Source organism: Parasulfitobacter algicola (assembly GCF_013315265.1).
GTDB lineage: Bacteria > Pseudomonadota > Alphaproteobacteria > Rhodobacterales > Rhodobacteraceae > Parasulfitobacter > Parasulfitobacter algicola.
In genome coordinates, this window is the sequence record NZ_JABUFE010000002.1 from 110,567 (window position 1) to 168,237 (window position 57,671).

47 protein-coding genes and 1 tRNA gene (2 of these 48 running past the window's edge) are annotated in these 57,671 nt (G+C 50.8%); 13 read left to right on the forward strand and 35 right to left on the reverse strand.

Annotated elements, in window-relative coordinates:
- From rpoD to HRQ87_RS04400, 11 genes are all read right to left on the reverse strand, one after another.
- Positions 1-1,253, reverse strand: the 5' portion of a protein-coding gene (gene rpoD, locus HRQ87_RS04350; RefSeq protein ID WP_174135633.1) for an RNA polymerase sigma factor RpoD. The gene continues 727 nt to the left of window position 1, outside the view; the window shows 1,253 of its 1,980 coding nt (coding positions 1-1,253); the start codon lies at positions 1,251-1,253; its stop codon lies beyond the left edge, outside the window.
- A gap of 143 nt (positions 1,254-1,396) precedes the next feature.
- Positions 1,397-3,343 carry a DNA primase gene (gene dnaG / locus HRQ87_RS04355; protein WP_174135635.1) on the reverse strand — a complete coding sequence of 649 codons (1,947 nt, stop codon included), beginning with the start codon at positions 3,341-3,343 and terminating at the stop codon, positions 1,397-1,399.
- Between the two features lie 281 nt (positions 3,344-3,624).
- Positions 3,625-4,665, reverse strand: a complete 1,041-nt coding sequence (gene queG, locus HRQ87_RS04360) for a tRNA epoxyqueuosine(34) reductase QueG (protein WP_174135637.1) — start codon at positions 4,663-4,665, stop codon at positions 3,625-3,627.
- On the reverse strand, positions 4,646-5,311 hold the full coding sequence (gene fzlA / locus HRQ87_RS04365; RefSeq protein ID WP_174135639.1) for an FtsZ-binding protein FzlA: 666 nt from the start codon (positions 5,309-5,311) through the stop codon (positions 4,646-4,648). The genes queG and fzlA overlap by 20 nt, the downstream gene beginning before the upstream one ends.
- A 50-nt stretch (positions 5,312-5,361) precedes the next feature.
- Entirely contained in the window at positions 5,362-6,123 is a 762-nt protein-coding gene (mtgA, locus tag HRQ87_RS04370) for a monofunctional biosynthetic peptidoglycan transglycosylase (protein WP_174135641.1), read from the reverse strand.
- A gap of 48 nt (positions 6,124-6,171) precedes the next feature.
- Positions 6,172-10,710: a glutamate synthase large subunit gene (gene gltB / locus HRQ87_RS04375; RefSeq protein WP_174135643.1), complete on the reverse strand. Its 4,539-nt coding sequence runs from the start codon at positions 10,708-10,710 to the stop codon at positions 6,172-6,174.
- 61 nt (positions 10,711-10,771) lie between these two features.
- Complete coding sequence (locus tag HRQ87_RS04380) at positions 10,772-11,440, reverse strand: DUF4328 domain-containing protein (protein ID WP_174135645.1); 669 nt, start codon at positions 11,438-11,440, stop codon at positions 10,772-10,774.
- On the reverse strand, positions 11,437-11,868 hold the full coding sequence (locus HRQ87_RS04385; protein ID WP_174135647.1) for a GFA family protein: 432 nt from the start codon (positions 11,866-11,868) through the stop codon (positions 11,437-11,439). Before HRQ87_RS04385 ends, HRQ87_RS04380 begins: the two co-directional genes overlap by 4 nt.
- Entirely contained in the window at positions 11,865-12,566 is a 702-nt protein-coding gene (locus HRQ87_RS04390) for a hypothetical protein (protein WP_174135649.1), read from the reverse strand. The genes HRQ87_RS04385 and HRQ87_RS04390 overlap by 4 nt, the downstream gene beginning before the upstream one ends.
- Positions 12,563-13,285 (reverse strand): hypothetical protein, encoded by a 723-nt coding sequence (locus HRQ87_RS04395; RefSeq protein WP_174135651.1) that lies wholly within the window; start codon positions 13,283-13,285, stop codon positions 12,563-12,565. Before HRQ87_RS04395 ends, HRQ87_RS04390 begins: the two co-directional genes overlap by 4 nt.
- Before the next feature lie 220 nt (positions 13,286-13,505).
- Positions 13,506-14,939 carry an NAD(P)-dependent oxidoreductase gene (locus HRQ87_RS04400; protein ID WP_174135653.1) on the reverse strand — a complete coding sequence of 478 codons (1,434 nt, stop codon included), beginning with the start codon at positions 14,937-14,939 and terminating at the stop codon, positions 13,506-13,508.
- Positions 14,940-15,160: 221 nt separating this feature from the next.
- On the opposite strand from HRQ87_RS04400, the gene HRQ87_RS04405 reads away from it, so the two are divergent.
- Complete coding sequence (locus tag HRQ87_RS04405; protein ID WP_174135655.1) at positions 15,161-15,964, forward strand: undecaprenyl-diphosphate phosphatase; 804 nt, start codon at positions 15,161-15,163, stop codon at positions 15,962-15,964.
- Here the strand turns inward: HRQ87_RS04405 and HRQ87_RS04410 are convergent.
- Positions 15,961-16,944 (reverse strand): complex I NDUFA9 subunit family protein, encoded by a 984-nt coding sequence (locus HRQ87_RS04410; RefSeq protein WP_174135657.1) that lies wholly within the window; start codon positions 16,942-16,944, stop codon positions 15,961-15,963. The two genes, HRQ87_RS04405 and HRQ87_RS04410, sit on opposite strands and share 4 nt — an antisense overlap.
- A 137-nt stretch (positions 16,945-17,081) precedes the next feature.
- On the opposite strand from HRQ87_RS04410, the gene HRQ87_RS04415 reads away from it, so the two are divergent.
- A tRNA-Leu gene (locus HRQ87_RS04415) sits at positions 17,082-17,167 on the forward strand.
- 64 nt (positions 17,168-17,231) lie between these two features.
- On the opposite strand, the gene HRQ87_RS04420 is transcribed toward HRQ87_RS04415, so the two are convergent.
- Both HRQ87_RS04420 and HRQ87_RS04425 read right to left on the reverse strand, forming a co-directional pair.
- Positions 17,232-20,258: an ATP-binding protein gene (locus tag HRQ87_RS04420; protein ID WP_174135659.1), complete on the reverse strand. Its 3,027-nt coding sequence runs from the start codon at positions 20,256-20,258 to the stop codon at positions 17,232-17,234.
- On the reverse strand, positions 20,248-21,630 hold the full coding sequence (locus HRQ87_RS04425; protein ID WP_174135661.1) for a hypothetical protein: 1,383 nt from the start codon (positions 21,628-21,630) through the stop codon (positions 20,248-20,250). Before HRQ87_RS04425 ends, HRQ87_RS04420 begins: the two co-directional genes overlap by 11 nt.
- Positions 21,631-22,004: 374 nt before the next feature.
- On the opposite strand from HRQ87_RS04425, the gene HRQ87_RS04430 reads away from it, so the two are divergent.
- The 3 genes from HRQ87_RS04430 (at position 22,005) to HRQ87_RS04440 (ending at position 25,741) form a co-directional block, all read left to right on the forward strand.
- Positions 22,005-23,330, forward strand: a complete 1,326-nt coding sequence (locus HRQ87_RS04430) for an alpha/beta hydrolase family protein (protein WP_174135663.1) — start codon at positions 22,005-22,007, stop codon at positions 23,328-23,330.
- Between the two features lie 152 nt (positions 23,331-23,482).
- Positions 23,483-24,187 carry a peptidoglycan recognition protein family protein gene (locus HRQ87_RS04435; RefSeq protein WP_174135665.1) on the forward strand — a complete coding sequence of 235 codons (705 nt, stop codon included), beginning with the start codon at positions 23,483-23,485 and terminating at the stop codon, positions 24,185-24,187.
- 222 nt (positions 24,188-24,409) lie between these two features.
- Positions 24,410-25,741, forward strand: coding sequence for a lytic murein transglycosylase (locus tag HRQ87_RS04440; RefSeq protein WP_174135666.1), 1,332 nt, complete (start codon positions 24,410-24,412; stop codon positions 25,739-25,741).
- 50 nt (positions 25,742-25,791) lie between these two features.
- Here the strand turns inward: HRQ87_RS04440 and HRQ87_RS04445 are convergent, their stop codons facing one another.
- Both HRQ87_RS04445 and HRQ87_RS04450 read right to left on the reverse strand, forming a co-directional pair.
- The gene (locus tag HRQ87_RS04445) at positions 25,792-28,188 is read right to left on the reverse strand and encodes a YbcC family protein (protein ID WP_174135668.1); all 2,397 of its coding nucleotides are present in this window, start codon (positions 28,186-28,188) and stop codon (positions 25,792-25,794) included.
- Between the two features lie 15 nt (positions 28,189-28,203).
- Positions 28,204-29,739 carry a proton-conducting transporter transmembrane domain-containing protein gene (locus HRQ87_RS04450; protein ID WP_174135670.1) on the reverse strand — a complete coding sequence of 512 codons (1,536 nt, stop codon included), beginning with the start codon at positions 29,737-29,739 and terminating at the stop codon, positions 28,204-28,206.
- Between the two features lie 107 nt (positions 29,740-29,846).
- Between HRQ87_RS04450 and HRQ87_RS04455 the strand changes: the two genes are divergently transcribed.
- A complete protein-coding gene (locus HRQ87_RS04455) occupies positions 29,847-30,713 on the forward strand; it encodes a LysR family transcriptional regulator (protein ID WP_174135672.1) in 867 nt (288 codons plus the stop codon).
- 2 nt (positions 30,714-30,715) lie between these two features.
- Here HRQ87_RS04455 and HRQ87_RS04460 read toward each other — a convergent pair whose 3' ends face one another.
- From HRQ87_RS04460 to dapD, 6 genes are all read right to left on the reverse strand, one after another.
- Positions 30,716-31,483: an OmpA family protein gene (locus HRQ87_RS04460; protein ID WP_174135674.1), complete on the reverse strand. Its 768-nt coding sequence runs from the start codon at positions 31,481-31,483 to the stop codon at positions 30,716-30,718.
- Between the two features lie 240 nt (positions 31,484-31,723).
- The gene (gene rnr, locus HRQ87_RS04465) at positions 31,724-33,979 is read right to left on the reverse strand and encodes a ribonuclease R (RefSeq protein ID WP_174135676.1); all 2,256 of its coding nucleotides are present in this window, start codon (positions 33,977-33,979) and stop codon (positions 31,724-31,726) included.
- Positions 33,980-34,036: 57 nt separating this feature from the next.
- On the reverse strand, positions 34,037-35,182 hold the full coding sequence (gene dapE / locus HRQ87_RS04470) for a succinyl-diaminopimelate desuccinylase (protein WP_174135678.1): 1,146 nt from the start codon (positions 35,180-35,182) through the stop codon (positions 34,037-34,039).
- Positions 35,183-35,206: 24 nt separating this feature from the next.
- Entirely contained in the window at positions 35,207-36,220 is a 1,014-nt protein-coding gene (locus HRQ87_RS04475) for a TIGR00341 family protein (RefSeq protein WP_174135680.1), read from the reverse strand.
- Positions 36,221-36,235: 15 nt separating this feature from the next.
- Positions 36,236-36,565 carry a hypothetical protein gene (locus HRQ87_RS04480; protein WP_343035139.1) on the reverse strand — a complete coding sequence of 110 codons (330 nt, stop codon included), beginning with the start codon at positions 36,563-36,565 and terminating at the stop codon, positions 36,236-36,238.
- The gene (dapD, locus tag HRQ87_RS04485; protein WP_174135684.1) at positions 36,558-37,385 is read right to left on the reverse strand and encodes a 2,3,4,5-tetrahydropyridine-2,6-dicarboxylate N-succinyltransferase; all 828 of its coding nucleotides are present in this window, start codon (positions 37,383-37,385) and stop codon (positions 36,558-36,560) included. Before dapD ends, HRQ87_RS04480 begins: the two co-directional genes overlap by 8 nt.
- 87 nt (positions 37,386-37,472) lie before the next feature.
- On the opposite strand from dapD, the gene HRQ87_RS04490 reads away from it, so the two are divergent.
- Positions 37,473-38,318, forward strand: a complete 846-nt coding sequence (locus HRQ87_RS04490; RefSeq protein ID WP_174135686.1) for an LOG family protein — start codon at positions 37,473-37,475, stop codon at positions 38,316-38,318.
- Here the strand turns inward: HRQ87_RS04490 and HRQ87_RS04495 are convergent.
- From HRQ87_RS04495 to argB, 5 genes are all read right to left on the reverse strand, one after another.
- Positions 38,298-38,747 carry a hypothetical protein gene (locus tag HRQ87_RS04495; protein ID WP_174135689.1) on the reverse strand — a complete coding sequence of 150 codons (450 nt, stop codon included), beginning with the start codon at positions 38,745-38,747 and terminating at the stop codon, positions 38,298-38,300. The two genes, HRQ87_RS04490 and HRQ87_RS04495, sit on opposite strands and share 21 nt — an antisense overlap.
- Before the next feature lie 39 nt (positions 38,748-38,786).
- Positions 38,787-39,710 carry a threonine/serine dehydratase gene (locus tag HRQ87_RS04500; RefSeq protein WP_174135691.1) on the reverse strand — a complete coding sequence of 308 codons (924 nt, stop codon included), beginning with the start codon at positions 39,708-39,710 and terminating at the stop codon, positions 38,787-38,789.
- Positions 39,707-40,885: a dual-specificity RNA methyltransferase RlmN gene (gene rlmN / locus HRQ87_RS04505; protein WP_174135693.1), complete on the reverse strand. Its 1,179-nt coding sequence runs from the start codon at positions 40,883-40,885 to the stop codon at positions 39,707-39,709. Before rlmN ends, HRQ87_RS04500 begins: the two co-directional genes overlap by 4 nt.
- Positions 40,886-41,044: 159 nt before the next feature.
- Positions 41,045-42,073 (reverse strand): extracellular solute-binding protein, encoded by a 1,029-nt coding sequence (locus HRQ87_RS04510; RefSeq protein WP_174135695.1) that lies wholly within the window; start codon positions 42,071-42,073, stop codon positions 41,045-41,047.
- 117 nt (positions 42,074-42,190) lie between these two features.
- Complete coding sequence (argB, locus tag HRQ87_RS04515; RefSeq protein WP_174135697.1) at positions 42,191-43,060, reverse strand: acetylglutamate kinase; 870 nt, start codon at positions 43,058-43,060, stop codon at positions 42,191-42,193.
- 106 nt (positions 43,061-43,166) lie between these two features.
- On the opposite strand from argB, the gene HRQ87_RS04520 reads away from it, so the two are divergent.
- Positions 43,167-43,907 (forward strand): SDR family NAD(P)-dependent oxidoreductase, encoded by a 741-nt coding sequence (locus HRQ87_RS04520; protein ID WP_174135699.1) that lies wholly within the window; start codon positions 43,167-43,169, stop codon positions 43,905-43,907.
- Between the two features lie 4 nt (positions 43,908-43,911).
- Here HRQ87_RS04520 and yihA read toward each other — a convergent pair whose 3' ends face one another.
- From yihA to ttcA, 5 genes are all read right to left on the reverse strand, one after another.
- A complete protein-coding gene (gene yihA / locus HRQ87_RS04525; protein ID WP_174135701.1) occupies positions 43,912-44,562 on the reverse strand; it encodes a ribosome biogenesis GTP-binding protein YihA/YsxC in 651 nt (216 codons plus the stop codon).
- Entirely contained in the window at positions 44,562-45,302 is a 741-nt protein-coding gene (locus HRQ87_RS04530) for an MOSC domain-containing protein (protein ID WP_174135703.1), read from the reverse strand. Before HRQ87_RS04530 ends, yihA begins: the two co-directional genes overlap by 1 nt.
- Positions 45,302-47,110 carry a membrane protein insertase YidC gene (gene yidC / locus HRQ87_RS04535; protein ID WP_174135705.1) on the reverse strand — a complete coding sequence of 603 codons (1,809 nt, stop codon included), beginning with the start codon at positions 47,108-47,110 and terminating at the stop codon, positions 45,302-45,304. The genes HRQ87_RS04530 and yidC overlap by 1 nt, the downstream gene beginning before the upstream one ends.
- 156 nt (positions 47,111-47,266) lie before the next feature.
- The gene (locus HRQ87_RS04540) at positions 47,267-48,820 is read right to left on the reverse strand and encodes a putative bifunctional diguanylate cyclase/phosphodiesterase (protein ID WP_246251752.1); all 1,554 of its coding nucleotides are present in this window, start codon (positions 48,818-48,820) and stop codon (positions 47,267-47,269) included.
- An 87-nt stretch (positions 48,821-48,907) separates the two neighbouring features.
- The gene (gene ttcA / locus HRQ87_RS04545; protein ID WP_174135707.1) at positions 48,908-49,759 is read right to left on the reverse strand and encodes a tRNA 2-thiocytidine(32) synthetase TtcA; all 852 of its coding nucleotides are present in this window, start codon (positions 49,757-49,759) and stop codon (positions 48,908-48,910) included.
- Positions 49,760-49,923: 164 nt separating this feature from the next.
- Here ttcA and HRQ87_RS04550 point away from each other — a divergent pair, with 164 nt between their 5' ends.
- Positions 49,924-50,874 carry an alpha/beta hydrolase gene (locus HRQ87_RS04550; RefSeq protein WP_174135709.1) on the forward strand — a complete coding sequence of 317 codons (951 nt, stop codon included), beginning with the start codon at positions 49,924-49,926 and terminating at the stop codon, positions 50,872-50,874.
- Positions 50,875-51,005: 131 nt separating this feature from the next.
- Positions 51,006-53,306, forward strand: coding sequence for a Hint domain-containing protein (locus tag HRQ87_RS04555; protein WP_174135711.1), 2,301 nt, complete (start codon positions 51,006-51,008; stop codon positions 53,304-53,306).
- A 16-nt stretch (positions 53,307-53,322) separates the two neighbouring features.
- On the opposite strand, the gene HRQ87_RS04560 is transcribed toward HRQ87_RS04555, so the two are convergent.
- Positions 53,323-53,685 carry a dihydrodipicolinate reductase gene (locus HRQ87_RS04560; protein ID WP_174135713.1) on the reverse strand — a complete coding sequence of 121 codons (363 nt, stop codon included), beginning with the start codon at positions 53,683-53,685 and terminating at the stop codon, positions 53,323-53,325.
- An 86-nt stretch (positions 53,686-53,771) separates the two neighbouring features.
- Positions 53,772-54,581, reverse strand: a complete 810-nt coding sequence (gene dapB, locus HRQ87_RS04565; protein WP_174135715.1) for a 4-hydroxy-tetrahydrodipicolinate reductase — start codon at positions 54,579-54,581, stop codon at positions 53,772-53,774.
- Between the two features lie 100 nt (positions 54,582-54,681).
- Here dapB and rbfA point away from each other — a divergent pair, with 100 nt between their 5' ends.
- The 3 genes from rbfA to truB are packed head-to-tail and all read left to right on the forward strand — an operon-like array spanning position 54,682 to position 56,754.
- On the forward strand, positions 54,682-55,077 hold the full coding sequence (gene rbfA / locus HRQ87_RS04570) for a 30S ribosome-binding factor RbfA (RefSeq protein ID WP_174135717.1): 396 nt from the start codon (positions 54,682-54,684) through the stop codon (positions 55,075-55,077).
- A 3-nt stretch (positions 55,078-55,080) separates the two neighbouring features.
- Entirely contained in the window at positions 55,081-55,797 is a 717-nt protein-coding gene (locus HRQ87_RS04575) for a phosphodiester glycosidase family protein (RefSeq protein WP_174135719.1), read from the forward strand.
- Positions 55,798-55,848: 51 nt separating this feature from the next.
- The gene (gene truB, locus HRQ87_RS04580; RefSeq protein ID WP_174135721.1) at positions 55,849-56,754 is read left to right on the forward strand and encodes a tRNA pseudouridine(55) synthase TruB; all 906 of its coding nucleotides are present in this window, start codon (positions 55,849-55,851) and stop codon (positions 56,752-56,754) included.
- 4 nt (positions 56,755-56,758) lie between these two features.
- Here the strand turns inward: truB and HRQ87_RS04585 are convergent, their stop codons facing one another.
- Positions 56,759-57,671, reverse strand: partial view of a substrate-binding domain-containing protein gene (locus tag HRQ87_RS04585; protein ID WP_174135723.1) — the 3' portion only. It continues 542 nt past the right edge of the window; the window shows 913 of its 1,455 coding nt (coding positions 543-1,455); the start codon falls outside the window, past its right edge; the stop codon is at positions 56,759-56,761.

The following is a 57,671-nucleotide window of genomic DNA, read 5'->3' on the forward strand; positions in this document are numbered from 1 at the left end:
GCTTCTTTTTCACCCTTTTGAACCTGTTGCACGATGCGGCGGAATTCGCTGATATCAAGGCCAACATATTGGCCGACCTGGGCCATATCTGACCGCAGCTCTTCAACCTTCGGCGTTGACCGCTCGATAAAGGCCTGCCAGCCACGTCCTGGCTTTTCGGCCATCCGTTCCAGCCACGTCGGATCCAGTTCGTACCCGCGATAGGCATCAACAAACTCACGCCGGTTAATACGCGCCTGATCGGCCAGTTTCACCATATTTGAATCAATCGACATAATCCGGCGGTTGATGCCATACAGCTGGTCAATCAACGCTTCGATCCGATTGTTGTGCAAATGCAGTTCATTGACCAGAACTACGATTTCTGCGCGCAGCTTTTGGTAAATCTTTTCTTCTTTTTCCGTAAAACTGGCATCTTCGTTCAGCGTTGCCGAGATACGCAAATCCTGCATTTCGCTAAGCTTGATGTAATCGCGCGCAATCAGTTCAAGCGTCTCAAGCACTTGTGGCTTAAGGGCCGCTTCCATCGCGGCCAGCGACATGTTGGCCTGTTCATCTTCGTCGTCGTCATCATCTTTGGCAATCGGGTTGCCATCAGCATCCAATTCGGGTTGATCATCTTCTTGCTTCGGGGCGGCGGCCGCACCAATAACGGCGGTGTCCACAACAGGCGTTTCATCGTCGCCCATGGCATTGCCAAATGTAGTCTCCAGATCAATGACATCGCGCAGCAAAATATCTTCGCTTAGTAATTCGTCACGCCAGATCGTGATCGCCTGAAAGGTCAAAGGGCTTTCGCACAAACCTGCGATCATCGTGTTGCGGCCAGCTTCAATACGCTTGGCAATCGCGATTTCACCTTCGCGACTTAGCAGTTCAACCGATCCCATTTCGCGCAAATACATGCGCACCGGATCGTCTGTGCGATCCAACTTTTCGGTTTCCTGCGCAGCAACAGCCACCTCGCGCGCACCAGAGGTTGTGACAATATCGGTCGAGCCTTTCTGCTCTTCCTCTTCAGCCTCTTCATCTTCGATGATATTGATGCCCATTTCCGACAGCATCGACATCACATCTTCGATTTGTTCAGAATTTACCTGTTCAGGCGGCAAAACCTGATTGAGCTGATCGTAAGTGACATAGCCCTTTTCCCGCGCATCTGCGATCATCTTTTTGACAGCGGTCTGGCTTGCATCACCAGACATTTCGTTGTCCTGATCGTCAGATTTACGGTCGTCTGTATCCTTGGCCATGCGGAGTTCCTTGTTCGGATCGTACTGAATGCGAGGCGAATCATGTGTAAAGTGAAGCGAATCACCAGAAGGTTCAACCGATTCGCTTATTGGCTTAGTGTTATTTATCTAGAGATTCTTTACCAAACGACCGATCTGCAACACTATTTATGTCGTGGACCGCCTTTGGCAAAGTCAATCTTTCCAAGAAGATCATCAAGAGCTGTGCGTTCATCACGTTTTACCTTTGCACCATTGGGGCCAAGCTCATAATCCGCCTTATCATCATTATTCGTTTTTCCTGCTCGGTTCATCGCATGCGCCGCTTGCGATAATCGCCATGTCAAACCCTCATCTGCTATGCCAGACAGGTCTTCGACGGCCTCGTCAATCTCGCGCTGATGTCCCCGTCTTGCATCAAGTTTTGCAAACTCTTCGGCCACACACATTATTGCCACTTCTGAATTCCCTGCTTTACGCACAGGCGGTGCTATGGCCACATGGCGTTGTGCAAACAGTTTTTCAAGGGCTTCACCCCCAATCTCATCTCTCATTTTCTGGGTAAAGATTACAGTATCCAGTCCGACATGGCGCAGCAACGCATCGCGCAGCACAGCGTGATCAGCCGAAAAGCAATCCATCCGCTCAAGTTGGCTTTCAAATTCTGGCAAGATATCCGGGTTAAGGACCAATGAAGCAAGAATAACCGCCTCGCGCAGCTGATCTTCGAAAGTGCCGTCTCCGGCTGCTAAGGCTGAATTTTTTGTCGTAGGCAAAGGAACATCGGGTGCTTGCCATCCGCGTCCCTTTTTGGGGAAATCTCGTACAGGGCGAAATAAATCCCAACGCAACCGTTTAATTTCTTCACCATAATGGCTGCGAATTGATGGGTCACGGATCAACTTGATCTTTTCACGCAAGGCTTTGTCCAAAGACGCCTTGCGCTCCGGGCTATCAAATACCTTACCTTCAATTTCACGCCGCCACAGCAACTGGACCATTGGTAACGCGTTATCCAATAATTTTTGAAAGGCCCCTGCCCCCTGTGCGCGGATCAGGTCATCAGGATCTTGCCCATCAGGCATGATCGCAAAGCGTAACGATTGCCCGGCTTCCAGCATCGGTAATGCCAGATCAACCAATCGCTGCGCAGCACGCAATCCGGCTTTATCACCGTCCAATGCAATGATCGGTTCTGGCGCAATGCGCCATAACAAACGCAATTGATCTTCGGTGATGGCTGTTCCAAGCGGCGCAACCGTTGCCTCAAAACCGCCCTCAGACAGCGCAATGACATCCATGTAACCTTCGGCAACAACCAAAGGCACGCCCTTTCCAGCCGCCTCACGCGCGGGGCCGTGGTTGTAAAGGCTACGACCCTTATCGAACAACTCAGTCTCGGGGCTATTCAGATATTTGGCGCGCGCGTTGGGATCCATCGCACGACCCCCCAGACCGATACAGCGCTCGCGCGGATCACGGATCGGAAAGATAATGCGACCGCGGAAACGATCATAAGGTTCACCGCCATCATCAGGACGCGCCGCAAGGCCTGCATCCACGACCAAATCGGCCTCAACCCCTTTGCTGGTGAGATGTTGAAATACGCCCTGACGCATATCAGGGGCGAACCCAATGTCAAAGCGACCCTGCGTCGCCTCGCTCAAGCCTCTGCGCGTCAGATATTCCCGCGCGTCTTGGGCGGCTGCAGTTTTAAGCTGCAGACGATAATATTGCACCGCCTGCTCCATGACCTGCGCTAGTTCGGACCGCTTATCAGCTTTCTCTTGCGCCTGCGGATCCCGTTCCGGCATGGGCATACCGGTTTCGCGCGCAAGTATTTCGATCGCCTCCATAAAGCCCACGTTTTCCGTTTCCCGTACAAAAGAGATCGCATCGCCTTTAGCATGGCAGCCAAAACAATAATAAAAGCCCTTACGATCATCGACGTGAAAGCTGGCGGTTTTTTCTTGATGAAATGGGCAAGGTGCCCACATGTCGCCTTTGCCCTGATTGGATTTCCGCGTATCCCACATGACCTTTCGCCCGACGACTTGGGTCAGTGATATCCGTGTGCGCAGTTCATCTAAAAAACCGGGGGGTAGACTCATAGAGGATGTTTTATCTTTTTCTTGCAGAAACACAAAGGGGCGCTGGTGCGCATTCGTTCTGGCACTTCGTGCATATTGGGGCTTTGCCCCAAACCCCAGAATATTTTAACCAAGAAGAAGGATTTGGGCAGTATTCCATATGTGCGGTACAGGCGGGAACGCCGATGACCGCCCAAGGAGAAGGCGTCTTGCAGATTTGCAGGGCGTCTTTTTTTCTTCTTCTTGGCTTAAATATTCCCGCCGGAGGCGTCGCGGAGCGCGTCAACGCGGCGCAAAACCTTTCAAGTCAACTTGCTAACCGCCCATTTCGCCGCATCTGCCACAGTCGCATCAGGATCATTACAAAGACTTACAGCAACCTCGCGCAGCTCAAGCCTGTCAGAATTTCCAATGGCATAGAGTACGTTTCGTACAAAACGGTCCCGCCCGATCCGTTTAATAGGTGATCCAGAAAATAGCGCCCTAAATCCCGCATCATCCAACTGCGCCAGATCGGCCAAATCAGGCCCAAGCAGTTCAGGACGGGCATGATATTTCACTTCATGCGCTTGGGCCGCGAATTTATTCCACGGACAAACCGCCAGACAATCGTCGCATCCGTAAATCCGATTGCCTAATAACGCACGTAATTCCAGATCAATCGGACCTTTATGTTCAATTGTCAGATAAGAGATGCACCGCCGTGCATCCAGCTGAAACGGGGCAGGAAAAGCATTGGTCGGGCAAATATCCAAACATGCAGTACAACTGCCGCAATTTTCAACGCCAGCGTCATCTGCAACTAATTCGATCGTTGTGAAGATCGCCCCCAGAAAAAACCAATTGCCAAGATCACGGCTAAGTAGATTGGTGTGTTTACCTTGCCACCCCAATCCCGCCGCCTGGGCCAACGGTTTTTCCATCACAGGCGCCGTATCAACAAAGACTTTGATCTGACCGTCTTCCTGATCAAGCAACCAACGCCCGACCCGTTTTAGCCGTTTTTTGACCACATCATGATAATCGCGGTTTTGTGCATAAACGCTGATTGCGGCGCGGTCACGGTGCTTCAATACCTCAAACGGATCATGATCCGGGGTATAAGGCTCGGCCAGCATCACAACCGATCGTGCCTCGGGCCACAAGGCTGCGGGATCGCCCCGCCATTGGATCCGTTCCGCCATCCATCCCATTTGGCCGTGAAACCCCTTTGCCACAAATGCGTCCAACCGCTCCGCGATGTCTGGCACCGCATCCGGCCTACAAATTCCAACTTTTGCAAAACCTGCCTGTGTGGCGAAATCAACCAGCTTTGCTTTCAGATCAGAAGTCAAGGTCGGCATAATGTGCAGGCGGGGGAAATCCCGAAACCTGATCAGCCAAAAGACTACGAAAGGCAGGTCGTGATTTGATCTTGGCATACCAATCACGAACATTTTCTGATCGGTCCCAATCCACATCCGAGATATAATCAAGCGATGACAAATGCGCCGCCGCCGCGAAATCGGCCAGTGTCATAACGTTGCCTGCCAACCAGCGCCGTTGATCCAGTAGCCATGACATATAATCCAGATGATACTTGATCGCTTTTGCGCCTTCCTTGACGTTTTTGCTGTCAGGGTAGCCTTGCTTGGTGATTTTCTTATTTACCCGTTCGTACAATAATTTGCTTGTAACTTCGTTATGAAACTTGTCATCAAACCAAGATACCAGCCTGCGCACTTCATAGCGATCTTCGGGCTTGCGTGGAAACAGCGGCGGGTCAGGATGCAGTTCTTCGATCAACTCGCAAATCGGCGCACTTTCGGCCAGCATTCGGCCCTTCATTTTCAGAACGGGCACTTTACCGGCTGGATTTCGGCGCATGAATTCTGGATCTTGTTCCCAGTATTTTTCTTCGACAAGCTCAACCTCGATTTTCTTTTCGGCCAAACTCAGACGTACCTTGCGGCAAAACGGGGATAACGGGACATGAAAAAGACGGTTCATTGTTACTGCTCTGGTCGTTTTCCCCTCAATGCCTTGAAAAGGTCACATTTTCAACCACTGAAACAAGCTGCGCGTCCATCTGCGCGGATCGTTGACGCCCCGCTCATGATTTGGGATGTCCTTTTTTGCACAAACCGTGACGGACGCGACGCTGATCTGCGCTTGGGGTTGGGCAAAATCGCCGCCAAACGCGCCGATTGGGTGGCCGAAAGATCTGCGGCATCCACCCCGAAATAATGACGCGATGCAGCCTGCACGCCAAAGACACCTTCGTCGAATTCAGCGACGTTCAGATAAACTTCGACGATGCGCCGCTTGGACCAGACGGCCTCGACCACCGGGGTCAAAAGCGCCTCAAGCCCTTTGCGGGTCCAGCTGCGTTCATGCCATAAAAACGCATTTTTGACGACCTGTTGGCTGATGGTCGATGCGCCGCGGTTGCCACCTTCGGCGATTACCTGACGGATCGCATCCATGTCAAAGCCCCAATGCAGGCAATAATTTGCATCCTCAGCCGCCACCAAAGACCGCGCCATTACTGGTGCAATGTCATCAATCGACACCCATTGGTGCTTGATGCCGCCCAGACGGCGTGCTTCCTGATTCATGTAAATCGTGGTTGGTGGATTGACAAAATTATACAAAAAAATCACCGCAAGCGTTAGTGCCACAACACCAAATACACCGCGCAAAAACCACTTCCATAACCACAAGAACGGGCGCAGCAAAAGCGCAGGTTTTTTTTGCGCTTTTATGCTTTTCTTTTTCGCCTTACGTTTCCGTACGGGCCGTAATCCTGCCAACTCATTCATCGCCATAGTCCTATGGCCTAACATGAATGGGTCAAGGCCTGCCTACTTTTATTCTGCAGGAACGGCATCAACTTGTCGCGATAAGGGTGCAGGTAGATGAACCAGCATTTCTTTGGGGCAAATTTGCAGAAAATTGGCTTTTTCAAGCGCCCAATGCTGCAAAATACCCTCTGCCTTGCGGCTTTCCGTTTCGGCGAAATGTCGCTCAATCAACTGCTTCAATTGAGTTTCCCAATGGTCAACTTCGACAGAACAGGTCACCAAGGTTTCCATATTAATCATATCCTGCGCCTTGCCATCGGGGTCATAAAGATAGGCCATGCCCCCCGTCATGCCCGCGCCAAAATTCGCACCAACCGATCCCAGGATCACCGCAACGCCGCCCGTCATGTATTCACACCCGCAGGCCCCGCAACCTTCGATCACGACTTTCGCACCGGAATTTCGAACGGCAAAGCGTTCCCCCGCGCGACCCGCCGCAAACAGATATCCATCCGTGGCGCCATACAGCACCGTATTACCGATAATGGTATTTTCATCCGCCTTCAGCGGGCTGGCCATGGGTGGGCGCACGACAATCGTACCGCCAGACAGTCCTTTACCGACGTAATCATTTGCATCGCCCGACACTTCCAGTTTCAGCCCAGGCGCTGCAAACGCGCCAAGCGATTGCCCGGCAGATCCATTCAACTTGACCGTTAGATGATCGGGCTGCAATGCATTGCGCATCCCAAAATTCTTGACAATATGACTGGATGTCCGCGTCCCAATGGTCCGCAGCGTGTTCTGCACCGCATATTGCAGCTGCATCTTTTCACCATCGTTCAGAAACCTTGCGGCATCTTTTACGATCTCAGCATCCAATGTATCGGGCACCTCGTTTCGGGGCTTGGCCGTATCGTAAACTACGTCCTTCGCCCCATCGATCGTGATCAGAAGTGGGTTCAGATCCAGATCATCCAGATGCGCCGACCCACGACTGACCTGAGACAACAGATCCGCCCGCCCGATTACCTCATCCAGCGACCGCGCACCGATACTGGCCAAAATCTCACGTACCTCCTGCGCATAGAATGTGATCAGATTCACCACTTTATCTGCATTGCCTGTGAACTTGGCGCGCAGGCTTTCATCCTGCGTACAGACACCCACAGGGCAGGTGTTTGACTGACACTGACGCACCATGATGCAACCCATCGCGATCAGGGCGGCGGTGCCGATGCCGTATTCCTCGGCCCCCATCATCGCGGCCATGACAATATCGCGACCCGTGCGCAAACCGCCATCCGTGCGCAGCGTCACACGGCCCCGCAGATTGTTCATGCTAAGCACCTGATGCGCCTCGGTCAGGCCCATTTCCCACGGCAGGCCCGCATATTTGATCGACGTCGCAGGCGACGCGCCCGTCCCGCCGTTATGACCCGAAATCAGGATCACATCCGCCTTGGCCTTCGCCACACCGGCAGCAATCGTGCCCACGCCACTGGCCGCGACCAGCTTGACCGTCACCTTACAGCGCGGGTTGATCTGTTTCAGGTCATAGATCAGCTGCGCCAGATCCTCGATCGAGTAGATATCGTGGTGCGGTGGCGGGCTGATCAGCGTGACACCCTTGGTCGAATGCCGCAATCGCGCGATCAGATCGGTGACCTTCATCCCCGGTAATTGACCGCCCTCGCCCGGTTTGGCACCTTGCGCCACCTTGATCTCAAGTTCTTCGCAGGCGTTCAGATACTCCGCCGTCACACCAAAGCGACCACTGGCAACCTGCTTGATCTTCGCACTGGGATTGTCACCGTTGGGCTCTGGCACGAAATGCGCAGGGTCTTCGCCACCCTCGCCACTGTCACTTTTTGCACCAATCCGGTTCATCGCCACATTCAGCGTCTTATGTGCCTCGGGCGACAACGCACCCAGCGACATCCCCGGCGTCACAAAACGTTTACGGATCGATGTAATCGACTCCACATCTTCAATCGGAATAGCTTTTGCCAGCGGCTTGATATCCAGTAGATCGCGCAAATGAATGGGCGGGTTTGATCGCATTTTGGCTGAATACTGCTTCCACATTTCATAACTTGCCCGATTACAGGCCGCCTGCATCATATGCATTGTTTGCGCTTCCCAGGCGTGTTTTTCGCCCGTACGACGCGCCTTGTAGAACCCGCCAATCGGCAACACATCGGCACCGCCGCGCCAGCCTTTTGCGTGAACTTCTTCCAGTTTTTTCTGAATACCCGCCGTTCCGATCCCGGAAATCCGCGATTGCATCCCGGGGAAATATTCCGCGACCATCGCACGGCTTAGCCCGACGGCCTCGAAATTTAGCCCACCGCGATAGGATGAAACAACGGAAATCCCCATCTTGGCCATGATCTTTAACAGGCCCTGATCAATCGCAGTCCGATAGCGCTGCATCGCCTCGGACAGATTGCAATCCAACAGCCCACGATCAATGCGATCTGCGATGGAATCCTCGGCTAGATAGGCATTTACCACCGTCGCACCGCACCCGATCAATACCGCAAAGTAATGCGGATCGATACATTCCGCCGACCGTACACTCAGGCTGCAGAACGTCCGCAAACCCTTGCGCGTTAACCACGAATGCACGGCAGATGTCGCCAAGATCATCGGCATAGGTACACGAGTTTCGCCTTGATATTGATCAGTCAGTGCAATGTGCCCCGCCCCGGACCGCACGGCATCTTCGGCTTCGGCGCGGATGCGGATCAACCCCTTGCGCAAGGCCTCTGGGCCTTCATCGGCATCAAAGGTACAGTCGATTTTGGTCAGTGGTGCGTTAAAACTTTCTACCATCGCATCAAACTGTGCATTGGCAACAAAAGGACTGTCCAACACCAGAATTTCGGTCTGACTACTGTCTTCGTCCAGTACGTTTTTCAGGTTACCGAACCGCGTTTTCAGACTCATCACCCGGTATTCGCGCAGACTGTCAATCGGCGGATTGGTGACCTGGCTAAAGTTTTGACGAAAGAAATGACTTAGCGGGCGGTACTTTTCTGACAGTACGGCCGATGGTGTGTCATCGCCCATCGACGCCAATGCTTCTTTCGCATCTTCGGCCATGGGGGCCAGAATTTGTTCAAGTTCTTCAACGGTATAGCCCGCCGCGATCTGTCGCTTGCGCAGCTCTGCCCCACTGAACAGCGCGGTTTCGGGAATGCCCGACAGCTTTTCTTCCAGATCATTGATCTTGCCGACCCAGTCGCCAAAAGGCAGCGCACGCGCCAGCTTGTCTTTGATCTCATCATCATGAAACAGTAGGCCTTTTTTCATATCCACGGCGATCATCTGCCCAGGACCCAAAGCGCCTTTTTCAATCACGCGCGCCTCGTCAATTGGCACCATTCCAGCCTCTGAACCGGCGATCATCAGGCCATCACCCGTCACGACATATCGCATGGGCCGTAAACCGTTGCGATCAAGGCCCGCACAGACCCAGCGACCATCGGTCATGGCCAATGCTGCGGGGCCGTCCCATGGCTCCATCACGCTGTTGCAATAGGAATACATATCGCGCCATTCCTGCGACAATTCCACCGCCTGCTTCGACCAGCTTTCCGGCACTAACATCGTCTTAGCCATGGGCGCGGATCGACCGGCGCGCACCAGAACCTCAAATACGGAATCCAACGCCGCAGAATCCGAAGATCCTTGGGCAACAATGGGTTTAATGTCTTCTGCAGTATCCCCAAAGGTAGATGAGGCCATACGGATTTCGTGGCTTTTCATCCAGTTCAGGTTGCCCTTCAGCGTGTTGATCTCGCCATTGTGTGCCAACATGCGGAACGGCTGCGCCAGCCACCATTGCGGGAACGTATTTGTCGAATACCGCTGATGATAAATCGCGAATGCACTTTCAAACCGATCATCTTGCAGATCTGGATAAAATTCAGCCACATCCTGGGCCAGCATCATGCCTTTGTAAATCATCGACCGGCAGGACAACGAACAGATATACAGTTCGCGCACACCAGCAGCGGCAGCAGCTTTTTCGATCCGACGGCGGATCACATATAACTCACGCTCGAACGTTTCTTCGTCTACACCCTTGGAATTGCTGATAATAATCTGTTCAATCTCGGGCCGTGTCGCATTGGCCTTGGCGCCCAATACGCTGACATCCACCGGTACATGCCGCCAGCCATAGATGTAATAGCCCATCCGCAGTACTTCGGCCTCAACGATTGTACGACAGGTTTCCTGTGCGCCAAAATCTGTACGCGGCAGAAAGACCTGACCAACCGCGATCAGGTTTTTCATATCAGGTTCATGACCCGTGCGGCGGATCTGGTCATAGAAAAACTCAGCCGGGATCTGCACATGAATACCCGCGCCATCACCGGTTTTGCCATCCGCGTCGACGGCCCCGCGGTGCCATACGGCTTTCAGCGCAGAAATCCCGTTTTCCACTACCTTGCGCGACGCCTTGCCATCAATAGACACAACCAGCCCAACGCCGCAGGACGAATGCTCTTCTTCCTCGGAATACAGCCCGTTTTCAGCCAACCATATGCGCTTTGCACTCTCGGCCGCAGCCCAGTTTTCATCATATTTGGTCATGGTCAAACTCCTATCTTCGGGGTATGGCGCACCAATATCGGGGCCATACAACATCTTGTTTTTATTCAAAAACCTCGGCCATCGCATTTGCGTTTCCAGCGTTATTGGCCTGCAGCTCTGTCACGGTTTTCATGATTTTGATAAACAATACAGCCGCCATAATACTGATCGGTGTGGCGATCATGTCGATCAAACTGGCCATCTGTAGCGCCTCTAACCCATCATCGCGGATAAAAATCTGCGTCGATACATTAACAAGCGTCGTGCTGATCACCCACGCTGCCCACCACCAACCGAAATAACCTGGCACTTTGCTGTTCAGATCAGCCGAAGGATGAAGCGAACTATTATAGGTCTGCTTCATCGATTTGAACGGCATCACCAGATTTGCAAACGGAACTGCATACCAGATAACCGCCATCGCAGGGCTAATACGGTTTGGATCGGGATCCAGATCCTTGGCGTTCACACTGGCGCGGTACACCCAAATGCCATTCACAATAAAAGCCACAAGGACAGCAACTGTACTGCCAACCCCGACTATAACACCCCAGAAATCTATCTCAACTGCGCGGAAGTCCTGATCAGCACCGCTCAGCGTGCCATCTTCAACCTGGCTAAAGAACTGATACAACATGCCGGAATGTATGCCGTAAATCACTTCTGACAGGATAAAAATACCCGTCACACCGACACACCATTTGATCAAACGGTTCAGATCATACGTCATTCGGTCGGACCATACAGTGCCAGCACCTCAGCTTCTGTCATCTGGGTGCGATCATCGCCAGCAAACGCATGGCTGGCCGGTTTGTGGTCGATATAAACCTCATTGTCGAACACCATCCCATCCAAACTGTCCAACGCGCCTGCAGACAGGATCAGCATACCTTGCATCGGTCCCGGCGCTGTCAGTCGCCACAACAGGCTTGATCCGCAGGTCTTGCAAAAGCCGCGTTCCGCCCATTCTGATGAAGCAAATGTTTGAACATTGTCTTCACCCTGCCACGTGATCCCGCCGGGCATGACTTGAACGCTCATTTCAATCCCGCCGGAAAACTTGCGGCACATCTGGCAATGACATGCGCCATACGTTTTTGGATCTTCCGCCAATTCAAACGTCACAGCGCCACAAAGACATCCACCTGTCTTGCTCATTCCTCTGATCCTTCAGGCATATAGTTCGACATCAAAACGTCACAGTCATAGCGTGGCTTGGATGAAAAGAACCCAGGTTCGCCAGGACGAATGAACTCAACCGGTGTGTGATCCGTGCGTTCGGTGCCATCAGCGTTTGCGGATGTACCAAACAGAAAAATGCGCTCTTCAGGATGAACATATTGCCGACCTGTGCGGGTCTGCGCCACTTCGCCGTTCGGCCATGACGCAGAATAGGAATATTCGGTATTCAACAGCCGCTCACCATCAATCACGGTCTCTTCGCCGGTCAATCTGTCATATCCGACATAGCGCAAGGGTTGCCGCGTCGCATTACCCTTGATCGATTTTACAAAATCATAGGTATCGTAATTCGTCGCAAACAGTTCAGCCAATGACGCGGGATCAGGTGCGGGGTTCTGCATCAGTTCAGTGGCGACTGGATTTATATAATATGTCTCAAGCCATTGAAATTCATCATCAACCTTGCGCACCCGTGATGGACCCCGATCAGTGAAAAGCGCCATCCATTTGTCGCCCGGATTATCCGCTTCGCAGGTCCAGATATTGTTCATCAGACACCCGCGGTACTGCACCGTCAGATGTCCTTTACACCCATTGGGTGGCGTGAATTGCTGGGCAAGCACAGGTGCCACCGAACCAAATGTCAAAGCAATCATCAAAACCAGTTTTTTCATTCGACACCTTTGGAAAATGCGGCACGGATCCATAGCCCATGCACAGTGGAAATAGGTAAATCAGCCGATGATATCAGCGTATCACAGTCATATGCGGGCGTCGCCACATCAAAGCCCGGCTCATCCGGGCGGATCAGATCAACGGGGGTGTTATTGCCCACCTCCCCCGTGTCCTGATCAATCCAGCGCCCGCCCATATACAGGTTTTCTTTGGCCCAAAACAGCTGCACACCTTCGTATTTGATATAGGGCGCATTGTTGCTGTCATAAAAATGGCTCAGGTGCGACACCTCAAGCATGTCTTCACCGTCGACTGTCACACTCGTTCCGGTCAACGTGTTTTCTCCGCTCCAAACAACCTCATAAGTCTGGCCTTGAGCCACATGCAGAAAATCATCATTGAACCGATAGCTACCTTCGGTTTGCAGTTTTTCCAGACTGTCCAGCGATTGCTTCAGGTTGCGCGGCATAAACTGATGATCCCACCGCAAATTGTTCATCTTAATCCAATTGAAATCCGCATCAAACGTCAGATGATGCGACCGCCCTTGCTGAGTATACGTGTAGGATTGCCGATAACCTTCTGCATCCCCTTCGCAGGTGAAATAATGTGTGACCGTGCAGGATCGGTTTTGCGTGGTCAAAAAACCCGTGCAGCCATCTGGCACATTGAAAGACTGCGCCGCCGCAGGGGCGGCACCCATCAGTGCGATTGCCATTGTGATCCTGACCAATTGCATATGCAAAACGGCCCTTTCTTTGTTTTATACTAGGACAGCGTGCGTGCCCTTTTTACCAAGTTTAACAGACTGCTAATCTATATGAATATCTACTTAATTTCTCGCCTAATACGAAGTTTTGTACAAAATTTTTGGTACAAAACCCTTGTACAAAATATACAAAACTGCGCATGGCGGTGTGTTTTTCGGTCTGTGGCCCCTATTCAGCGGCAATAGAATTTGCCCCGTTAATATAGTTCCCAATTGCGTCTGCCGCCTCGCGCCCGTCACGAATAGCCCACACAACCAAACTTGCCCCCCGCACGATATCGCCCACTGCATAAACACCCGGAATAGCGGTCGCATGGGTCTGAAAATCAGCCTTGATCGTACCCCACCGCGTAACTTCCAATTCCGGCACATCCCACAATGCGGGCAGGTCTTCAGGCTCAAACCCAAGGGCCATAACGACCAGATCAGCGTCTTCTATGTAATCTGACCCTTCAATGATTTCAGGAGCTTGTCGACCTGTGGCATCGGGCGATCCAAGGCGCATTTTTTGCACCATCACACCTTCGATCGTCTCGCCCGTAAAGCCCTTGGGCGCACTTAGCCAGACAAATTCCACGCCTTCTTCCTCGGCGTTGTTCACCTCGCGTTGGGATCCCGGCATGTTTGCTTTATCGCGGCGATACAGACATTTTACGCTGGTCGCGCCCTGTCTAACCGACGTCCGAACACAGTCCATCGCTGTATCCCCTCCCCCAATGACAACAACGCGCTTCCCTTCAGCATTCAACTCGCCACTATCAAACTCAGGTACGTCATCGCCAAAACTTTTACGATTGCTGGCGGTCAGGAAATCTATTGCGCGAACAATGCCTTGGGCACCAACACCGGGTGCCTGCAGATCGCGGGATTTATAAACACCTGTGGCGATCAGAACCGCATCATGCTTGCCTCGAATGGCGTCAAAACTGATGTCTTCGCCCACATTACAATTCAGCACAAAGTCCACACCGCCCTGTTCAAGCTGGTTGATGCGTTTCATCACCACATCCTTTTCCAGCTTAAAGCCGGGAATGCCATAGGTCATCAATCCGCCCGCACGATCATAGCGATCATAAACCACCACCTGAAACCCTTGTCGCCGCAGCACATCAGCGGCCGCCAGACCACCGGGGCCAGCGCCGATTATCCCAATAGACTCAGTCAGCTCCTGATGTGGTTGGATCGGTTTGACCCATCCTTTTTCCCATGCGGTATCGGTGATATATTTTTCAACACTTCCAATTGTCACAGTGCCATGGCCCGACTGTTCAATCACACAATTGCCTTCGCACAAACGATCCTGCGGGCATATCCGTCCGCAGATTTCTGGAAAAGTATTTGTGGCCTGGCTCAGCTCATAGGCCTCCTCCAAACGCCCTTCGGCAGTCAATCGCAACCAATCCGGGATATTGTTGTGCAGCGGGCAATGCGTCTGACAATAAGGCACACCACACTGGCTGCACCGCCCTGATTGTTCTTCAGCTTTTTCAAGGGCATAATCAGCATAGATTTCGCCAAAGTCCTGTTTGCGCAAATCCGGAGGCCGCTTTTCCGGCATCTCGCGCTCAACCTTCACAAACTGAAGCATTTTCTGATTTGCCATTATTATATAACCTTCCGTTCCATGCAGTAGAGGTGTTTTAAGGAAGGTTTTCACAAAATAAAAGTCAGAAAGAGTTACCTAATTGAAAAATATTCCCACTAGATGGATCGAAATATCCTTTCACATTATAATTTTAGGTAAGCAAGCATGACTTAAATTAAATCTTTTCATTTATTATCAAACGCTTAGATTGGCACATAAGAATCAACCGGACGCGTCTTATGTCACTGTTTCATATCTTTCTGGTGGCCATCATACAGGGTCTTACCGAATTCTTACCCGTATCATCATCGGGTCACCTGATTCTATTGCCGAATCTTACATCATTGGAGGACCAGGGCCAGGTCATAGATGCCGCCGTTCACGTCGGAACATTGTTTGCTGTCATACTATATTTCTGGCGTGATGTAAAAATTGCTTTGCTTGGTCTTCCCCGCCTTGCGCAAGGACGCGCCGACACACCCGGCTCAAAACTGTCGCTACTTCTGCTGATTGCAACGATACCAGTTATTTTATTTGGTCTTTTCCTACACTTAACAGGGTGGGACATCGCGATGCGATCAGTCACTGTGATCGGATGGACCATGCTGATTTTCGGCATAATCCTTTATTTTGCCGACCAGAAAGGCGCGACAGTCAAGGAAGCGGAAAACTGGTCCACAAAAGACGCCATCATTATGGGATTATGGCAAGCTATTGCGTTGATCCCCGGCACGTCACGATCGGGTGCCACAATCACAGGCGCACGAATGCTGGGCTATCAACGCGAAGATGCCGCACGAATTTCAATGCTGATGTCAATCCCGACAATCATCGCCAGCGGTATATTATTGGGGGCTGATGTTGCGCGTGACGCCAATGCAGAACTGGCCCGCGACGGGGCCATTGCCGCAGCCTTTGCCTTTGTCTCAGCTCTGCTGGCATTAACATTAATGATGCGACTTTTGCGCAGCGTCAGCTTCACACCTTATGTGATCTATCGCGTGATCTTGGGTGTGGTTTTGCTATATTTCGCTTACAGCTAAGTCTTTAAATTCTTTGCAGATTCTTTGATGTCACTGTATTGTCCCGATGGACGGAAGCGCCAAAGATAATCAGGCAAGACAGCCTCAAGTGCTGTGGGTTTGATCCCAAGATCGTCAAAGGTTTTAACCCCCTGCCCCACAACATTGTCATTGCGCAGATTTTTGACCTGATCGCGTGTGATCATGCCGTTTTTAACAACACCAAACGTGATTTTTTGCAACATATCAAAGCCAAACGCCATGATCCGCGCGGCCCAAAACGGAATATTCAAAATCAAACGGCGGCGGCGAATTACCTGCAACATTTGCTGCATCAGTTCACGGAATGTGTGAACATCCGGACCACCAAGTTCGTAAGTACTAGGTTCAGCTTGCCCCAACACGCCTTTGACAGCTGCCTTTGCAACATCATCGACATACACCGGTTGAAATCGGGTTTCGGCCCCCACGACGGGCAGCAAAGGGCCAAAGCGCGTCATTCCAGCAAAGCGATTGAAAAAACCATCTTCGGCACCAAACACAATCGAAGGTCGTAAGATCACAGCTTCGGGCTGGAACCGCATTACACCTTCTTCACCAAGCGCCTTGGTGCGGGCATAATCGCTTTTGCTATCCGCATCCGCCCCAATAGCCGATATGTGGACAACCCGGTCGATCCCCGTCTGACCTGCAATTCGTGCAATCCGCTCAGCGCCTTCATGCTGCAATTCATCGAAAGTGCTTTTGCCGGTTTCGCTCAAAATGCCCACGCAATTCACGACAGCATCTGCACCCTGCATCACAAGCCGAACAGACGCATCATCCCGAATATTGCAAAACACTGGTTCGACCTGCCCAACAACACCGTAAGGTTTGACAAATATCGCCTCATTTGGCCTGCGGACAGCCACGCGTACGCGCCAGCCTTCTTTAGCCATCCTGCGGGTAATATAGCGTCCCACAAAACCAGAGCCGCCATAGATCGTAACAAGCTTGGACATTCTCAAACCTCAGTCAGTCGTGCATAAGCGTATTAGCCCCGGTTCGCAAAAGGAACAACCCACCATAACGCCACAGAAGATTGCCGTTGACAGTTCGTGCGGGCGCGTCTAAATCGCGCTTTACCGAAAGGTATCGTGCGGTTGTGGCGGAATGGTAGACGCGCTAGCTTCAGGTGCTAGTGTCCGCAAGGACGTGGAGGTTCAAGTCCTCTCAACCGCACCATTTCAATTTTTATGTAATCTCCCGAATCCGAACATTGTATAAATTTGCGTTTACGGAACTCAGATTAGCCAGATGCCAGATCAATCTCTTGTCTGGCGCGTTCGACCTTTTTGATCCACAGCGGTGCTTGCTGATGGCACGCATATTTTTCCGCCTCAGTAAGACATGTTTTTGATAAAGCATGGCCGCCATTTGCAAAAAACAGCCTTGCTTCTGCGATCATGGACGGCACACTGAACTGGGTTTCCCCTGTTTGTTCAATACGGGCTTTCACACCGGCAAGAACATCATTCGCATCATCCAATTTTTTTGCCTTGATGAGTTCTTCGGCAATAAGTGTTTCGAAAAAAGACTGCCATGATATAAAGTCCATATCCTGCCAACGCTTCAAACCTTCGTCCATACGCAACAGGCCCGAAGTATGTGTACTGGAATGACGGGTTTGCACCCAACCTTGTACAAAAACTGCCATCGCTTCAAACTCAGGAAAGCGGTGTGTCTTTGCAAATCCTTCTGCAAGCAGGCTGTAATGGCTTGCTGAAGTTGGATCATCACGAAGCAAGGATGTCAGAAACTGGGCCAACAGACCAAATCCCATTGCATGAGCGATACCAAGATCTTCACCCAACCTCTGCGCCCGGTCTGCAAAATCGCGCGCCCGGTCATGCTCTCCAAGAACAGAGGCTGTCAGACCTGCGTAAAACAAACTGAAAACACCAAAATCCTTCAAATATTTCGGGAATAATGACGCATGCTGATCAGGTCGGTAGAGCGATATTGTCTGACCAAGATGATCTGCTGCATCCGCATTTTCGCCCCTGTGCCAAGCCACAAGCCCTGCAAGAGTATGCCCGCTTAGCAGGGCTCCATCACCTTGAAGTGCCAATATTTGCGAGCTGATCAACTCAGCTTTTTCAAACCTGCCGCGTGCCCAGTCATGTAAGCCGCAATTATATAGAACATGGGAAATTTCCTGTTTCAAATCCAACTCGCGGATCAATTCCATGGATCTTTTTTGTGCAACACCGAATGAGTAGTTGCCCGGTCCGCCAAGGATCATCTCAAGCGGGCCTTCAATACTGCGTAAGGTCAATTCTTGATGTTTACGCGCATCATCCAAGGTCATCAGATCATTTAACTCGAACGCCTTGCCAAGATAATCCTTGGCCTCTTGCAAGGCGCCAACCCGGACGGATGCAAGGCTTGAGGCAATCAGATGAACGATTGCATCTTTGGATCGTTGTGCACGTTCATAATGTAACGCAAGCAAATGCGATGGGGCTTCGGGCCATTTTTCTTTCATTATATCAGCCAGTTGCCCGTGCAGCCTGCGCCGCAGATCCTTGCTTAGGCTGCTATAAATAGCTTCGCGCACTAGATCATGCGGAAAACAAAGGCCTGAGCTGTCAGAACGCTCTTCGATCAGGTTTTCCTGTACCAAAAGCTTCAGGTGTTCAGTCATATCATCGTGGCTGTCACCCAACAGTCCGGCAATCAACTCAGGCTCAAATGTTTGTCCCATAACAGACGCCGTCTGTACGAACCTGCGGGTTTGTCGGGGCAAGCGGATCAGGCTTTGTTCAAATAAATCCAATAAATCAAGAGGAAGGTCCTGCCGGCCAAACTCCATCACATTCTGCTTGCGTGCAAAATCTGCAAACGCCGAAACAAAAAGCGGAACACCTTGCGCTTTATTTAAAATCCAAGCCACAGTTTCCTGAGACGAAGAGTGCGCGTCAAGCACCTTCCGGATCATATTTTCGGATTGTTTGTCTGACAGCGGATCAAGCGTTATTAAATGATCCGATGGTAAAACAGGATGATCTTCAGCCCCAACAGTCCTTTGGGTAACAAGCAAAAGAATACGTTTTTCCACCAGTACATCACATAGGTCCAAGAAAAACCCGGCAGAACTTGGATCCATCCAATGGGCGTCTTCCAACACAACGATCAGCGCTGGCTTCGCGCCGCGGGCTTCGATCAAACGTTTGGTCAATTCCCCACACAGCCAATTGCGTAAAACAGCCGCATTTTCGCTAAGCCTTGCAGTCTTATCGGGATGCGCATCAAACAACAAAAGCAAGTCTTCGATCTGCTGTTGGTCAAGCCCCCAAACCGCGCTTAGAAGCCGACTAAGCTTTGTTGCTTTCTTTTGATCATCATCACTTGGCAAAACGCCAACTATCCACTGCAAGTGGGTTTTGATTGGATGATAGTCACGGCCAGATCCATCACGACTGCAGCTTAAGACGATCCTGGCACAGTCTTCCGTCACGGGTTTTTGCAAAAACTCCTGAACCAACCTGGTTTTCCCAAGCCCGGCTTGACCCGCAATTGTAACAACAGATCCTCGTCCGGATACCGTATTGCGCAAGGCGTTTTCCAATATCTTGATCTCGGCTTTCCGCCCGACAAGAGGATCAACAAATGTCCGAAAGGTCAGTGGACCATTTCGATCTTGCTGGCGTTGTATCTGCGGGGTTTCAGCGTGCCAGATCAATGTATCTTCGGAAAAACCCTTTAACGACTGATCCATCAGCGGTTTGAAACGAAACTGATGATCGGCACTGTTCTTGCTTTCGTCACACACAAGGATCTGGCCGGGAATAGCTATATTCTGCAAACGCGCTGCAAGATTGATGCAAGCGCCAACGGCATAAGAACTGCCATCGTCGTCATCGTTGAACAATGCGCGGCCCGAAGCAATGCCGATGCGAACGTTCGTCGAAAAAGGAGCAGTTGTTTTTTGCATGGACGACACAATTTCAAAACCTGCCGCTATGGCTGTCGATGCACGATCCAAATCGCCTTGCCCCCGGTGAAAAAAACACATCGCCCCATCCCCCAGATATTGGGTCACTTCGCCATTGAATGTACGAACATGCATTGTGATCATGCTGTGAAATGCACGCAATGCTGTGCTGTATGTTTCAGGGCCAAGTGTCTGCATCAGCTCGACAGAACTTTCGAGATCGACAAACATAACCGTCACCGGACGGTATTCTGACCAACCCGGGTCAGCTGGCCTAACCACCACTTCCGGTTCGACCAACTGATCGTCCGTATCTGAGTGGCCGATCTTAGTGGACATCAAACCGCTTCTGTACGAAGCCATCATTTCCAACAGCTGCATTATATGCTGATAATGCGAACATTAAAGCCATATCATAATCCAGACCCTGACCGCCAATTCGTGCTGACATGGCCTCGGTGCCGGGTCTATTCTGAAACCATTCCGCCCATTTTCTGGAGCCTGGATCATAAAGTAAAAACGGTTCACCATCGCGTGGGAAACTGCGGTTTGGTGAGGGGTAAAGATTTGCTGTGAAAGGAAATTCAGATGCGCCATGGCAGCTTTGGCAAGACGATGCGCGCAGGTGGTTATCCCCCTGATATCGTTCACCGGATGCTGTGATAACATTGTGACGGGTCGCAACGTCCATCGGCCCTGCCAAACGTCCACCCCATCCAAAAGTATCACGTGTAAATGCCGGTGCATCCGGGTTAATCCAGGTCTCCTGCAACTTGGCACCCGGGGGTAAGCCACTTGGATCGCTGGTTAAATCTGGATCGTTACCCCATTGCATGCCGACAGGCACAAACCGATCCCATGCGCTTTCGCCCTGCGACGTCGCATCATACGTAAAAGCGATAAAAACCCAGCCCGTTTCAGGGGCCGCCACGCTGTCTTTGACCCTTACTGCAATCTGGATCGGGCGTACCGGCAAAACCTGCGGTTTCATGTCGGGGACGTTATTTGCCTGATCTTCTGTCGTCGGGCGAAAGACGTGCCACATCGACGCGCCTTCAATCACGCTCCAGTTTTCGGGGGTGTTTGTAACGGCCTCAATTTTCACAACGATAGACCCATCGGGAAAAACAGCCCGTGATATGTCGGGCGCGTAAACGTTTTCCCACATGTCCCCCAGCATAGTGGCGGCCGCGCTGTTATAATAAATGACAGCATGATTTTGCACATACGTCGTTGGCCGATATGGGGGTGAAAACGTCTCGGGCGGCATGATCTGACCTGAATAGGTATTCATCAACGCCTCGCGACCAGATGTTGGATCAGTACCATTTGGTCCAGGGGCTCCGTCACCAGACCAGACAAGATCGTACCATCCGGCAGTCGTCGGATCCCAATTTTCAGGCTGCTCAACCAGTGTACGCAAAGTTGGCTCAAGATGGGTTTTGATACGTGCGACGTACTCAGCCGCGCTTTCAAGCGTCAGTCTTTGCGGCATGTCCAAAGTGGACCATGCATTTGCGCTGATGGTGTTAGGATAATCCAGATTGGCAATATTATAACGGCCCTGCCAATCCTCAGCAGATGGATAAAGCCCGTTGTTAGAGGCCATTGGATCTTGCGCAAGCGCAAGGCTGGCCGCGCCGCCAGATATCACAAAGGTCAAAACCATAAATCTGAATTTGTCGGAAAGACGAGATGCACAAGACGACATGTGTTTCCCCTTAAGTGTGAATTTTGTTGAAACAGCTGAACTCGCCCGGCACAGCGTGGATATTTCCCCAAATATCTTGGTCACGCTTTGTGCTCACAACCATGGCGGGCGCAGCTGGTTTTGTCAAAGCTCTTCAGCGCAATGGATAAATTGTTTCGTTTTTTAAGGTGATGAACTCACAAAATACGTATGATTGCGATCAATTCCAGATGTTACGTTAAACGAAACTGTTGTTAGAATTGCAGAGGTTATATAGGTCTACTCGCAATAAATAGAACATAAGTTATTATAATAAATCGCAAATTGTGCCCAGCCAGATTGTATTGCGCAAATCATTTCGTTAGGTTTCAAGTCATGACTATAGGGGATGTCTTATGCGAACCGCACTCAAAATCGCAGGCCTTATGCTTGTCAATTTCACAGTATTTTCAGCAATGACGTTTGCAGAAAATCGCATTGATACACAACTCCCGAACGCACCCACATTAGCTGCGTATGGGACATATGCAGTTGGCGTCCAAACGATTGATATCGTCAATCCGGATCAAATCGACATTCTTGGCATTGATCCGGACGCGCCAAAGCCTGACGATTTTCCCCGCTATGACCGGCCCTTAAAATTAGAGATATGGTATCCTGCAACACCAGACGCGACGGGTGATACTGCCCTCAGGGCCTTTCTGCGTGACGGCAAAACCCAAGTTGAATTGCAAGGTAAAGCCCATCGGAATGCTGTGAAATCGGATGGAACATTTCCACTGATCATTATATCGCATGGGTATCCAGGCAATCGGTTTTTACTGTCCCACCTGGCCGAAAACATAGCGTCTAAGGGATATGTGGTAGTGTCAATTGACCATACAGATTCAACCTATCGTACAAAGGCTGCATTTGGATCGACACTGGTTAACCGTTCTCTGGATCAGATTTTCACATTGAATGAAATTGACCGCCTGTCGACCGATGATGACTCATTCTTAAATGGTTTGGTTGACGCATCGAACACTGCGCTTATCGGATATTCCATGGGCGGGTACGGCGCCGTGATTACGATGGGCGGCGGTGTGACGCAAAAATCTGTCGACTATGAATGGGGTGGGCCCCACGGAACGCTGGCGGTGCATAAAAGCGGGTCAGACAGCCATAACGCACTAACCGACGCACGCATCAAAACGGCCATTGCCTTTGCACCTTGGGGTATGAACCGGGACTTCTGGGATGCTGATACTTTAAAGGACATCACATCGCCAATGCTGTTTGTGTCCGGGTCTATCGATGATGTATCGGGGTATGAAAATGGTACCCGTGCGATATGGTCAGCAGCGATCAATTCTGACCGCGCGCTTTTGACTTATGACAATGCCAATCACAACGCTGCCGCCCCCATGCCTGCACCAAAAGAAGCTGACAGATTTGATGCGGATTTAGATTTCAATCTTACTGAACACTACAGTGATGCTGTCTGGGACACCGTGCGTATGAACAATATTGCACAGCATTTTGTCACCGCATGGCTTGGTAAATATCTTAAAGATGACCCTGACATGGACGCCTATCTACAACTTGTACCGAACTCAAACGATGGCGTCTGGGCCAAAACCGAAAATGGTTCGATCAAGCCGGAACACACTCATTGGACGGGCTTTCCAAACCGCACAGCCAAGGGACTAAGATTTGAGGTTCTATCGGCGGGCGAATAGATTTTCCAACGCCTGTTGACCGAACACATACGACACCTGCATGAAATAAATGCTATGTGACGCCGTAAAAATACTGTATACAAATCGTGTTTTAACGGCTGCGGCATTTTTCGTCGTATTTTTTACAAATATTTTAAAAGAAAGAAATTGATATGTTTACAAAACCCTCACGACAGGTCGATCGCGTTTTTCTTCATTGCTCTGCCTCTGATCATGCAAATCATGACAATGTATCAACAATTCGCAGATGGCATATGGATGCCCCCCCAAAAGGTCGCGGCTGGAGCGATATAGGCTATCACTATTTCATCCGTAAAAACGGTACTTTGGAAAATGGTCGTTCTTTGGAAAAAACTCCGGCCGCACAAGCTGGGCACAATAAGTCGACAATCGCCATATGCTTGCACGGTTTGCATGTTTCGAAGTTTACAGAAGCCCAATTTGACCGACTCAAGGAACTTTGCGTTGAGATCAACAATGCCTATGGCGGCCGGGTCACATTTCATGGCCATAATGAAGTCGCGGCAAAAGCGTGTCCCGTGTTTGATTACGCAAAAGTGCTGAAACTGGACGATTTTGGCCGCTTGGGGCTAAGCGGGGCGGCAAAACAAAAAACAAAAACAGTGACTGGCAACAAGCCTGATACCTTTCCCATATTGCGCCAAGGCGATCGTGGATCGGCCGTAATCGAAGCGCAGCGGATGTTGTTTATCAAACCTGATGGTATTTTCGGCCCTAAAACGGCTGTGGCAGTGCGTGAGTTTCGCACAAAAAATAATCTTGGCCGTGAAGCGATAATTGATCATCTGACTTGGAAGGCCCTTCTTGAAACAGCTGTTGTCGAACACTTCGACTGACAATGAAAATCTTTTAAAACAATAGTATGATCTCGATTTCGGGGTCATACTATTAGCTGTGTGAAACGACCCGATGCTTTTTACCCCCTACAGTAACAAGGCCACGGCAAAGTAGTCCCAAGTCTAAAATCAAATAAATATGACCCGTCTGCTGCGAACAGTGCTTTGCCTGTGCCAAGTTTAACGCTAAGATTGCATAAAATAACATAATGAGCAGGCAAAATGTTGAATTGGGCAAATACCGTGGCGCTGATTGTGGCGCTGTTTTCTGGGCCGATGTGGGCAAACGCACCGGAACGATCCCTTCGTCCCGAAGCGCGGGCTGTTCAGACAACTGAACCCGTTCGTTTCCTAGGCGGACGATCTTTGCGACCACATGAAAGACCAACGCTTATCGCAGGCAGCGGTCCGGTGTTGGTACAAACGTCAACATCAAACGCGCGGTTTGAAAACTGGCTGAAATCATTCAAACGGCGGGCGCGCGCACAAGGGATCAGTGAGCGAACGTTTAATGCTGCCTTTCGTGGGGTAGAGTATTTGCCAGATGTGATCCGCCGCGATCGCAATCAATCTGAATTCACCAAAACGATCTGGGAATATCTTGATAGCGCGGTTTCGGACACCCGCATTCGAAATGGGCGAAATGCCTTACGCGAACATGCGCGCGTTCTGGACCAGATCGAGGCACGCTTTGGTGTCGATAAAGAGGTTGTTGTCGCGGTTTGGGGGCTGGAAAGTGCGTATGGCGAAGTCCGTGGATCAACCCCGATTATCAGTGCGTTGTCGACGCTGGCCTTTGACGGGCGGCGTGGAAAGTTTTTCGAAGAACAGCTGATTGCTGCTTTGAAAATCATTCAGAACGGCGATGTAAATGCGCAAAATATGACCGGAAGTTGGGCCGGTGCCATGGGCCACACACAATTTATTCCAACATCCTACCTTGCCTATGCGGTTGATTTTCGTGGCGATGGCAAACGCGATATCTGGTCTGATGATCCCACTGATGCCTTGGCATCAACAGCCGCTTATCTTGCGCGATTTGGTTGGGTAAAAGGAAGACCATGGGGGGTCGAAGTCAAGCTGCCAAGGGGCTTTGATTACAGCCAAGCCAATCGCAGCATCAAGAAAAGACCAAGCCAATGGGCCGCCATTGGCGTGCGTGGCATGGATGGCAAACCGGTCCCAGACCATGGATCAGCATCCATTCTTTTGCCCGCAGGCGCGCGCGGCGCGGCTTTCATGATCTTCAAGAATTTTGATGTAATCGAACGCTATAATACGGCTGATGCCTATGTGATCGGCGTTGGACACCTAAGCGACCGTATTGGTGGTGGCCCCGCGATCCAGACGGCCTGGCCGCTTGGCGATCGATCTTTGAAATTTGCGGAACGCAAAGAACTTCAGCTAAGACTGACGCGCCGTGGTTTTAACACCCAAGGCGTTGACGGTCGGATTGGGCCCAAGACTGTGGCGGCCATCCGAGCCTTTCAAAAATCAATCGGTGTAGTACCTGATGGATACGCATCATTGGATATTCTAAAGCGCCTGCGCTGATACCAAATCTGCCCGCCGGTTCTAATCAGCGGGCAGATATATATTGCCTATTAAGCGGCGATAAAAGATGCCGTTTTCAAGTCATCTTGCACGTATTCTTGCCATTTTAAATCACTAACATAACGCCACGCCATGCGACCCATGTCATCCATTGCAAACAAATGCAGCCAGCCATTGTCAAACAGGTCCCGAACCCCTTGATGGCGCTGCAAAATATCGTTCATCGCATCGCGCGGTGCTTCGATCACAACATTTAAACGCAATGGATCATGTGCATAATTTTCACCATCGTGAACCGATTGCCAAGGTAGTCCGGCTCGCATGACACCTCCATTGCCCTCAACAACACCAATGCCACCAGTGATATTATGCAACAATTTGTTGCCCGCGCCAAACGTGTCCGGCGCAACGGTTGAGCCATAATATTGCAGGCTGATCCAACTGGCCACAACAACCGGGGCTGTCATGATCAACTCAAGTACGTTGAAATCACTGTCCTTTTTCCAATCATAACTATGCAGAAACGCCTGCCCCTTTAATTGCGTGCCATGGCTGCGATGCCGCGGCGCTGCGATAAACGCATTACAACCCGCAAGCCCCCATTCCGGGCGCACTTCGGCCCAGTCCAAGGCACGTTGCAAAACATCGCCATCGGTCTTTGCCCGCGCCAGTCGCAACGACCGCTCAGCCCTGGCCGCCTTGCCTGCTGAATTTAACCAAGACCGCAGTTCATCCAGTGCTTTCGCTGCATTATGGTCGATGAATATATCGCCATCATAAAGTGTCACCACGTCCGTCGTTGTATCGTGTAATGCAGGAACAAAGATTGTATCGTCCGGTATGATAATTTGGCGCGCTGCAAGCAATCCACGCACAGTGTCATCATTCAATATTCCAGCCAGAAGTCTTGCGTTGACATCGCCCGAATAGCCACCGCACGCACCGCAATGCAAAGCGCTTTCATGGGCATTATTTGTAACATTTGCACCGTGTCCTGCCAAAACGACCAGTGGCGCAAAAGTTTCGGTCAACGACATCGCATTCAAGATCGTTTCGGCCATATCTGCCTTGGATATTGCATCAAGGTCCGGACTAAATTGTGGTGCGGGTTGGATGTTGGTTGAACGGTTGTTCAAACTAAAACTGTCGCGTAGCAGTTTGCCAGCGTAAAGCGGACCCGTTGCTTCGACAAAAGCAAAAGAAGATACGGCAGCCAGTTTAAATCTGCCCCATGCCCGTTGTGCACGGGCATTGATCCGTGCGGCCCAATCCTCTTCGGAATGCCAATTGCCGCCCGACACAGACGACACGCCGGGTTTTAAAAGCACTGGCAAGCGCGCTTCTTCAATATCAGATGCGAACTGCTTGTGATGGGCCGTTAGACCAAAAAAACCTGCAAATCCAATGGTTTCAATTTGCGTATCCTGAGCCTCTAAAGCGCGGCGGAAAACTTCGGACCGAACATCAATACAAAACGCAGCCTGTACTTTGGGCCGTTCCGAAGCAGGTTGATGAGATGTTACAATCAATGCGTTTGACAGCCGCCTTTGTCCCGCACGTTCGGCTGCGTCTTGAAGAATAACTGCCACAATCTGATCTTGTGATGGCGCCAAAGCCGTTGCGTGTTCGGCACGTGCCTTGATCCAATCTGCGCTGATTTGATCTTTATATTGCTCAAATAATGCAACCTCCCACACCAGTGAAATGGCCAGAAGATCGCGCAAAGTATCATCGGTTTTACCCTCAAGCCCCGTTTGCCATGACAAATAGCGCGCATATTGCGCCCATCCGCCAAGCATCATCAGTTGTTGGTGGAAATATGTCTGACATTCAGCTTCTGTCAGCCCCAGGGTTTGAGTCATTTGGAAAATGGCATCTTTTGTATTGTCAGGTAATCCCGCGACTGTGGTTCTGAAGCCGCTCAATCCCCGTATATCTGGGGTTAGATCATACTGCGCAAACTGACACCACGCGGGCCAGGCGCCGGTTTTGTCGGCGTCACCCCAAAGGGCTTGTCCCTTATCAAAATAGCCCGCCGCCCATGCGCCAATCCGATCTGTCACAATCGCGGTCCAATCTATGCCAGACGCTTTCGATGCCAATTCTGTAATTGTTGGAACCGCATTCGGCTGTGATGACATCGACTGCGCAGCACTTTTTAAAGCATCCACAGTTTGTGGCTTTTGACCGAAATCCGCAGCTGTCAACGCATCCAATAAATCGACATCGGTTATTGCACCGGATTGGATTTTATCAAGATACCATTTCTTGGGCATCGTCACGGGCGTACCGGCCACACGCGCCAAAAGCGCTGTAGTGTCTGCCAGATTTTGCCCTGATTGACCCAAAAATGGATTAACGGCAACTGTTGCAGCCAATGGCCAGGCAGGTGGGATAGCATTGCAAGCCTGTTCAGCAACATTCAGAATGTTTGCAGTGTTTGTCATATCCAAATTCCTTTCTTAAACTGACTTACGCAGCGACCAGGCCCAAACAAGCCGGTCAAAAGCAGCCGTGACATAAAACCCGTTTGTTGCATGTATCCGCAGATGCCGAGCCCATGGCTTATGGGCCCAAAGCGGCAACATCGCTTGGGCAACGGCAATCAGACCAAAGCTGCCAACGGCCAAAACGATCATTGTCCATTCCAACGCCCCAGGTTGTGGTGTGGCCGGAAATGTTTCTGCCATGGCCCATTCCGCACCCGTTTGCAGCGTGAAATAGCCAAGCGCAGCCGCCAATGAATACATCACTGTCTTGCGCATCAGGCGATAGGGTGCCGCCCCCGCCATGCCTTGCGCCAAAAGATACGCGACGCCAAAGATCAAGATAGCCCCAAGCGCTATGGTCTGGGCCGATTTATCAGCAAAGCCAAATGGCACTGCAAGCAGTGCGTAAATGGCGATCGCAATGGCAAAAGCCTTGGTCACGGCCCACACGTTGGGCACGGCAATCGGCCCGGGCCGGTGTAAATCCGTAACAATCCGCACAGCACCACCCGACGATAAAAAGGCATGTGCTTTGTACAGTGAATGCGCTACGATATGCAGCAACGCTAGCGGAAAAAGCGCCAAACCACATTGCATGATCATAAAACCCATTTGGGCAATGGTTGACCAAGCCAAAGATGTTTTTACAGCAGACTGCGTCAACATGACGATACCGCCAAACAGTGCAGTAAAGCCACCAATCATGACCAGAAATGCCATGACCCATGGGGCCAACACCAGAACATCCGCAAATCTTAGCAGTAAAAATCCACCTGCATTAATGACACCAGCGTGCAGCAAGGCTGATACAGGCGTTGGGGTTTCCATCACCTCTGTCAGCCACCCATGCGTCGGGAATTGAGCCGATTTCAGCAAAGCTGCAATGGCCAAAAAGCCGACTGCCCAAACAACCGTTTGCGGTGCATTGCCTGTCTTGGCAGCGCTAATAATTTCAGAAATATTTCCGGTGCCATACCCTATTGCCAGCAAGAAGAAAGCTGCAATTACCGCGATATCGGAAAGCCGAGATACGACAAATTTTTTCCGCGCAGCCCGCTGTGCGCCTGTACGATCCGCATAAAACAAAAGCAATTTTTGTAGGAAAAAGCTGGTTGCGATCCATGCGGCACCAAGTTGGATCAGATGATCTGACTGAACCAGCATCAATACCGACGCCAAAGTCGCACACATCCAGGCAGTAAAGGGGCCTTGACGTGGTTCACCATCAAGATACGTCGCTGCATACCGCAAAACGATCCATCCGACAAAAGACACAAGCATCAGCATGATCGCACTTAGCAAATCCAACCGCGTTGGAAGGATCAGGTATGGGCTTGCTCCGGGCCCCATCCATATCAGTACACCAAACGAAGTAACGGCAACTAGAAGTGCAAAAAACGCTGCCCCTTCGGCCAGTTGTGACCACCATTTTTCAGATCTGACGCATAAAACAGCTGTCAGCAATAGGGCAATCGGTGCAATAAGTGGAAGAAGATAGGCAGTTGTCATATCGGATCCCATTCATTTGTAAAATCGGCTTGGATCAGATGTAGAGCATCAAAATGCATAAATTAAATACATTGTTATTCATCATTCATTCTGTTTAATAGAACGTTATGGCATCATTGAATTATAATCACCTACGTTACTTCTGGGCAGTTGCACACGATGGGAATTTGACCCGCACCGCAGAAAAACTAAACCTGTCGCAATCTGCGCTTTCTGTTCAGATACGCAAGCTTGAAGATCGTTTAGGCCACCCCTTGTTCGAAAGACGCGGTAGACAGCTGCATCTGACCGAAGCAGGGCGTATTGCGTTGGATCATGCAGATACTATTTTCGCAGTCGGCGATGAATTACTGGGAACATTGAATGAAACAGGGCGTGCCCGGAATGCATTGCGCGTTGGCGCATTGGCTACGTTATCGCGTAATTTCCAACTGCAGTTCCTAAGGCCGCTGCTTGGCCGCAATGATATTGAGCTGGACTTGAAATCCGGAAGTTTAACCGAACTTTTAATGGCCCTTAAAGCGCTTCAGATCGATGTGGTTCTGACCAATCAGGCCACTGACAGTGACGGCACGACGTCATTCATATCGCATAAATTGTCCGAACAGCAGGTTAGCCTGATCGGTACGCCGTCACGCTTTGACAAACCACGGAAGTTGCAACACATGCTTGCAACCCATCCTATTTTAGTACCCACAAAGAACAGCGCACTTAGACGCGATTTTGATGCTTTGACCGATCGGCTTGGGATACGGCCCATCATCGCAGCCGAGGTTGACGATATGGCAATGCTGCGGCTTTTGACCCGCCAGGACATCGGCCTTGCTGTACTGCCGCCCATCGTTGTGCAGGACGAATTAAAATCAGGCGAATTGGTCGAAATCGCCCCTTTGGATGGAATGTCGGAAAGTTTTTACGCAATCACACTGGATCGCCGCTTTCCAAATCCCACCCTGAAAGACTTGCTGTCCTAGGATCAATTACGGGTAAATGTAACACGGCGGTTCAGGCTGCGCCCGATGGCTGTCCCATTATCAGCAACAGGGCTTGTTTCCCCTTTGCCACCTGACAAAAGCTGCACCTCCACATCGTGTTTCAAAAGCAGCTCATTCATCACTGTCTGTGACCGTGCATTTGATAAAGCAAAATTATCTGCGTCTGATCCCACGCTGTCAGTATGTCCTTCGATCAGAACACGCACACCGTCGTCCAGCATAAACATTGCATCCGCCACTTGCTTGACTTGGGCACGACCATCGTCTGTCAGCTCGGCCGAGCCAGACGCAAACAGGATCGAGACATTGATCACAGCCCCAGGCTGTTCCAAAGCTTCGGCCATGTCAGAAGTTTCAAATTCGCTACCCATCGATACTGATCCGTCACTTTCGACACGCATCTCTGGCATGACGACAGATCCATCTTCACCAACCTCAATATCGCCAATACTAACATTGCCGTCTGCACCAGCAGACAATGCCCCGCCAATGTTAACATTACCATCAGATCCTGCAGACAGACCGCCACCTATGTTGGCATCACCGTCAGAGTCGATCGATATCTCATCACCAATTTTAACATCGCCATCAGATCCGACAGACATACCGTCCATCTGCACATCCCCTTCGCCGGTTACAGACATGCCGCCAATTGATACATCGCCATCACCGGTCACTTTTAGATCGGCCCATGCAGGTGCAGATATCAAAGCAAGTCCAAGACAAAAAGAGAATGAGGAAATTTTCATAATAAAGAAACCTTTGCAAATAGTATGGCCAAGCTGCTTAAAACAGCACTTGATCATAATATGTCTATGCTTCTGCGCATAGGTTCAAGTTTTTTTATCCATCTTGCGTACATGACATTCGGATAATAGTTTAAACTGGGATCACTTCGTAAGTATTCCCAGAAAATAGTGCTAAAAAACACTCGGCTTAAACACGCCTATTTTGGATATTAATACAGGCTGTCCACTACCAGAAAATTTCTAGGATCGCTTTCGTGATACCTTACGTTTCTCTTTTGCCGCGCGTTTCTTACCTGATCCGGCCTTTCGCCGTGGCGGCTTGCCGCGTCCGCGTGCCGGACCTTTGGGCATATCGTCGCCTTCAATACTTAGCAGTTCCAGCGTAAGGCCACCTGTGACGGGTACCGCTTCGGACAAACGGACGGTCACGCGTTGTCCAAGACCAATCACCATACCGCTGTCAGAGCCCATCAGGGTTTGCGTTTCTGCGTCGTGATGAAAGTATTCGCGTCCTAGACTTCGGATTGGGATCAGACCATCTGCCCCCGTTTCATCCAGCTTCACGAAGACACCAAACCGCGCGATACCGGAAATCCGGCCCGTAAATTCGTTGCCCACCCGTTCGCTTAGATAGCTGGCCAGATAGCGATCCGTCGTGTCACGTTCGGCCATCATCGACCGCCGTTCGGTATCAGAAATCAGCACTGCAGTTTCATCCAGAATATTGATGTCCTGATCTGTCAGCCCATCCTTGCCCCAGCCGTGCGCTGCGATCAAAGCGCGATGAACAATCAGATCAGCATAGCGGCGAATAGGGGACGTGAAATGCGCATATTTCTTCAACGCCAGTCCAAAATGCGCAAAATTTTCCTGATTGTAATACGCCTGTGTCATTGACCTTAGGGTAGATAAATTGATCAGTTCTGAAAACTCACTGTCGGCAGCCGCTTTCAAAAGCTGGTTTAAGTGTTGGGTTTTCAAAACCTGCCCTTTGGCCAGTTGCAAACCAGAGGCCTGTGCCGTTTCACGCAAGGCTTCCAACTTTTCGGGTGAAGGTTCTTCATGCACACGGAACAACAAGGGCGTACGACGATTTGTCAATTCTTCGGCAGCGGCGACATTCGCCAATACCATGAATTCTTCGATTAACCGATGCGCATCCAGGCGATCCCGAAAATTGACCGCCGTCACCGTACCGTCATCTGCCAGTTCGATACGTCGTTCGGGCAAATCCAGTTCCAAAGGCTGGCGCACGGCCCTTGCCTTGGTCAAAGCGGTATAAGCGGCGTAAAGCGGCTTGATCACATGGTCTAAAAAGGGTGCGACCTTTTCATTGGGTTGACCGTCCATCGCCGCCTGAACCTCGACATAGTTCAATGACGCATGGCTTTTCATCAATCCGCGCACAAAACGATGCCCGATCTTATGGCCTTTTGCATCAATTTGCATCCGCACTGCAATACACGCCCGCGGAACACCTTCATGCAATGAACAAAGATCACCAGACAAACGATCAGGCAACATCGGCACCACACGATCCGGGAAATATGTTGAATTGCCCCGTTTGCGCGCTTCGCGATCCAGTTCCGATCCAGGCGTCACATAATGTGCCACATCTGCGATCGCGACCCAAACCACATGGCCATCTTCGTTTTTGGGGTCATCATCCGCATGGGCGAAACAGGCGTCGTCATGATCACGCGCATCTGCCGGATCAATTGTAATTAAGGGCATATCACGCAGGTCTTCGCGATCCTTTAGACCCGCTGGTTTCATAGCATCGGCTTCGGCGATTACATCCTGTGGAAAATGATCTGGAATGCCGTGCTGGTGGATCGCAATCAGCGACACAGCACGCGGGGCCGATGGATCGCCCAGCCGTTTTAAAATCCGCGCTCTTGGCAAACCCATGCGTCCTTTGGGTCCAATCTGTTCAGCCTCAACCAATTCGCCTTCTTTCGCGCCCCCCGTCGCATCCGCAGCGACAACAAAATCCTTTTCTGTTCCCTTATCAATTGGGACAATCCAACCACCTTCGGCGCCAGTGCGGAAAATACCGACCACACGCTTTGGACTTTGACCGATACGGCGGATCAGGCGGGCCTCATAATGATGATCCTGGCCTTTGACCTCAGTCAGACGCGCCAGAATACGGTCGCCTTCGCCCAATGCAGGGTCCGCAGCCCGCGGGATCAGCAACACAACGGGTTCAACACCTTCGCCATGCCATTCCATGGGCTTGGCCATTAAATCGCCGTCCTTACCGGGGCTTAGAACCTGTAACACACTGACAGGTGGCAGTTTATCAGGATCGCGATAGGTCTTTTTACGCTTTTCCAAATGGCCTTCGGTCTCAAGTTCGCGCAAGAGCCGTTTCAGATCAATCCGCGCAGCACCTTTGATCCCAAAGGCCTTGGCAATATCACGTTTCGAAGTCAGCGTAGGGTTCTGGGAAATCCAGTCCAGCACTTCAGTTTTCGTTGGAATTTTTGTCATGCGGACGACCTAGCACGAAGCCAAGGGGCCGTCACGGAAAGAAAGCACGCATAATCCTCAGATGAAATATTCCCGCAAAATACGCATATAGATCCCTTTTAGCTGATCAATCTGTTCGGTCTGCACACATTCATCCACCTGATGCATGGTTTTGCCCACAAGACCGAATTCCACCACGGGACAATGATCTTTGACAAAACGTGCATCCGATGTCCCACCCGAGGTGGACATGCCAGGTTCAATCCCGGTTTCGGCTTTGACGGCATGGGCCACCAGATCAGACAATTCGCCCGGCGGAGTTACAAAGCTTTCGCCCGAAACTTTGACTTTGATATCGATTTTTATATCCATTTCGTCTGAAACGGTCTTTGCCTGATCCTGCAGCCATGCGGTCAGACTTGCCCCGGAATGGGTATCATTGAATCGAATATTCACCGTCGCACGGCATTCTGCGGGTATTACATTTGTGGCGGGATTACCCGTATCAATCGTAACGACTGCCAACGTCGAGGGGTCAAAGTGATCTGTACCCTGATCCAGTTCATGACTGGACAATCGGTCTATCAGTCGCGCGATCGCTGGCAATGGATTTTTCGCGCGATGTGGATAGGCCGAATGGCCCTGAACACCTGTCACAGTGACATAAGCCGTCAGGGAACCGCGCCGCCCGATTTTCATCATTTCGCCCATACGGTCAGGACAAGTAGGTTCGCCGACCAGGCACACTGACATGGCCTCGCCTTTGCCTTGCATCCAGTCTAGCAAAGCGACTGTACCGTCCGTGGCGTCGCCTTCCTCGTCCCCTGTGATCGCCAGAATGATGGCACCATCAGGTGGCGTAACGGTCACAAAATCAATCGCCGCTGCCGCAAAAGCCGCAACACCTGACTTCATATCTGTCGCACCCCGCCCGTACAGAACACCATCCGTGATCTGCCCACCAAACGGATCAACCGTCCACGCAGCTTTATCACCAATCGGGACCACGTCCGTATGCCCATTGAATCCGAATGATTGGGAATGTCCCTTTTCACCCCAACGCGCGTAAAGATTGGCAACATCGCCCCTGTCCACACGCCAGCATTCAAAGCCTGCATCTTGCAAAACCGCCTGCAATAACTGCAGAGCCCCACCTTCGGCCGGCGTCACAGACGGGCAACGGATCAAATCAGCCGTCAAAGCAACAGGGTCAACAGGTTTCATATTCTAATCCCCACTCTGATGACTTCAATTATCCCAACTGACCACACCACCGCCGCCAAAGATATAAAGCGCCAGAAACATCGACAAAACCAATGCAATTGACACACCGATATTCCAGCGAAGCGAGTTTTGATAATCATCACTTAACCAACTGCGGGGCCGAATACCTTTTGACAGAAAAACAGCCTGAGCCGCAAGATTGATCGCAACGATATTAACCAGAACTGTCACCATGGCCCTGATCGCCTGCCGGTATTCCTGTGCACCCAACAGCAATCCAAACGCTGCAATCGGGGGTAAAAGTGCCGCAGCAACCATCACGCCAACAAGTGCGGATTGATTCCCGCGCGCGACCATAAGGGCTGCCGCCGCACCCGATGCTAATGGCAAGGCAACTGTGTTCAGTCCCAAAGGTTCTTTGAAATTCATCAAGCCAGATTCGATATTTACCGGAAGTGACAATCCCAAAGTCATGCCAACTGCAATCGAGACGGCCAATCCCACCAGCAGCGACTTTAAGGAAATCCACAAAAGATCCCGATTTCCCAAAGTCGTGCCGAATGAAAACGCAATGATCGGGCCAAGCAATGGTGCAATAACCATTGCCCCGATCACCACAGCCAATTGTCCTGTGTTCAATCCAATCGCAGCCACCAGTGTGGCCAGCCCTGTCAGCACAAGATAATCCGACGTCAGAATGGCACCGTTTCGCACATCTGCATAAATCTCTTCGCGGGCTGCAGATTGGTTTTGCTGATCAAGATCTTCCTGCTTTTCCTCATCTTCTGGTTCCGGCAAGACGGCTTCGGTCGAATGGCTGATCAGCTTCCAATGATCACAATCCGCCAAGGCATCGCTGATCTTATCCATTTTTTCCTGGGAATCGGCCGTATGAACCAGCATGAAAATTTGATCTGGATGATCATCATTTTTGCTGCGAATGCTCCAACAATCCCCTTGGGGTAAATCTTCTGTAATTTCGGAAATACTGTCCGACCAATCGCGTGGTACAGAAAGCTGGATCAACCTAAATGGCATGATTGATACCACCTATCATGATTTATCTGCGTAAAACGGTGTCATTTGTGCGACGATCACTGAATTTTCCTGCAGCGCACGTTGCATCAAATCGCGTTCTTCCTGTTCGATTTCATGGCCTTGTGCCAACCGTTCGTCAAGTGTGCCGTAGCCCGTCACATCAAGTGGGGCCATATCTGCCCGCTTTAGGATCGCAACGGTTTCGCGCACAGCTTCAGCTTCGTCAACACCACTGGCATAGCACATAAGTGCGGCCCCTATTGACGTTTCGGGTAAACCGTCGCCATCCTTGCGACCAACTTCGATCACAAGGGTATAGACTTGCTGGCGCGTTTCCTTAGTCACGCAGCAACTCATTTATGCCAGTTTTGGACCGGGTCTTTTCGTCGACCCGCTTAACGATCACCGCACAATACAGATTAACGCCATTTTTTGATGGCATAGACCCTGCGACAACGACGGAATAGGGCGGTACTTCGCCATAAGTCACATCGCCTGTTTCGCGATCAACGATCTTGGTGGATTGGCCGATAAAGACACCCATACCCAGAACGGACCCTTCGCGGACAATGCAGCCCTCGACGACTTCGGACCGGGCACCGATAAAGCAATTGTCTTCGATGATCGTTGGACCAGCCTGCATGGGTTCCAGCACACCACCAATGCCAACGCCGCCGGACAAATGCACATTTTTACCGATTTGCGCACAGCTGCCAACAGTGGCCCATGTGTCAACCATCGTGCCACTGTCAACATAAGCACCAAGGTTTACAAAAGACGGCATCAAGACAACCCCGGGGGCAATAAAAGCTGATTTACGCACAATGCAGTTTGGCACAGCCCGAAATCCGGCGGCCCGCCATTGATTGTCGCCCCAGCCTTTGAATTTGCTGTCGACCTTATCCCACCAGCCGCTTCCTTGGGGGCCGCCGTCCTGCTGTTCCATATCCTTTAGACGAAAACCCAACAGAACCGCTTTTTTGGCCCATTGGTTCACGTGCCAACTGCCGTCATCTTGCTTTTCAGCTACGCGCAATGATCCGCTGTCCAATGCGTTCAATGTATCTTCGATCGCCTCGCGAGCCTCGCCCGTAGTGGTCGGGGTGATCGTATCGCGCGCATCCCATGCGGCTTCGATTGCAGTTTCAAGCGCGGCGTTTGACATCTGTCATTCTCCCAATTCCATGCTGGCATCACGTCGCATTGGGCTATAGACCGATGCATGCAAGCGTGCAATGCGAAGGACGACGTAATGAGTGATGACCGCAGCCATCTGTTTCGCGACAGTCAGGATGATATTGAAACCGTTCGGCATGTGCCCGACACACCGCAAACCCGTTCAGACATCTACCGACTGGCCTTTGCAGACGAAGATTTTCTGACGCGGCCCGAATTGCGCCCCGTGCGATTGCAGCTTGAACTGCTGAAGCCCGAGATCATTTTGGACGAAGCTGGCATACAATCCACTATTGTTCTTTTCGGTGGCGCGCGCATTCCCGAACCTACAAAAAAAGATCAGGCCCGCACAGAAACGCTGGCTGAACTGTCGCGCCATTATGATGAGGCTCGCGAATTTGCCCGGCTGATGACGTTGAAATCAATCGAAAGCGGTGGGCAGGAAGACGTCATTGTCACTGGCGGCGGCCCCGGCGTGATGGAGGCCGGAAATCGTGGTGCAGTTGATGCGGGCGGCAAATCCATAGGGTTGAATATTGTGTTGCCCCATGAACAGGCGCCGAATGAGTATGTCACACCAGAGCTGTGCTTTAATTTCCACTACTTTGGCATCAGAAAAATGCATTTCCTGCTGCGCGCCAAAGCGATCTGTGTCTTTCCGGGTGGCTTTGGCACCCTCGATGAACTGTTCGAAAGCCTGACGCTAATTCAGACGGGTCGCATGTCAGCAGTCCCATTTTTACTGTTTGGCAAAGCTTTTTGGGAACGGATCATCAACTGGGATGCGCTGGCTGACGCAGGCACTATTTCAGCCGAAGATCTGGACCTGTTTCGATTTGTCGACACAGCCTCCGAAGCAATCGCCGAGATCGAAAACTGGAATGGTGCCGGCCAGAAAAGATCAGCGATCCCTGGCCGCTGATCGCGCAATGTCGCGTTCGAAAATATAGATGTGTGAATGTCCTGGAAAGGGCGCGTTAAAACGGCGCATCAGCTTTGTATAGCTGGTACCGAAATCCGATGCTTTGGCCACACGCCTGTTATTGCCGATTTCAAAAAGCGCAAGACCGGCACCCGCTTCTTGCAGCATATAGCCTTTTACAGACAGTCGCGCCTGTAAATCTTTCCATCCCGTAGCAAAGGCAAAATCATCAGCAAGAAGCGCCCGCAAGGGTGCGACGAGCCGCTCATCAGTCCTGACGGACTTCTTCGCGCGTGATCTACGAAAGAGATCGCGTTTGATGGCATCGCGAACAATATCGCCCGCCTCAACGCCCTCTTCCGCTGCGATTTTCTGAAGTGCCTCAATTGTGGGTTGTGACAAATGAAACATAGCTGTGATCTTATCCATAAAATGAACGCTAATCACAGCTGCTGAAAATATAGTTAATCAGGCCAAAGGATCTGGCGCAATATTCCCGCCGCAAATCAGAATAGCGACTTTTTCATCAGGCTCTGGCTGATATTCCCCAGAGGTTAGCGCGGCCAAAGCAACAGCACCCGCAGGTTCCGTCAACTGTCGCGCATGGATCCATAACGCGCGTTGCGCCGCGATAATCGCTTCATCTGTCACGGTCATTGACGCTGTAAGGTGCTGCTGCGCCAGATCATAGGCGATCCGGCCAATCTGTCGTGCCCCCAATGCATTTGCGGCCACACCAGACACCTCAACCGCTGTTTCTGGCCCGTGCTGCAATGCTGTGTGTAATGTTGCAGCTTGAACAGGCTCAACCGCAATGACGCGCCGTACACCCCCAAACCAGGCCAACGCCCCACCGATCAAACCGCCGCCACCTACGGCGATAATCACTGTATCGGCCTCTAATCCTTGCGCCTGCCATTCGCGCGCCAAGGTCCCCTGGCCCACCACCGTTTCCATAGCATCATAGGCATGAATTTGGATCGCGCCTGTCTCAGCCTCATAGTGCTGCGCGGCTTCAAGCGCATTTGCATATGTCCCCGGTATGACATGCAAATCCGCGCCGGTTCGTTCAATCAACGCAATTTTTGCAGGGCCCGCAATTTCAGGCACATAAATCCGTGCTTTATAGCCCAAAGTGCGCGCCGCAAATGCAACAGCTGCCCCGTGATTGCCGCCCGATGCCGCCACAATACCGACCCTTGGCACATCACGCGTCAGCAGATTGTTAAACGCACCGCGTGCCTTAAAGCTGCCCGTGTGCTGCATCTGCTCAAGCTTGATTTCAACTGGATAGCCCAAATCAAATGCATCCAGTTTCAGAACTGGCGTTCGCACAATATACGCATCTATTCGGTCAGCCGCCGCATCTATCTGCGTGCGCCAGTCTGTCAAAGACCGGCCTCGGCTGCGATTTCCTTGCGGGATTTACGGGCGCGTTCCGTGTCTGATTTCAGCTGACCGCATGCTGCCATAATATCTTCGCCACGCGGTTTTCGGATTGGGCTGGCATAACCTGCATCATGAACAATATCTGCAAACGACTTGATCCGCTTCCAATCTGATCGTTCATAGGGCGCACCGGGCCATTCGTTGAAGGGGATCAGATTGATCTTGGCAGGTATGCCTTTGATCAGCTTGACCAGACGACGTGCATCATCATCACTGTCATTCACGCCTTTCAGCATCACATATTCAAATGTGATACGTTCGGAATTGCTGGCCTTGGGATAAGCCCGCAGCGCATCAAGCAAATCAGCGATCGGCCAGCGCTTGTTAATGGGAACCAGCTTATCGCGCACTTCGTCTGTGGTCGCATGAAACGATACCGCCAGCAAACACCCAATTTCGGTGGCCGTGCGTGCGATTTCAGGCACCACGCCACTGGTTGACAGCGTAATCCGCCGCCTGGACAGTTGAATGCCTTCGGGATCCATTGCGATTTTCATCGCATCGCGCACGCCTTCGAAATTATAAAGCGGCTCGCCCATGCCCATTAGCACGATGTTTGACAGCAACCTTGGTTTATCCGCAGGGTTTTGACCTGCCTCGGGCCATTCATCCAGATCATCGCGCGCCAGCATCACCTGACCGATAATCTCGCCCGGTGTTAGATTGCGTACCAGCTTTTGCGTGCCAGTGTGACAAAACGAGCAGGTCAATGTACACCCGACCTGAGACGAAATACACAAAGTTCCCCGGTTTTCTTCAGGGATATAAACGACCTCAACCTCGTGCCCGCCAGCGATCCGCACCAGATATTTGCGTGTTCCGTCCTCGGATACTTGCTTTGTAACCAGCTCAGGCAGCTCAATCATGAAATGCTGCGCCAGTTCTGCGCGATAGGGTTTGGACAGGTTTGTCATCGCATCGAATGACCGAACGCCCTTTTGATAAAGCCACTGCCAAATTTGCCCAGTCCGCATTTTTGACTGCTTCTCGGGCGTACCAGCAGCAATCAATGCCGCACGCAAACTATCGCGCGTCAATCCAATCAGATTGATCGGGCCATCCGGTAATTTGCGCGGAATCGTCAAAACATCCTGCGTGATCGGTGCATTGTCCGACATGCGACTACTCCAAATAAAGACTGGACTGCTCACATATAGGATTTTGGGAATATTTCAAATGAAACCAAACATTCGGACTTTAAACGCTTCGTTATACAATAAATAAAAGACGCGGGGAGGTATGGCCACCGCGTCTTTTAACGTCATAGAGGTGGTGGATTACTCCCAACCGGCCTCATTAAATATCGCTTGGGCTGTGCCGACATTTTTCGCAACTGCTGATAGATCAACATCATCTGGTTTGAAAAATCCCAATTGCGCAACGCTTGGCGACAGCGCCACACCCGGAACTGCAGGATATTCATCGTTGCCGGCGGAAAAATATTGCTGCGCCTGATCGCTGGCCAAATATTCTAGGAACCTAATTGCATTTTCACGGTTCGGCGCATTTACAGCCACGCCGCCGCCCGACAGGTTCATATGCGCACCATTGCCGCCCTGATCAGGGAAAACCCAACCGAACATGTCCAGGCTATCAGAAACGCCTTCGACTGATTTGCGAATAGCCCGACCGAAGTAATAGGTATTCGACATCGAAATATCGCATTCCCCCGATACGATGCCACGCAGTTGATCGGTATCTCCGCCCTGTGGATCACGTGCAAAGTTTGCAACAACACCGGTTGCCCAATCTCGCGCGACCGCTTCGCCTTCGTGTTCGATAATCGCTGCCAGAATGGTCTGGGAATAGACATTCGTGGATGACCTGCTGCACACTAAACCCTTGTATTTGGGGTCGGCAAGATCAGCATAAGTTTGCGGGGGATCGGTCACATCGTTTTTGTCGTAAAACAAAATACGCGCGCGCTGTGAAAGACCAAACCATTGGTTGTCAGCGTCCTGCAAATACCCCGGCACACGCGCTTCAAGCACATCAGAGTCGATTGATTGCAGCAAACCCATTTCTTTCGCACGCTCAAGCCGCGATGTATCAACCGTCAGCAAAATATCAGCCGGACTGTTGGCACCTTCGGCCTGCATACGCGCCAGAAGCTCATCTGCATTGCCCTCAATCCGGCGGACAGTGATACCAGTTTGTTCTTCAAAATCAGAATAAAGGCGTTCGTCCGTGTCGTAATGACGAGATGAATACAAATTTAATTCGCCTTCGGCGTAAGCAAATGACGGGGCGGAAATCACCGCTGCAACTGATAAAGAAATGACTGAGACAAGTTTTGATCGGGACATTTATAGTTCTCCTAACAGAGCCGATTATTTCTTACTAAAATAATCAGTTACCAAATTAGTCAGGATACGCAAGTCCTTTTCCGATTATTTTAATCGGAATTAAATTTTACTATAGATTCACGCTTTTTGTCGAATAATTGACCCCGCCCCGTGGTCTGTAAACAACTCAAGCAGACAAGCGTTAGGCGCGCGACCATCAAGAATAACGACGGCACGCACACCATTTTCAATCGCATCAAGTGCCGTCTCAGTTTTTGGGATCATACCGCCCTGAATTGTACCATCTGTTATCATGGTGCGAATTTGTTGGGTTGTTAGCTCTGTGACCACATCGCCATCGGCATCCTTGACCCCAGGCACATCCGTTAACAAAAGCAACCGATCTGCATTCAAGGCAGCTGCAATCGCACCTGCGGCGGTATCGCCATTCACATTGAACGTCTCGCCATTTCGCCCAGCTCCAATGGGCGCAATTACAGGGATCGTATCGTCCTTGAATAAGGTTCTCAGAACGCCCGGATCAATATCAGCGGGGGTCCCTACAAAACCAAGATCAGGATGTGTTTGATCACAGATCATCAAGTTTGCATCTTTGCCGGACAACCCAACCGCTTTGCCACCCTGCCCATTGATGGCCTGAACGATCCGCTTATTCACGCGACCTGACAGCACCATTTCCACGACTTCTACAGTGGCGGCGTCTGTCACACGTTTGCCATTCACGAAATCGGATTTGATCTGCAATGTCTCAAGCATTTTATTGATCATGGGCCCACCCCCATGCACAACGACCGGATTTACACCCACTTGGCGCATCAAGACGATGTCGCGCGCAAAGCTTTCCATCGCCTCGTCACTGCCCATGGCATGGCCGCCAAATTTGATGACGACGATTGCGCCATCATATCGCTGCAGATAAGGCAAAGCCTGTGACAAGGTACGGGCTGTTGCGATCCAATCGGCGTCCATGGCTGTTTGCTTCTTCATTTTATGTCCCTTTGCGCGTCTTTGGTAATCGGTTCCGGTGACCATGCCAAGGGGCGTTGCCATCACCGCAGACACTGCTAGGCTATCGTCGGACGGAGATTACAAAATGCAGAAAACTGAACCACAGCGCACAATGGTTTTAACCGGCGCAAGCCGGGGCATCGGCCACGCTACGGTGCAACGCTTTAATTCGGCTGGCTGGCGTGTGATCACCTGTTCGCGCCACCCTTTTCCGGATGCGTGCCCTTGGGGGGGCGGTGCAGATAATCACGTCGAAATTGATCTGGCTGATCCCAATAATACCATCGCCGCGATCGAGGTGATCCGTGAAAAACTGAGGGGTCGTCTGGACGCGCTGGTCAATAACGCAGGCATTTCGCCCAAAGGCCCAGACGGTGAACGGCTGAATACATTTGATACCGATTTGCGCACATGGGGGCATGTGTTTCATGTGAACTTCTTTGCGTCTGTCGTATTGGCACGCGGTCTAAAAACCGAATTAACCGCGGCCAAAGGGGCGGTTGTGAATGTCACATCGATTGCTGGCAGCCGAGCGCATCCTTTCGCAGGCGCGGCCTATGCAACGTCCAAAGCAGCCCTTGCCGCGTTGACGCGGGAAATGGCGCATGACTTTGGCCCCTTGGGTGTGCGGGTGAATGCGATAGCACCGGGCGAAGTCGAAACCTCAATCCTGTCGCCTGGGACTGAAAAAATAGTTGAAAAGCTGCCGTTGCGCAGATTGGGCCAACCTTCTGAAGTGGCTGACGTGATATTTTTTCTATGCTCGGATCAGTCAAGCTATGTCACAGGGACTGAGATCGAAGTGAACGCAGGCCAGCACGTATAAAAGCCTATTCAAGCGTTGCGATTATACTTCGTAAAGTCGCGATCCCGTCGCCCTTTTCGGATGAGGTCAGCACAATCTCTGGATAAGCGGCGGGATGTTTTGACAGGGCTGTTCGAACTTGATCAAAAACCTTTTCGCGATCGGCCGCTTTGATCTTGTCCACCTTCGTCAGTACACATTGGAACGTAACAGCGGCGCGATCCAACAGGGTCAGAATATCTTCGTCTACCGCCTTGATCCCGTGGCGGGCATCAATCAACACAAAAGCGCGGCGCAAGGTGGCACGACCCGAAAGATAGGACTTTAGCAATCGCTGCCATTTTTCCACAACCGGCAATGGCGCATTCGCAAATCCATACCCGGGCAAATCCACTAGGTAATAGTCATCGCCAACTGTGAAAAAGTTGATTTCTTGCGTTCGACCAGGCGTATTCGACGCACGTGCCAGTCCTTTGCGTCCTGTCAATGCATTGATCAGGCTGGATTTTCCAACATTGGACCGCCCTGCAAAACAAACTTCCAATCGGTCATCAGGCGGCAGGCCGTTCATGGCCACCACACCTTTTAGAAACTCGGTTTGACCCGCAAAAAGTTTGCGCCCTTGTTCTTTTGTAATGTCATCAGGATCAGGCGCATGAACAAAAGGAACTTGCATCAGATCACCTGTACCGCATCACCGGATTTTATATCACCAGTTTCAATAACTTCGGCGTATATACCAAAATCCTTATGGTCCCATTTTTTTTCTAACAGGGATGAAACATCTTGGTCACGCGCGCCTGTGTCAGGATTGGCATGGGTCGCCATACATCGGCCAATTCTTTCAACAACATTCAAAACCGCACCGCCAACACGCACTTTTTTGCCAATCCAATTAAACTCTTCCCATGCGTCCAGCCCTTTGATCCAGATATTGCCGCGAAAGCGACGGGAAGAAAGGGATACACCGGCTTGATTCGACAGACTTCGAAGTGAGTCATGCGATAACAGACTGACTGATTCAAAAGGCGTATCTGTCATTCCGCGATCGGCACGCACAATATCTGTTGATCGCGCGCGATCTTTGGGCATCAGTGGCTGTACCCAATCTAGAAATACGGAACTTTCAGTGTCTGGGTTGAACTGAATGTCCGGCAGATCAGGATGTGACAGTGTGATTACCCCGGCGTCTTCATCAAAGACTGAATGGATCGCCATAAGCTTTGGCGCTTTGGCCCCGCGCGAAAAGTTTGCGCATTTCGCCCATTTTGAACCGGTCGATTGCGCAGCTTCGTGCAAAACAGCCCAGGTTCTGTCCCATGGCATTGTTTTACCCGCTTCCAAGGTAACACTTTCCAGCTTTTCTACGCCATGTGCCTTAATCGGATAACGCCATATGTCGGACACAACCGCCATTACTTTGCGTCTTGCTTAGGCTTTTTGAAGCTTGATTTTATATTGCCAAAAATATCAGGTTTTATGCCCTGACTGCGCATGATCACGTACTGCTGTGTAAACGTCAGCATGTTGTTTGCAATCCAGTACAAGACAAGACCCGATGCGAAACTGCCCAGCATAAACATGAAAATCCACGGCATCCAGGCAAAGACCATCGCTTGTGTGGCGTCCGTTGGTGCAGGGTTCAGTTTTTGCTGAAGCCACATCGAAACACCAAGTAAAATTGGCAAAACACCAAGTGAAAAGATGAAAAAGAACGATCCTGGGTCCGGCGTATCCCATGGGAACAGCCCAAAAAAGTTCAGGATTGATGACGGATCTGGCGCAGAAAGATCGCGTATCCATCCAAGCCAAGGGGCGTGACGCAGCTCAATCGTGACAAAAATCACTTTATAAAGCGAAAAGAATATTGGGATCTGCAGCAAAATCGGCAAGCAACCCGCCGCAGGATTAACCTTGTTCGTCTTATAAAGCTGGATCATGCCTTGTTGCATTTTCTGCTTGTCGTCTCCAGCCGCCTCTTTCAGCTTTTCCATTTCCGGCTGAAGCTCTTTCATTCTGGCCATGGAAACATAGGATTTATAAGCCAAAGGCAGCAGCAATGCCTTGATGATGAACGTCAACGCAATGATTGACCAACCCATGTTGCCGATCAAAAGGTTAAGTTCATGCAGCAACCAGAAGATGGGCTTAGTCAGGAAAAAGAACCAACCCCAATCGATGCTGTCGATAAAACCCTTTATCCCACCTTCATTCTGGTAATCGCGAATGGCTTCCCATTCCTTGGCACCCGCAAAAAGCTGGCTGGATGCGCTTGCGGTCGTTCCCGGTTGAACAGTCTGAACACCAAGAACGGCTTCGACCTGATAAATATCCCTGCGTTCATCATATTTCGCGACGGATCGAAATGATGTACCGGGTTGCGGGATCAAAGTCGTCATCCAGTTTTTATCGGTAAAGCCAATCCAGCCGTCAGTCTCAACACGAATGACATCGGCACGTGCGCCTTCCCGTTCCAAGAATTCGAACTCTGTCATATCGTCATAATCGGTTTCGTCCAGCGTCCCATCAGACATGCGGACAATGCCTTCGTGCAGGATGAAAAACCCAATGATGTCAGGTTCTCCATGACGCGCGACAATGCCATAAGGGGCCATAGTGACAACTTCGGCAGTATTGTTTTCGATGGATTGTTCAATCGAAAACATGAAATCTTTATCAACTGAAATCGTGCGACGATAAGATAAACCGTTTCCGTTATCCCAAAGCAGAACAACCGGTGTATCAACAGTCAGTTCATCACCCTGTTCAAGCGTCCACAATGTGTTTGGGCCAGGAACGTCTTCAAGTTCAACGCCTGCACCGGGGGCCCAGCCATAAAGCGCGTAATAGGCGTCGTTTGCACCAAATGGGGACAACAGTCTGACAATATCACTTTCAGGATCAAGCTCTTCACGATAGCTTTTCAATGCCAAATCGTCGATACGGCCACCCAACAACGATATCGACCCACCAAGTTCGGGCGTATTGATTGGTACGCGAGGCGCCTCAGACAATGCAGATTGCAACGTTTCTTGTTCGGTCGCACTGTTCGACACCGTCTCAACTGGATCTGCAGCGATCGGTGTGCTGACACCTTCGCCAACAGGTTGTTGCGTTTCCGTTGGCAGCGGTGGTTCAGGAGCCGGGAAAAAGAAAGACCAGCCAATGATGACCAGGAAACTTAGTACACATGCAAGAATTAGGTTCTTGTTTTGATCATTCATAAGGCTCTGCCATTGCTTTTTACTTGGTCAGGAGGGTTCAACAGATTGACCGACCAAAGGTCAAGCTGTTTTCCTGTCCGCGCTCTTTTGGTAATAGCGCTTTTCGGGGCGTCCTTTCCATTTGTAGGCAAATGGCAGAATTACAATCTTTATTAATCAGATGACATTGCGAAATCTATTTTGAGCCTCAGCAGGCTGAACACGCGCATTGTACTGCCGCATCCAAAGCGCGGTTTCCTCTATTGGCATCGGCCTTGCAATACCAAAACCTTGTACATGCCCACAGCCCATATCAACCAGCATGGCATGTTCAGTGACCGTTTCAACGCCTTCTGCCAGGGTGTCCAAACCAAGCCGCTGTGCCATAGTTAAAATTGCAGACACCATACGTTGCTGTTCCTGATCTTCGTCCAGTTTCGTCACGAAAGACCGATCAATTTTTATGCGCTCGACCGCAAAACGGCGAACATTGGAAATGGAGGCATTGCCGGTGCCAAAATCATCCAGATCAATACCGCAGCCCAAATCGGACATCGCACTGATATTACGTGTTATTATATCATCATCGCTGCGCGCCATCACCGTCTCCAAAACCTCAACAGAAAGACGGTCAGGCGAAAGTTCAAAGCGGTCCAGCTGCCATTTAAGCTTGTCGACAAGTTTGGGGTTGCGCAATTCTGCGCTTGAAAAATTAACCCCGACTCGTGGGACTTCAAAACTGGTGCTATCCCAAGACCGCAGGGCTGCAAGGGAATGATATAATATGACCTCACCCAAACGCTCCATTAGACCGGCCTGTTCAAGTTCTAACAAAAAGTCGCCGGGCTGAATCAGACCGCGTTCCGGGTGTATCCAGCGCGCCAATGCCTCAAACCCTGAAATTTTACCCGTTGCCGCATTGATCTGCGGCTGAAACCAAGGGATAATTTCACCATTTTCAAGCGCAATTGAAATTTCATCAACCAACGCATTGCGCGTTTCCATTCGTCTGCGCATCTCAGGCACGTAAGAACGAATGGCCGATGGCTTGTTTTGCTGCGCCTCCATCACAGCACATTCCGCCGCATCCAAAAGCTTTTCACCGGTTGCATCGTCCACGCGGGATGGCATTGCAAAACCAATTGATGCTGACGGATGAACAGTGATCACATCCAACGACAATGGTTCTTCTATGGCGGACTGCAACCGTTTTGCAATTTGTATAGCAACCTCAAGATCAAGGTGGCGCACAGGGGCCATCGCAACGGCAAAACAATTGCCATCAAGTTTCGTTATGACATCTTCATCACGCAATGTGCCCCGCATTCGTTCAGCAATGCGCATAAGGCATTTGTGCAGCACATTGCGACCAAAGCGTTCAGATAATGTCAGAATATCATCAAGATCAATAACCAGACACAGCGTTTTGCGGCCTGTTTCAGCGCTGTCTTCAAGAACAGTGTCAAGCATGTCGATCAGATCATCACGGGCACTTAGTCCAATCAGATCTTCGCGTGATGAATTACGCAAAACCACGCCAGGTACGATCAAAACAATGATAAAAACCAAAAGTGGTGTTCCAAATAACGCAGCCAGCAATACCATTTCACCGCCAAGATAATAAGCTGTCAAAGCCACCACAGGCAACAGAACAAGGCTATAGGTTGCGTGCATCACTGCACCCATTCGGTTCCACGATTGACGCAAACGATTTTCCTGAAACCTTGACATTTTAGTATCCCCTGCTTCGAACCGCACCCTTGGTTCAGCAAGATTTAATCAGGCAATGTCAGCCGCAGGTTAATTCACCCTGGAAACTTAATTAGGATTTTTCTCAATTTCTTTGGATTTAAGTTCAAGCTCTTGAAAATCAAAAAGTCTAGGATCCAAAAGATGCGACGGCCGCGCATTCATCAACGATCTGAAAATCACTTGTCGCCGGCCTGGGCTGCTTGTTTCCCAGTCATCCAGAATGCGTTTGACCTGTTGACGCTGCAATCCATCCTGACTGCCGCAAAGATCACATGGAATGATGGGATACTGCATCGCGCGGGCAAATTTTTCACAATCGACTTCCGCGACAAGTGCTAACGGGCGATAAAGAAACAAATCGCCTTCTTCATTCACTAATTTCGGCGGCATCGTCTCTAAACGACCCCCATGAAAAAGATTCATAAAGAACGTTTCAAGAATATCATCACGATGATGACCCAGCACCACAGCACTGCACCCTTCTTCGCGCGCGATCCGGTATAAATGCCCGCGCCGCAATCGCGAACATAACGAACAATATGTGCGCCCTTGCGGTATTTTGTCGACAACAATCGAATAGGTGTCTTGATATTCTATGCGGTGCGGAACGCCCATCTTTTCCAGAAACTCAGGTAAAATCGTCGCAGGAAAACCTGGTTGCCCCTGATCCAGATTACAGGCCAGCAGATCTACCGGCAAAAGACCCCGCCACTTCAGTTCATACAGAACGGCCAGCAAGGTATAGCTGTCTTTGCCGCCGGATAGACAAACTAACCACCGCGCACCCGGCTGGATCATGCCGTATTGATCAATGGCTTCAGACACTTGGCGCACGATACGTTTACGCAGCTTTTTAAACTCGGTCGTTGAAGGTGCGCCGTGAAACAACGGATGTATGTCATCAAGATCATCAAGCATCGGTCACCTGCATAAAGTGCTGTAAAACTGCAGTCGTCTTAATCGTATCGACCTTAACTTCAAAGGCAGAAATGACACGGGGGTCCGGATAAGCTATCTTTATGACTTGCTGCGAACGCACAGCTTGGTTTCACTGTCGATGTGACCCCGGGAGGTAAGTTAGAATGGATTACATTTTCAGTGTGCGACGCGTGCGCCAAAATGCGTTTGATAACGAACCTGGCAGTACATATTTTCTGGCTGTTCCAGGGACCGCCGATGATCTGCTTCCAAATCAGGCAATGGGTCGCCCAGGCCAAATGCCAAAAACATGGCGCAATGCAGTGATGGACGATGCATGCCCTAATCACTCAGGTCATGGCGAAATTGTATTTTATGTTCACGGGTTCAATACGACAACGCAAAATACGCTGGCGCGTCATCGTCTGATCAAAAACGGGCTTAGACGTCAGGGGTTCAAAGGAACTGTGGTCAGCTTTGATTGGCCTGCCGCCGACAAAGCATTGAATTACTTGGAAGACCGCACGGACGCCAAAGAAACCGCGCGCCGCTTAGTCGATGACGGCATCCGCGTTTTCGCTCAGATGCAGACACCGGAATGCGGTATAAATCTTCACATAATGGCCCATTCAATGGGATGCTATGTGGTACGCGAGGCTTTTGACGATGCCGATGACAGACGTTCGATTGCATCAACAAATTGGTCGGTCAGTCAAATGTTGTTTGTTTCTGCGGATGTCTCGGCCGCCTCAATGGCGGCGGAAAATCCAAAATCGGCATCACTTTACCGCCATTGTATGCGGCTGACGAATTATGCAAACCCTTACGACGGTATTTTATCGTTATCTGATGTGAAACGCATTGGTGCAGCACCACGGGCCGGGCGTGTCGGATTGCCTCAAAATGCACCACAAAAGGCCGTCAATGTTGATGTTGGCGCTTATTACGATGAAAACCGCGTACAGTTTCAGGATTTGGAGTTTCCAGCCCATTCCTGGTATTTTTATGATGAAACATTTATGCGTGATGCATTTTGCACCATTACGGGTGAGATTGATCGAAATGCAATTCCAACGCGAACTGGCATACGTAACAGTCTCATTCTTGAAAAGTAAAAACCTATTATTAACGGCATGCAGTCTATAAATCGACATAAATTTACCGAATAGTTACGTTAAAGTTGCGTTAATAACAACTTTCATTTAGCTAGTCAGTAAGTAAGTGTACGATTTGCAGGATATCAGTAATGCCGGTTTTTGACGTTCGATTTTATAACATAGATGCCATTAACGTTTTTTCACAAACGCCCGGAAACACGTCGACATATAATGGTCCAGCTCAAGCTGAAGGCATTGCGATCATCACAGACAATCAGACTTCGCCTAATGATCAGGTGCTGGATGATGATGATAGTACGAACGGCGAAACCGCCACTGCGGAAATTACGTTGGGTGGAACAACAACCAGCGGTATCAGCGTTGATGCAGAAGAAGTCTGGACAGTCCGCGACACCGAAACGGGTCAGGAATTTCAGGTTTCAAGTTTTGAGATAGAAAGCGGGCCATCGGCAGGTTTCTATACAATTTCCGAGGTTCCGCTAATTCCCGGGCGTGATTATGAAATCGTCAGTTTCGATGATGTTCCCGATGTCGATGATGGCGACGACGTTTTTACATATGCTGATTTCTCAGACGGTATTGTCGAAGGCACAGATGGCGACGATGTCATCGACACCGATTACACCGGCGACCCTCATGGCGATCAGATTGATAATAACGATAATCCGAACACCAATGCCCCTGTCGAAGAATCCCTGAACTGGCAGGATTTTGGGGATGAAGCTGATCTGTCTGGCGGCGTCACGCAGAATACAGGCAACATCAATGTTTCCGTCAGCTATTCTGATGCATCACCAACCCCCAATGGCGATGAATTTTCAGCAGAAAGCAACACCCAAGTCTATGTGGATACAGGCGAGCCTTTTGACTCAAGCTCGTCTGCATATCTTTTTGCAGACGGTGGGGCTGACAATTCCATCGTTACGATGGATTTCGACGCAGTCGCAGGATCCGGTTTTGAAGACGAAGTCGAAAATGTACAGTTTCGCATAAATGATATTGATGGTGTTATAAATGGTAACAATAATTTCCAGGATATTCTGACCATCACGGCATTTGACGCTGATGGGAATCCTGTCCCCGTCAACATCACAATCAGTGGCAATGACAGCGTTGATGGCAATACAATTACCGCTTTGATTGATGGCGACAATGCAAGTCAGGCAGATGGCTCTGCGCTGATTGAAATCGCAGGCCCCGTTTCACGCATTGTCATTGAATATGATAACGGTGGTGATACGCAGCAGGGCGTCAATATTTCAGATGTGCACTTTGATGCTGTTCCAATTGGGTCCAACGACGATGTTGTCGATGCGGGTGACGGTAATGACTTGGTCGAAGCCGGTGAAGGCGAAGACCAGGTTTTGGGTGGAAGCGGCCGTGATACCCTTGATGGCGGCGACGGTGACGACACTTTGGACGGTGGAACAGGTCGCGACACCTTAATTGGCGGAAGCGGTGCTGATGTGCTGATCGGCGGCGGCGGTGCTGATGTGCTGGATGGGGGAACCGGCGATGATAGTTTGTCCGGCGGCAATGGCGGCGACACCCTGACAGGCGGTGCAGGTGCCGATACCATGGATGGCGGCGCCGGGAATGATGTCTTTAACGTTGGATCGGGTGACAGCGCAACCGGCGGCGATGGTGACGATACATTCACTATTGATCCTGCCGAACTGAACGGCGGCACTATCTTCATCGGCGGTGGCGAAGGTGCTGAAACCCTTGGCGATACACTTGATTTTAACGGTCAACTTGACCTTGGTTCCATCGTATATACCAACACCGATGATGCAGCAGGCGGCCTGTCTGGAACGGCAACCTTGCTGGATGGCACTGTTGTCACGTTTGAAAATATCGAAACGATTATTTGTTTTGCACAAGGCACATCCATTCTGACCCCACATGGACTGCGCAATGTTCAAGACCTAAAAGTTGGCGATCTGGTTGTCACACGCGACAACGGCGTGCAGGCAATTCGCTGGACTGGCAGCCGCACATTGTTTGCACAAGGCAAAATGGCCCCTATCGAATTCGCGCCTGGCAGCATAATGAACAATGATCGCACTTTACGTGTTTCACCACAGCACAGGATGCTGATTTCAAACTATCGCGCTCAATTGTATTTTGGCGAAGATGAAGTTTTGGTGGCCGCAAAACACCTTGTGAACGGACGCGATATTGTACGGATCGCCCCGCAATTGGTGACCTATCACCATATTCTGTTTGATCAGCACGAAGTGATCTTTTCCAATGGCGCGCAGACAGAAAGCTATAATCCAGGTCAATACAGCCTTGGCGGCATTGATCCCAAAGCCCGCGAAGAGCTGTTTTCGCTGTTTCCCGATCTTAAAGCCGGAACCAAGGCATATGGTCCGTCCGCACGCATGACTGTACGTGGCACACAAAGCCATATGCTGACGGAATAGCCTGCAATCGCGTGATTCAACGAATTCGAAAATCTGCGTAATCGCCATTTCCGCGGTCAGCTGTAAATCGGATGGATGATCCGTTCACCCGGACTTCCTGGCAATTATAGCCCAGTGAATCCCCGCCCCAAATCAGATCACGGCAAAAAAACCCGCTGTCCCATTTCCATGACCCTTCTATGGGAAAAGTGGCACCTGTCCCTGCAATTTTGCCATCAGGTGTTACCTCCAAACGAACCAATGGACGAGACAGCGTTTTGCCGTTCACGATTTCAACAAACTGTGCTTTATCAGTTATTTTTGCAAGTTCAGCCAAGCTAACTGACGGCAAACTACAGATAATAGCCAACCCAAAACAAAAGCTAAGATTTCTGAACATGACACGCTTCCTCATTGTTACTGAGAAGGATTACGAAATTTCAGTCATTCCGGATCACAAAAAGTAATCGCAATGTCGTGATCGGATCAAAGACCCAGCACATCCATCATGTCATATTCCCCAGGCTTCTGATCCAGCCCCCAAAGTGCAGCTTTCAATGCACCGCGTGCGAAAATAAGGCGATCACTGGCGATGTGTCGCAACACAATGCGTTCGCCCGGTGCTGCAAACATCACATCATGTTCGCCCACAATATCCCCGCCACGTATGGCCGAAAACCCGATATGGCCGCGTTTGCGTTCACCAGTAATCCCATCCCGAGCCCGGTCACTGATATCATCCAACCTGGCATTCCGCCCTTCGGCAGCGGCATCGCCCAACATCAAAGCCGTTCCAGATGGCGCATCGACCTTTTGATTGTGATGGGCTTCGATAATCTCGATATCGAAATCCTCATCCAAGGCCTGCGCCACCTTTTTCGTTAATTTCACCAAAAGATTGACACCAAGGCTCATATTACCTGCCCTGACGACAACAGCATGACGGGCGGCCGCTGTTATTTTGGCAAGATCCGCATCAGACAAACCGGTTGTCCCGATAATGTGCACAGCACGGCTTTGTGCCGCCAACGCAGCCATATCCACCGTTGCGGCAGGTGCTGTAAAATCAATGACAGCACGCGCATTCACCATGACGTCCAATGGGTCGTCTGTGACCGTCATCCCAATATCGGCCTGGCCCATCGCATGACCGATATCCTGTCCGATCCAATCATGCCCGGATCGTTCAACAGCACCAACCAAACGGGCCCGGTCACTGCCCAGAATCGTTTTGATCAACATCTGTCCCATACGGCCCGATGCGCCGGTAACAACGATGCCTGGCAAATCCGTCATGCCTTATCTCCCTCAAAAATCTATATTTCTTTAGCGAAGCCTTGCCGGGATGGCAAAGCCTTGCTTGGCAAAAGCCGCAGAACGGCGTAAATGAAAGCAAATGGCAAAGAATAAATTCAATACAGGCACAGGCCCATCACAAAGACAACTGCGCGTCGGCGAACTGATCCGCCGCACACTTGCCGATGTGCTGAACCGTGGTGATGTGCATGACCCAGATCTGAATCGCATTTCAATCACAGTCGGCGAAGTGACAACGTCGCCTGATCTGAAAATCGCAACCGCATATGTGCTGCCCCTGGGCGGCCAAGGCGCAGATGATGCATTAGAGGCCTTGAAACGCAACAAGGCCGAATTGCGCCGAATGGTTGCCAAAGGCCTGACGCTGAAATTCGCACCCGAACTGCGATTTCGCCTGGATGAAACCTTTGATCGCATGGATGATACACGCCGCCTGTTTTCCCAAGATAATGTGCGCCGCGATATCGAGGAATAGAAGATGCGCTGGTTCCTTCTTATCTTACTTATTTTACCCGCACCCGCTTTGGCCGTCGACTGTTCCGAGGTCCCGCATGGCGGCAACACATACAGCGTGTGCGAAGTTGACCTGACCAAGGATGATCTGCAACTTTTCCTGAAAGACCCTGAGGGTAAGATCATTGGCCATTTCTATCGACTGGAAGAGTTACTGGAAGAACGCACCCTGCCCTTTGCCATGAACGCAGGCATGTACCATCCAGATCGCGCGCCGGTCGGTCATTTCATTGAAAATGGCCAGGAAGTCATGCGAATAATCCCCAATGCCGGCCCTGGCAACTTTGGCATGTTGCCAAACGGCGTGCTTTGTATTCGCTCAAAGCGGGCTGATGTCATTGAAACCCTGCGCTATGCGGATGAAAAGCCCAGCTGCCAGTATGCCACGCAATCAGGTCCAATGTTGGTGATCGATGGCAAGCGTCACAACAGTTTTCTGCCCGATAGCACATTTCGCAACATCCGAAATGGCGTCGGAACCAGCAAAGACGGCAAACGCGCCATTTTTGCGATCTCGGACAATTCAGTCACATTTTATGAATTTGCATCGCTTTTTCTGGAACACTTTGAACTTGAAAACGCACTTTACTTTGATGGGCGCATCTCACGTCTGCACGCACCGCAACTTGAAAGATCGGATGTTGGTGTGCAAATGGGACCGATCATAGGTGTGGTTGATTGACCAAACCGTGCGCATTGCGTATGCCGCCCCGGCGCTGACAAGGGATAAAATATGGCACGCAAACGCAAAGGGCGCGATATTTCGGGCTGGTTGGTCATTGATAAGCCCGCAGGCATCACATCAACTTCAGTCGTGAACAAAGTCAAATGGGCGATGGATGCGAAAAAAGCAGGCCACGCTGGCACGCTGGACCCCGAAGCAACAGGTGTTCTGGCTGTCGCATTGGGCGAGGCAACGAAGACAGTCCCCTATATTACCGATGCCCTGAAAGCCTATCGCTTTACGGTCCGCCTGGGCCAGGCCACCAACACCGATGACGCAGAAGGCGAAGTGATTGCCGAAAGCCCCAATCGACCAACGGATGATCAGATCAAAGATGCCTTGGGCCAGTTCGTAGGGGATATTGAACAGGTTCCCCCCAAATTTTCAGCCGTGAAAATTGATGGTCAGCGCGCCTATAAACTGGCGCGTGACGGTCAGGATGTGGATATCGCTGCGCGGCCGCTTTGGGTTGAAGAATTGGTGATGACCGACCGCATCGATGAGGATCACGTTATCCTTGAAATGATCTGTGGCAAAGGCGGTTATGTCCGATCCATCGCGCGCGATCTGGGGGTCGCCCTTGGTTGTCACGGCCATGTCTTGAAATTGCGCCGACTTTGGTCGGGACCATTCAATGCAGCGGACGGCATAAGCCTTGATCTGTTGGATCAGCACGCAAAGACGACAGAACTTGACCAATATCTGCGCCCACTGGAAGACGGTTTGACCGATCTGCCGGAACTGCGCTGTCCGGCCGACGCCGCAGCAAAACTGCGCAATGGTAACCCCGGAATGGTTTTTGCTGCCGATGTGGAATATGGTGACGAAGCTTGGGTATCACATGACGGGCATGCTGTTGCGGTTGGGGTCTATAAAGCCGGACAGCTGCACCCCAGCCGCGTTTTCAACAACTAAAGCGCTATTTCATCCAGACCTCAACGCGTCTGTTCCGTTTTCGGCCCTGATCTGTGTCGTTACATCCAACGGGTGACAATTCTCCATATCCGGTCGCGCGGATGGTGACACCTTGCAAAGATGCCGCATCGCGGTGAAGCAACAATGCTTCTCGGACAACTGCGGCACGTGCCTTGGACAATTCAGCATTAGCAGTAAATGACCCAAAATTATCGGTGAACCCAACAAGAATAATCTCTTTATTACGATTTTCAGGCTTTGCGATAAATTCGATCACGCGTTTTAGATCACGCACAGATTTATTATCCAAACTAGCAGAACCACTTTCAAACCGGAAGGTCGTCGATAACCGTTGCACACCGCTCAAATTGATCATCATGTCGCGCATGGTCTGCAAAGCGCTCGCTTCATCCAGCTGTTGGGCGGCTTGTATGATACGACTTGCGCCAAAATCGGGGTCAACCTTAACGCTTAGATCAACGAAACCAGCCTTTTGAATCAAACCGTCCGCCTCGGATGATATCGCAAAGTCCAACAAACCTTTTGTAGTCTCAGTCAACTGCTTGTTATCAACGTAAAGTCGTAAACGGCGTTCAAGTGGATATTCTTCAGTCTTGGAAGCGAACGGCGTGGCAGACATTTTGATGCCGCAATCAGCTATCAAATCAACGGCTTTCGCGCCGCGCTTTGATGCAAACCCAACATAACCGATGCCACCGATCGTGGTGGCGACAGCATTGGACATTTCCTGATTTGAAGTCAGCACCACAGCATTAGACGCCATCTGAAGCCCTTTCGGCTCTAGTATCTGTGTTTGGAAAACTCCGCGCGTCCCTGACGTTGGTGCGCGCGTGAAAACAGTGACCGGGATATCTGGTCCACCGACCAGAGACCAGTTCCTGATCCGTCCCGCGAAC

Coding starts and splice junctions, on each gene's coding strand:
- dnaG (WP_174135635.1), bottom strand. CDS start 3,343: ATGAGTCTACCCCCCGGTTTTTTAGATGAACTGCGCACACGGATATCA.
- queG (WP_174135637.1), bottom strand. CDS start 4,665: ATGCCGACCTTGACTTCTGATCTGAAAGCAAAGCTGGTTGATTTCGCC.
- fzlA (WP_174135639.1), bottom strand. CDS start 5,311: ATGAACCGTCTTTTTCATGTCCCGTTATCCCCGTTTTGCCGCAAGGTA.
- mtgA (WP_174135641.1), bottom strand. CDS start 6,123: ATGAATGAGTTGGCAGGATTACGGCCCGTACGGAAACGTAAGGCGAAA.
- gltB (WP_174135643.1), bottom strand. CDS start 10,710: ATGACCAAATATGATGAAAACTGGGCTGCGGCCGAGAGTGCAAAGCGC.
- HRQ87_RS04380 (WP_174135645.1), bottom strand. CDS start 11,440: ATGACGTATGATCTGAACCGTTTGATCAAATGGTGTGTCGGTGTGACG.
- HRQ87_RS04385 (WP_174135647.1), bottom strand. CDS start 11,868: ATGAGCAAGACAGGTGGATGTCTTTGTGGCGCTGTGACGTTTGAATTG.
- HRQ87_RS04390 (WP_174135649.1), bottom strand. CDS start 12,566: ATGAAAAAACTGGTTTTGATGATTGCTTTGACATTTGGTTCGGTGGCA.
- HRQ87_RS04395 (WP_174135651.1), bottom strand. CDS start 13,285: ATGGCAATCGCACTGATGGGTGCCGCCCCTGCGGCGGCGCAGTCTTTC.
- HRQ87_RS04400 (WP_174135653.1), bottom strand. CDS start 14,939: ATGGCAAATCAGAAAATGCTTCAGTTTGTGAAGGTTGAGCGCGAGATG.
- HRQ87_RS04405 (WP_174135655.1), top strand. CDS start 15,161: ATGTCACTGTTTCATATCTTTCTGGTGGCCATCATACAGGGTCTTACC.
- HRQ87_RS04410 (WP_174135657.1), bottom strand. CDS start 16,944: ATGTCCAAGCTTGTTACGATCTATGGCGGCTCTGGTTTTGTGGGACGC.
- HRQ87_RS04420 (WP_174135659.1), bottom strand. CDS start 20,258: ATGTCCACTAAGATCGGCCACTCAGATACGGACGATCAGTTGGTCGAA.
- HRQ87_RS04425 (WP_174135661.1), bottom strand. CDS start 21,630: ATGTCGTCTTGTGCATCTCGTCTTTCCGACAAATTCAGATTTATGGTT.
- HRQ87_RS04430 (WP_174135663.1), top strand. CDS start 22,005: ATGCGAACCGCACTCAAAATCGCAGGCCTTATGCTTGTCAATTTCACA.
- HRQ87_RS04435 (WP_174135665.1), top strand. CDS start 23,483: ATGTTTACAAAACCCTCACGACAGGTCGATCGCGTTTTTCTTCATTGC.
- HRQ87_RS04440 (WP_174135666.1), top strand. CDS start 24,410: ATGTTGAATTGGGCAAATACCGTGGCGCTGATTGTGGCGCTGTTTTCT.
- HRQ87_RS04445 (WP_174135668.1), bottom strand. CDS start 28,188: ATGACAAACACTGCAAACATTCTGAATGTTGCTGAACAGGCTTGCAAT.
- HRQ87_RS04450 (WP_174135670.1), bottom strand. CDS start 29,739: ATGACAACTGCCTATCTTCTTCCACTTATTGCACCGATTGCCCTATTG.
- HRQ87_RS04455 (WP_174135672.1), top strand. CDS start 29,847: ATGGCATCATTGAATTATAATCACCTACGTTACTTCTGGGCAGTTGCA.
- HRQ87_RS04460 (WP_174135674.1), bottom strand. CDS start 31,483: ATGAAAATTTCCTCATTCTCTTTTTGTCTTGGACTTGCTTTGATATCT.
- rnr (WP_174135676.1), bottom strand. CDS start 33,979: ATGACAAAAATTCCAACGAAAACTGAAGTGCTGGACTGGATTTCCCAG.
- dapE (WP_174135678.1), bottom strand. CDS start 35,182: ATGAAACCTGTTGACCCTGTTGCTTTGACGGCTGATTTGATCCGTTGC.
- HRQ87_RS04475 (WP_174135680.1), bottom strand. CDS start 36,220: ATGCCATTTAGGTTGATCCAGCTTTCTGTACCACGCGATTGGTCGGAC.
- dapD (WP_174135684.1), bottom strand. CDS start 37,385: ATGTCAAACGCCGCGCTTGAAACTGCAATCGAAGCCGCATGGGATGCG.
- HRQ87_RS04490 (WP_174135686.1), top strand. CDS start 37,473: ATGAGTGATGACCGCAGCCATCTGTTTCGCGACAGTCAGGATGATATT.
- HRQ87_RS04495 (WP_174135689.1), bottom strand. CDS start 38,747: ATGGATAAGATCACAGCTATGTTTCATTTGTCACAACCCACAATTGAG.
- rlmN (WP_174135693.1), bottom strand. CDS start 40,885: ATGTCGGACAATGCACCGATCACGCAGGATGTTTTGACGATTCCGCGC.
- HRQ87_RS04510 (WP_174135695.1), bottom strand. CDS start 42,073: ATGTCCCGATCAAAACTTGTCTCAGTCATTTCTTTATCAGTTGCAGCG.
- argB (WP_174135697.1), bottom strand. CDS start 43,060: ATGAAGAAGCAAACAGCCATGGACGCCGATTGGATCGCAACAGCCCGT.
- HRQ87_RS04520 (WP_174135699.1), top strand. CDS start 43,167: ATGCAGAAAACTGAACCACAGCGCACAATGGTTTTAACCGGCGCAAGC.
- yihA (WP_174135701.1), bottom strand. CDS start 44,562: ATGCAAGTTCCTTTTGTTCATGCGCCTGATCCTGATGACATTACAAAA.
- HRQ87_RS04530 (WP_174135703.1), bottom strand. CDS start 45,302: ATGGCGGTTGTGTCCGACATATGGCGTTATCCGATTAAGGCACATGGC.
- yidC (WP_174135705.1), bottom strand. CDS start 47,110: ATGAATGATCAAAACAAGAACCTAATTCTTGCATGTGTACTAAGTTTC.
- HRQ87_RS04540 (WP_246251752.1), bottom strand. CDS start 48,820: ATGTCAAGGTTTCAGGAAAATCGTTTGCGTCAATCGTGGAACCGAATG.
- ttcA (WP_174135707.1), bottom strand. CDS start 49,759: ATGCTTGATGATCTTGATGACATACATCCGTTGTTTCACGGCGCACCT.
- HRQ87_RS04550 (WP_174135709.1), top strand. CDS start 49,924: ATGGATTACATTTTCAGTGTGCGACGCGTGCGCCAAAATGCGTTTGAT.
- HRQ87_RS04555 (WP_174135711.1), top strand. CDS start 51,006: ATGCCGGTTTTTGACGTTCGATTTTATAACATAGATGCCATTAACGTT.
- HRQ87_RS04560 (WP_174135713.1), bottom strand. CDS start 53,685: ATGTTCAGAAATCTTAGCTTTTGTTTTGGGTTGGCTATTATCTGTAGT.
- dapB (WP_174135715.1), bottom strand. CDS start 54,581: ATGACGGATTTGCCAGGCATCGTTGTTACCGGCGCATCGGGCCGTATG.
- rbfA (WP_174135717.1), top strand. CDS start 54,682: ATGGCAAAGAATAAATTCAATACAGGCACAGGCCCATCACAAAGACAA.
- HRQ87_RS04575 (WP_174135719.1), top strand. CDS start 55,081: ATGCGCTGGTTCCTTCTTATCTTACTTATTTTACCCGCACCCGCTTTG.
- truB (WP_174135721.1), top strand. CDS start 55,849: ATGGCACGCAAACGCAAAGGGCGCGATATTTCGGGCTGGTTGGTCATT.